The sequence below is a fragment of the Streptomyces sp. NPDC002156 genome (genome assembly GCF_053593675.1).
In genome coordinates, this window is the sequence record NZ_JBSFDA010000060.1 from 1 (window position 1) to 56,049 (window position 56,049).

General features: G+C 70.3%; 50 protein-coding genes and 1 pseudogene. 35 read left to right on the forward strand and 16 right to left on the reverse strand.

The window, feature by feature from the left end; all coding sequences use genetic code 11:
- Positions 1–146: 146 nt before the first annotated feature.
- The 7 genes from ACWCRB_RS23835 (at position 147) to ACWCRB_RS23865 (ending at position 9,606) form a co-directional block, all read left to right on the forward strand.
- Positions 147–995, forward strand: coding sequence for a TrmH family RNA methyltransferase (locus tag ACWCRB_RS23835; RefSeq protein ID WP_450997962.1), 849 nt, complete (start codon positions 147–149; stop codon positions 993–995).
- 54 nt (positions 996–1,049) lie between these two features.
- Positions 1,050–2,231 carry an ATP-binding protein gene (locus tag ACWCRB_RS23840; RefSeq protein WP_450997963.1) on the forward strand — a complete coding sequence of 394 codons (1,182 nt, stop codon included), beginning with the start codon at positions 1,050–1,052 and terminating at the stop codon, positions 2,229–2,231.
- Between the two features lie 148 nt (positions 2,232–2,379).
- Positions 2,380–3,507: a phenylalanine--tRNA ligase subunit alpha gene (gene pheS, locus ACWCRB_RS23845; protein WP_450997964.1), complete on the forward strand. Its 1,128-nt coding sequence runs from the start codon at positions 2,380–2,382 to the stop codon at positions 3,505–3,507.
- Positions 3,507–6,011, forward strand: a complete 2,505-nt coding sequence (pheT, locus tag ACWCRB_RS23850) for a phenylalanine--tRNA ligase subunit beta (protein ID WP_450997965.1) — start codon at positions 3,507–3,509, stop codon at positions 6,009–6,011. The genes pheS and pheT overlap by 1 nt, the downstream gene beginning before the upstream one ends.
- Positions 6,012–6,262: 251 nt before the next feature.
- The gene (locus tag ACWCRB_RS23855; RefSeq protein ID WP_450997966.1) at positions 6,263–7,303 is read left to right on the forward strand and encodes a PP2C family protein-serine/threonine phosphatase; all 1,041 of its coding nucleotides are present in this window, start codon (positions 6,263–6,265) and stop codon (positions 7,301–7,303) included.
- A gap of 283 nt (positions 7,304–7,586) precedes the next feature.
- Positions 7,587–8,936 (forward strand): transcriptional regulator, encoded by a 1,350-nt coding sequence (locus ACWCRB_RS23860; protein WP_450997967.1) that lies wholly within the window; start codon positions 7,587–7,589, stop codon positions 8,934–8,936.
- A 130-nt stretch (positions 8,937–9,066) separates the two neighbouring features.
- Entirely contained in the window at positions 9,067–9,606 is a 540-nt protein-coding gene (locus ACWCRB_RS23865) for an NUDIX hydrolase (RefSeq protein WP_450997968.1), read from the forward strand.
- 10 nt (positions 9,607–9,616) lie between these two features.
- On the opposite strand, the gene ACWCRB_RS23870 is transcribed toward ACWCRB_RS23865, so the two are convergent.
- Both ACWCRB_RS23870 and ACWCRB_RS23875 read right to left on the reverse strand, forming a co-directional pair.
- Positions 9,617–9,874 carry a hypothetical protein gene (locus tag ACWCRB_RS23870; RefSeq protein ID WP_450415473.1) on the reverse strand — a complete coding sequence of 86 codons (258 nt, stop codon included), beginning with the start codon at positions 9,872–9,874 and terminating at the stop codon, positions 9,617–9,619.
- Positions 9,875–10,056: 182 nt separating this feature from the next.
- On the reverse strand, positions 10,057–10,932 hold the full coding sequence (locus ACWCRB_RS23875) for a 3-hydroxybutyryl-CoA dehydrogenase (RefSeq protein WP_450997969.1): 876 nt from the start codon (positions 10,930–10,932) through the stop codon (positions 10,057–10,059).
- Positions 10,933–11,174: 242 nt separating this feature from the next.
- Here ACWCRB_RS23875 and ACWCRB_RS23880 point away from each other — a divergent pair, with 242 nt between their 5' ends.
- A complete protein-coding gene (locus tag ACWCRB_RS23880; protein ID WP_450998001.1) occupies positions 11,175–12,422 on the forward strand; it encodes a glycoside hydrolase family 10 protein in 1,248 nt (415 codons plus the stop codon).
- Positions 12,423–12,520: 98 nt separating this feature from the next.
- Here the strand turns inward: ACWCRB_RS23880 and ACWCRB_RS23885 are convergent, their stop codons facing one another.
- Positions 12,521–12,715: a DUF1918 domain-containing protein gene (locus ACWCRB_RS23885; RefSeq protein WP_105974233.1), complete on the reverse strand. Its 195-nt coding sequence runs from the start codon at positions 12,713–12,715 to the stop codon at positions 12,521–12,523.
- Between the two features lie 21 nt (positions 12,716–12,736).
- Positions 12,737–13,705, reverse strand: coding sequence for a DMT family transporter (locus ACWCRB_RS23890; RefSeq protein ID WP_450997970.1), 969 nt, complete (start codon positions 13,703–13,705; stop codon positions 12,737–12,739).
- Here ACWCRB_RS23890 and ACWCRB_RS23895 point away from each other — a divergent pair.
- Both ACWCRB_RS23895 and ACWCRB_RS23900 read left to right on the forward strand, forming a co-directional pair.
- Positions 13,704–15,137, forward strand: coding sequence for an aminotransferase-like domain-containing protein (locus ACWCRB_RS23895; RefSeq protein ID WP_450997971.1), 1,434 nt, complete (start codon positions 13,704–13,706; stop codon positions 15,135–15,137). The two genes, ACWCRB_RS23890 and ACWCRB_RS23895, sit on opposite strands and share 2 nt — an antisense overlap.
- Positions 15,138–15,317: 180 nt before the next feature.
- On the forward strand, positions 15,318–15,896 hold the full coding sequence (locus ACWCRB_RS23900; protein ID WP_450997972.1) for a histidine phosphatase family protein: 579 nt from the start codon (positions 15,318–15,320) through the stop codon (positions 15,894–15,896).
- Between the two features lie 12 nt (positions 15,897–15,908).
- Here ACWCRB_RS23900 and ACWCRB_RS23905 read toward each other — a convergent pair whose 3' ends face one another.
- On the reverse strand, positions 15,909–16,373 hold the full coding sequence (locus ACWCRB_RS23905) for a DUF6314 family protein (protein WP_450998002.1): 465 nt from the start codon (positions 16,371–16,373) through the stop codon (positions 15,909–15,911).
- 134 nt (positions 16,374–16,507) lie between these two features.
- Here ACWCRB_RS23905 and ACWCRB_RS23910 point away from each other — a divergent pair, with 134 nt between their 5' ends.
- The gene (locus tag ACWCRB_RS23910) at positions 16,508–18,982 is read left to right on the forward strand and encodes an alpha-L-arabinofuranosidase C-terminal domain-containing protein (RefSeq protein ID WP_450997973.1); all 2,475 of its coding nucleotides are present in this window, start codon (positions 16,508–16,510) and stop codon (positions 18,980–18,982) included.
- A gap of 98 nt (positions 18,983–19,080) precedes the next feature.
- Here ACWCRB_RS23910 and ACWCRB_RS23915 read toward each other — a convergent pair whose 3' ends face one another.
- Positions 19,081–19,848 (reverse strand): 2-phosphosulfolactate phosphatase, encoded by a 768-nt coding sequence (locus ACWCRB_RS23915; RefSeq protein WP_450997974.1) that lies wholly within the window; start codon positions 19,846–19,848, stop codon positions 19,081–19,083.
- 130 nt (positions 19,849–19,978) lie between these two features.
- Here ACWCRB_RS23915 and argC point away from each other — a divergent pair, with 130 nt between their 5' ends.
- The 5 genes from argC to ACWCRB_RS23940 are packed head-to-tail and all read left to right on the forward strand — an operon-like array spanning position 19,979 to position 24,820.
- Positions 19,979–21,007, forward strand: a complete 1,029-nt coding sequence (gene argC, locus ACWCRB_RS23920; protein ID WP_450997975.1) for an N-acetyl-gamma-glutamyl-phosphate reductase — start codon at positions 19,979–19,981, stop codon at positions 21,005–21,007.
- On the forward strand, positions 21,004–22,155 hold the full coding sequence (argJ, locus tag ACWCRB_RS23925) for a bifunctional glutamate N-acetyltransferase/amino-acid acetyltransferase ArgJ (RefSeq protein ID WP_450997976.1): 1,152 nt from the start codon (positions 21,004–21,006) through the stop codon (positions 22,153–22,155). Before argC ends, argJ begins: the two co-directional genes overlap by 4 nt.
- Positions 22,152–23,060 carry an acetylglutamate kinase gene (gene argB / locus ACWCRB_RS23930; RefSeq protein WP_450997977.1) on the forward strand — a complete coding sequence of 303 codons (909 nt, stop codon included), beginning with the start codon at positions 22,152–22,154 and terminating at the stop codon, positions 23,058–23,060. The genes argJ and argB overlap by 4 nt, the downstream gene beginning before the upstream one ends.
- Positions 23,057–24,262 (forward strand): acetylornithine transaminase, encoded by a 1,206-nt coding sequence (locus ACWCRB_RS23935; protein WP_450997978.1) that lies wholly within the window; start codon positions 23,057–23,059, stop codon positions 24,260–24,262. The genes argB and ACWCRB_RS23935 overlap by 4 nt, the downstream gene beginning before the upstream one ends.
- Positions 24,263–24,283: 21 nt before the next feature.
- Positions 24,284–24,820 (forward strand): arginine repressor, encoded by a 537-nt coding sequence (locus ACWCRB_RS23940; protein ID WP_369034302.1) that lies wholly within the window; start codon positions 24,284–24,286, stop codon positions 24,818–24,820.
- A gap of 70 nt (positions 24,821–24,890) precedes the next feature.
- Here ACWCRB_RS23940 and ACWCRB_RS23945 read toward each other — a convergent pair whose 3' ends face one another.
- From ACWCRB_RS23945 to ACWCRB_RS23970, 6 genes and pseudogenes are all read right to left on the reverse strand, one after another.
- Positions 24,891–25,628, reverse strand: coding sequence for an FAD:protein FMN transferase (locus ACWCRB_RS23945; protein ID WP_450997979.1), 738 nt, complete (start codon positions 25,626–25,628; stop codon positions 24,891–24,893).
- Between the two features lie 43 nt (positions 25,629–25,671).
- On the reverse strand, positions 25,672–26,802 hold the full coding sequence (locus ACWCRB_RS23950; protein ID WP_450997980.1) for an FMN-binding protein: 1,131 nt from the start codon (positions 26,800–26,802) through the stop codon (positions 25,672–25,674).
- Positions 26,803–26,821: 19 nt separating this feature from the next.
- Positions 26,822–28,204: a ferredoxin reductase family protein gene (locus ACWCRB_RS23955; protein ID WP_450997981.1), complete on the reverse strand. Its 1,383-nt coding sequence runs from the start codon at positions 28,202–28,204 to the stop codon at positions 26,822–26,824.
- Positions 28,205–28,354: 150 nt separating this feature from the next.
- Positions 28,355–29,059 (reverse strand): L,D-transpeptidase family protein, encoded by a 705-nt coding sequence (locus tag ACWCRB_RS23960; protein WP_450997982.1) that lies wholly within the window; start codon positions 29,057–29,059, stop codon positions 28,355–28,357.
- Positions 29,060–29,062: 3 nt separating this feature from the next.
- Positions 29,063–29,650, reverse strand: a complete 588-nt coding sequence (locus ACWCRB_RS23965; RefSeq protein WP_450997983.1) for a pyridoxamine 5'-phosphate oxidase family protein — start codon at positions 29,648–29,650, stop codon at positions 29,063–29,065.
- A gap of 144 nt (positions 29,651–29,794) precedes the next feature.
- Positions 29,795–30,232: pseudogene (locus ACWCRB_RS23970) on the reverse strand (hypothetical protein); the annotation flags it as partial.
- Positions 30,233–30,427: 195 nt separating this feature from the next.
- Here ACWCRB_RS23970 and ACWCRB_RS23975 point away from each other — a divergent pair.
- From ACWCRB_RS23975 to ACWCRB_RS23995, 5 genes are all read left to right on the forward strand, one after another.
- Positions 30,428–31,621 (forward strand): argininosuccinate synthase, encoded by a 1,194-nt coding sequence (locus tag ACWCRB_RS23975; protein WP_450997984.1) that lies wholly within the window; start codon positions 30,428–30,430, stop codon positions 31,619–31,621.
- 103 nt (positions 31,622–31,724) lie between these two features.
- Positions 31,725–33,152: an argininosuccinate lyase gene (gene argH / locus ACWCRB_RS23980; RefSeq protein ID WP_450997985.1), complete on the forward strand. Its 1,428-nt coding sequence runs from the start codon at positions 31,725–31,727 to the stop codon at positions 33,150–33,152.
- A gap of 223 nt (positions 33,153–33,375) precedes the next feature.
- The gene (locus ACWCRB_RS23985; RefSeq protein ID WP_450997986.1) at positions 33,376–34,347 is read left to right on the forward strand and encodes an aldo/keto reductase; all 972 of its coding nucleotides are present in this window, start codon (positions 33,376–33,378) and stop codon (positions 34,345–34,347) included.
- Between the two features lie 97 nt (positions 34,348–34,444).
- Positions 34,445–34,996 carry a TetR/AcrR family transcriptional regulator gene (locus tag ACWCRB_RS23990; protein ID WP_450997987.1) on the forward strand — a complete coding sequence of 184 codons (552 nt, stop codon included), beginning with the start codon at positions 34,445–34,447 and terminating at the stop codon, positions 34,994–34,996.
- Positions 34,993–36,513, forward strand: coding sequence for an MFS transporter (locus tag ACWCRB_RS23995; protein WP_450997988.1), 1,521 nt, complete (start codon positions 34,993–34,995; stop codon positions 36,511–36,513). The genes ACWCRB_RS23990 and ACWCRB_RS23995 overlap by 4 nt, the downstream gene beginning before the upstream one ends.
- A 120-nt stretch (positions 36,514–36,633) precedes the next feature.
- Here the strand turns inward: ACWCRB_RS23995 and ACWCRB_RS24000 are convergent, their stop codons facing one another.
- Positions 36,634–37,305 carry a lysophospholipid acyltransferase family protein gene (locus ACWCRB_RS24000; protein ID WP_450998003.1) on the reverse strand — a complete coding sequence of 224 codons (672 nt, stop codon included), beginning with the start codon at positions 37,303–37,305 and terminating at the stop codon, positions 36,634–36,636.
- A 353-nt stretch (positions 37,306–37,658) separates the two neighbouring features.
- On the opposite strand from ACWCRB_RS24000, the gene ACWCRB_RS24005 reads away from it, so the two are divergent.
- The 3 genes from ACWCRB_RS24005 (at position 37,659) to ACWCRB_RS24015 (ending at position 40,002) form a co-directional block, all read left to right on the forward strand.
- Positions 37,659–38,855: a glycerophosphodiester phosphodiesterase gene (locus tag ACWCRB_RS24005; RefSeq protein WP_450997989.1), complete on the forward strand. Its 1,197-nt coding sequence runs from the start codon at positions 37,659–37,661 to the stop codon at positions 38,853–38,855.
- 96 nt (positions 38,856–38,951) lie between these two features.
- A complete protein-coding gene (locus tag ACWCRB_RS24010) occupies positions 38,952–39,458 on the forward strand; it encodes an RNA polymerase sigma factor (protein ID WP_405540723.1) in 507 nt (168 codons plus the stop codon).
- A 46-nt stretch (positions 39,459–39,504) separates the two neighbouring features.
- Entirely contained in the window at positions 39,505–40,002 is a 498-nt protein-coding gene (locus ACWCRB_RS24015) for a GNAT family N-acetyltransferase (protein WP_369034289.1), read from the forward strand.
- Between the two features lie 80 nt (positions 40,003–40,082).
- On the opposite strand, the gene ACWCRB_RS24020 is transcribed toward ACWCRB_RS24015, so the two are convergent.
- Positions 40,083–40,523, reverse strand: coding sequence for a hypothetical protein (locus ACWCRB_RS24020; RefSeq protein ID WP_450997990.1), 441 nt, complete (start codon positions 40,521–40,523; stop codon positions 40,083–40,085).
- Entirely contained in the window at positions 40,504–40,863 is a 360-nt protein-coding gene (locus ACWCRB_RS24025; RefSeq protein ID WP_450997991.1) for a hypothetical protein, read from the reverse strand. Before ACWCRB_RS24025 ends, ACWCRB_RS24020 begins: the two co-directional genes overlap by 20 nt.
- 60 nt (positions 40,864–40,923) lie before the next feature.
- On the opposite strand from ACWCRB_RS24025, the gene ACWCRB_RS24030 reads away from it, so the two are divergent.
- The 9 genes from ACWCRB_RS24030 to ACWCRB_RS24070 all read left to right on the forward strand — a co-directional run bounded on the left by ACWCRB_RS24030 (position 40,924) and on the right by ACWCRB_RS24070 (position 53,302).
- Entirely contained in the window at positions 40,924–41,574 is a 651-nt protein-coding gene (locus ACWCRB_RS24030) for an HAD family hydrolase (protein WP_450997992.1), read from the forward strand.
- Positions 41,575–41,969: 395 nt separating this feature from the next.
- Entirely contained in the window at positions 41,970–43,001 is a 1,032-nt protein-coding gene (locus tag ACWCRB_RS24035) for a methionine ABC transporter ATP-binding protein (RefSeq protein WP_450997993.1), read from the forward strand.
- Complete coding sequence (locus ACWCRB_RS24040) at positions 42,998–43,723, forward strand: methionine ABC transporter permease (protein ID WP_450997994.1); 726 nt, start codon at positions 42,998–43,000, stop codon at positions 43,721–43,723. Before ACWCRB_RS24035 ends, ACWCRB_RS24040 begins: the two co-directional genes overlap by 4 nt.
- A 101-nt stretch (positions 43,724–43,824) precedes the next feature.
- Positions 43,825–44,652: a MetQ/NlpA family ABC transporter substrate-binding protein gene (locus ACWCRB_RS24045; RefSeq protein ID WP_450997995.1), complete on the forward strand. Its 828-nt coding sequence runs from the start codon at positions 43,825–43,827 to the stop codon at positions 44,650–44,652.
- A 146-nt stretch (positions 44,653–44,798) separates the two neighbouring features.
- The gene (locus ACWCRB_RS24050; protein ID WP_450997996.1) at positions 44,799–45,437 is read left to right on the forward strand and encodes a GNAT family N-acetyltransferase; all 639 of its coding nucleotides are present in this window, start codon (positions 44,799–44,801) and stop codon (positions 45,435–45,437) included.
- A 130-nt stretch (positions 45,438–45,567) separates the two neighbouring features.
- Positions 45,568–46,785 (forward strand): precorrin-6y C5,15-methyltransferase (decarboxylating) subunit CbiE, encoded by a 1,218-nt coding sequence (gene cbiE / locus ACWCRB_RS24055; RefSeq protein ID WP_450997997.1) that lies wholly within the window; start codon positions 45,568–45,570, stop codon positions 46,783–46,785.
- Positions 46,786–47,171: 386 nt separating this feature from the next.
- The gene (gene cobT, locus ACWCRB_RS24060; protein ID WP_450997998.1) at positions 47,172–50,888 is read left to right on the forward strand and encodes a nicotinate-nucleotide--dimethylbenzimidazole phosphoribosyltransferase; all 3,717 of its coding nucleotides are present in this window, start codon (positions 47,172–47,174) and stop codon (positions 50,886–50,888) included.
- A 249-nt stretch (positions 50,889–51,137) separates the two neighbouring features.
- Positions 51,138–52,418: a uroporphyrinogen-III C-methyltransferase gene (cobA, locus tag ACWCRB_RS24065; protein WP_450997999.1), complete on the forward strand. Its 1,281-nt coding sequence runs from the start codon at positions 51,138–51,140 to the stop codon at positions 52,416–52,418.
- A gap of 65 nt (positions 52,419–52,483) precedes the next feature.
- Positions 52,484–53,302 carry a TrmH family RNA methyltransferase gene (locus ACWCRB_RS24070; protein WP_369034278.1) on the forward strand — a complete coding sequence of 273 codons (819 nt, stop codon included), beginning with the start codon at positions 52,484–52,486 and terminating at the stop codon, positions 53,300–53,302.
- A gap of 153 nt (positions 53,303–53,455) precedes the next feature.
- Here ACWCRB_RS24070 and ACWCRB_RS24075 read toward each other — a convergent pair whose 3' ends face one another.
- Positions 53,456–54,904 (reverse strand): serine/threonine-protein kinase, encoded by a 1,449-nt coding sequence (locus ACWCRB_RS24075; RefSeq protein ID WP_450998000.1) that lies wholly within the window; start codon positions 54,902–54,904, stop codon positions 53,456–53,458.
- Between the two features lie 196 nt (positions 54,905–55,100).
- Here ACWCRB_RS24075 and ACWCRB_RS24080 point away from each other — a divergent pair, with 196 nt between their 5' ends.
- Both ACWCRB_RS24080 and ACWCRB_RS24085 read left to right on the forward strand, forming a co-directional pair.
- Positions 55,101–55,334, forward strand: coding sequence for a hypothetical protein (locus ACWCRB_RS24080; protein WP_081223398.1), 234 nt, complete (start codon positions 55,101–55,103; stop codon positions 55,332–55,334).
- 240 nt (positions 55,335–55,574) lie between these two features.
- Positions 55,575–55,784, forward strand: coding sequence for a hypothetical protein (locus ACWCRB_RS24085; protein ID WP_053740242.1), 210 nt, complete (start codon positions 55,575–55,577; stop codon positions 55,782–55,784).
- Positions 55,785–56,049: the final 265 nt, after the last annotated feature.

The following is a 56,049-nucleotide window of genomic DNA, read 5'->3' on the forward strand; positions in this document are numbered from 1 at the left end:
GGCCGAAAGTCGAGGGGCGAAGCCCCCGCCTTTCAGGGGCGCGGGGAACTGCGCGAGAAGCCCCACCGGCCCGCACCGGCCACGCAACCGATGCACCCACCCCCTCAGGCGCTCACCTCACCCGACCCGACCCCGAAGGTGCCCACATGCCCCCCGCCCCCGAGCTGATCTCCCCCCGCTCCGCCCGCGTGTCCGCCGCGCGGCGGCTGGCCCGGCGGAACTTCCGGGGGAAGGACCGGCTGTTTCTCGCGGAGGGGCCGCAGGCCGTGCGGGAGGCGGCCGGGTACGGCAAGGGGACGCTCGTCGAGCTGTTCGCCACCGTCGACGCCGCCGAGCGGTACGCCGATATCGTCGGGGAGGCCGAGAACAGCGGCGCCCGCCTCCACCTCGCCGACGAGGACGTCATCGCCGACATCTCCACCACCGTCACCCCGCAGGGCCTCGTCGGGGTCTGCCGGTTCATCGACACCTCGTTCGAGGACATCCTCAAGGCGCGGCCCAAGCTCGTCGCCGTCCTCGCGAACGTGCGCGACCCCGGGAACGCCGGCACCGTGCTGCGCTGCGCGGACGCTGCCGGAGCCGAGGCCGTCGTCCTCACCGACGCCTCCGTGGACCTCTACAACCCGAAGGCCGTACGCGCCTCCGTGGGCTCCCTGTTCCATCTGCCCGTGGCCGTCGGTGTGCCCGTCGAGGAGGCCGTGGCCGGGCTCAAGGGCGTCGGCGTACGGATTCTGGCCGCCGACGGCGCGGGCGCGGACGACCTCGACGACGAGCTGGACAAGGGGACCATGGGCGGGCCCACCGCCTGGGTGTTCGGCAACGAGGCCTGGGGGCTTCCGGAGGAGACGCGGGCGCTCGCCGACGCCGTTGTGCGTGTTCCCATTCACGGAAAGGCGGAAAGCCTGAACCTGGCGACCGCCGCCGCCGTATGTCTCTACGCGTCCGCCCGTGCACAGCGCGCCTCCGGAGGGTGCCGTTCCGTCACCGAGAGCTAGTAGGGTGACGGGCTCGGGGGCCCACTGCGCCAGTCCGAGAGGTGGGGTACGGGGATGACTGTCGGCACGAGCGGAACACTGGGGGCACGGGAATTGCGGAGCGAACCCGCCTCCCGGCACGGTGATCCCGCCCGGCCTGGGACCGGGACCGGAGCGGGATTCGGAGCCGAGCTGGGCATCGACCCCGACGACCTGCCCGACGGCCTCGTCGTCGCCGACGAGCACGGCCGGGTGATCTGCTTCAACGCCGCCGCCGTACGCATCACCGCCGTTCGTGCCGCTGATGCCCTGGGCCTCAGGCTCGACCGCGCCCTTCCGTTAGAAGACCTCGAAGGGCGGCGCTGGTGGCAGCTGACCGACCCGTACGGCGGGCTCGCGATCAGGAACGGCCAGCCCGAGCGGAACCTGCTGCTGCCCGGCGGGCGTGAGGTCCTCGTCTCGGCGCGTTATCTCCGTACGCGTCCCACCGGGCCGATCCACCGCGTAGTCGTCTCCCTCCGCGACACCGAGGCCCGTCGCCGCACCGAGCGCAGCCACGCCGAGCTGATCGCCATCGTCGCCCACGAACTGCGCTCGCCGCTCACCTCCGTCAAGGGCTTCACCGCGACCCTGCTCGCGAAGTGGGAACGGTTCACCGACGACCAGAAGAAACTGATGCTGGAGACCGTCGACGCCGACGCCAACCGCGTCACCCGGCTCATCGCCGAACTGCTCGACATCTCCCGCATCGACTCCGGGCGGCTCGAACTGCGCCGCCAGCCCGTCGACATGGGCGCCGCCGTCGGCCGGCACATCCAGGCGTACGTGGCCGCCGGGCAGCCCGCCGACCGGTTCCTGCTCCGGATAGAGCAGCCCCTGCCGGCCCTCTGGGCGGACCCCGACAAGATCGACCAGGTGCTCAGCAACCTGCTGGAAAATGCGGTGCGCCACGGCGAGGGAACCGTCACCATCGATGTCACGGCCGCGCTGTCCCCGCGTGAGGGGGACGCCGACCAGAACACGGCCACGTCGGTCACCGTGAGCGACGAGGGGCCCGGCATCCCGGAGGAGTCCATGAACCGCGTCTTCACCCGCTTCTGGCGGGGCAGCAAGCGCGGCGGCACCGGCCTCGGGCTGTACATCGTCAAGGGCATCGTCGAGGCCCACGGCGGCTCCATCACGGTCGGCCGCGCCCCCGGCGGCGGCGCCGAGTTCCGATTTATGTTGCCCGTGAGCACCCCGGCGTACCTCCAGTAACGCCGACGAGGCCCCACGGGCGCGTTCGAACACCTCACCCCCGTTAGACTCGGCCTTTGGCACCTTTGCGTCCCTCTCTGTGGACGATTCGTCTCCGAGCCGTAGACGACGGGGACCATCCGCCAGCCAACCGGAAGCACGGGAAGAGATGTCGGCACCGAACAAGTCGTACGACCCTGTAGAGGTCGAGGCCCTGAAACCGGAAGCGATCGAGAGCATGCGGGACGAGGCGCTCGCCGCCTTCGCCGCCGCGGACTCCCTCGACACGCTCCAGGAGGCCAAGGTCGCCCACACCGGCGGCACCTCGCCGCTGGCCCTCGCCAACCGCGAGATCGGCGCGCTGCCCCCGCAGGCCAAGGCCGCCGCGGGCAAGCTCGTCGGCCAGGCTCGCGGCGCGGTCAACAAGGCGCTCGCCGCCCGCCAGACCGAGCTGGAGGCCGAGCGGGACGCCCGTGTGCTGGTCGAGGAGGCGGTGGACGTCACCCTGCCGTACGACCGCGTGCAGGCCGGCGCCCGCCACCCGCTGACCACGTTCATGGAGCGCGTCGCGGACGTCTTCGTCTCCATGGGGTACGAGGTCGCCGAGGGCCCCGAGGTCGAGGCGGAGTGGTTCAACTTCGACGCCCTCAACTTCACCCCGGACCACCCGGCCCGGCAGATGCAGGACACGTTCTTCGTCGAGGGCCCGAAGGGGACCGTCGGCGACGAGTCCGGTGTCGTGCTGCGTACGCACACCTCGCCCGTGCAGGCCCGCTCCATGCTCGACCGCGAGCCGCCGGTCTACATCGTCTGTCCCGGCCGCGTGTACCGCACGGACGAGCTGGACGCCACGCACACCCCCGTCTTCCACCAGATCGAGCTCCTCGCCATCGACGAGGGCCTGACCATGGCCGACCTCAAGGGCACCATGGACCACATGGTCCAGTCGCTCTTCGGCCCGGACATGAAGACGCGGCTGCGGCCCAACTACTTCCCCTTCACCGAGCCGTCCGCCGAGATGGACATGCTCTGCTACGTCTGCAAGGGCACCTCCGTCGGCAACCCCGACCGTCCCTGCCGGACCTGCTCCAGCGAGGGCTGGATCGAGCTGGGCGGCTGCGGCATGGTCAACCCGCGCGTGCTCGTCGCGTGCGGCGTCGACCCCGAGAAGTACAGCGGATTCGCCTTCGGGTTCGGCATCGAGCGGATGCTGATGTTCCGCCACAACGTCGAAGACATGCGAGACATGGTCGAGGGTGACGTCCGGTTCACCCGGCCGTTCGGGATGGAGATCTGATGCGGGTCCCGCTTTCTTGGCTGCGGGAGTACGTCGACCTGCCGGCGACGCAGACCGGCCGAGACGTCCAGGAGAAGCTCATCTCGGTCGGCCTCGAGGTCGAGACCGTCGAGCAGGTCGGCGCCGGACTCAAGGGTCCGCTGGTCGTCGGCCAGGTGCTGACCATCGAGGAGCTGGAGGGCTTCAAGAAGCCGATCCGCTTCTGCACGGTCGACGTCGGCACCGCCAACGGCACCGGTGAGCCCCAGGAGATCGTCTGCGGCGCCCGCAACTTCGCCGTCGGCGACAAGGTCGTCGTGGTCCTCCCGGGCGCCGTCCTGCCCGGCGACTTCGCGATCGCCGCCCGCAAGACGTACGGCCACACCTCGCACGGCATGATCTGCTCGGGCGACGAGCTGGGCATGGGCGACGACGGCAGCGGCGGCATCATCGTCCTGTCGCCGGAGCACGAGGTCGGCACCGACGCCATCGAGCTGCTCCAGCTCGTCGACGAGGTCCTCGACATCGCCGTCACCCCCGACCGCGGGTACGCCCTGTCCCTGCGCGGCATCGCCCGCGAGACGGCCATCGCCTACGGCCTCCCGCTGCGCGACCCGGCCCTGCTCGACGTACCGGCCCCGAACGCGTACGGCTACCCGGTCGAGGTCTCCGACCCGTTCGCCTGCGACCAGTTCACCGCCCGTACGGTGACCGGGCTCGACCCGGACGCGCACTCCCCGATCTGGCTCAGGCGCCGCCTCCAGAAGGCGGGCATGCGCCCGATCTCGCTCGCCGTCGACATCACCAACTACGTGATGCTGGAGCTGGGCCAGCCCCTGCACGCGTACGACCGCTCCCGCGTCCAGGGCGCGATCGGCGTGCGCCGGGCCGAACCGGGCGAGAAGCTCACCACCCTCGACGGCGTCACGCGCACGCTGGACGCCGAGGACCTGCTCATCACCGACGACCGGGGTGCCATCGGCCTCGCGGGCGTCATGGGCGGCGCCAACACCGAGATCGACGACACCGAGGGCACCACCACCGAGGTCGTCATCGAGGCCGCCCACTTCGACGCGATCACCATCGCGCGCACGGCCCGCCGTCACAAGCTGGCCTCCGAGGCGTCCAAGCGCTTCGAGCGCGGCGTCGACCCGCAGGCCGCCTCGGCCGCCGCCCAGCGCACGGTCGACCTCCTGGTCCTCCTCGCCGGCGGCACCGCCGACGCGGGCGTCACCGAGGTCATCGCACCGTCCGCGCCGCGCACGATCTCCATCCCGGCGAACCACCCGGACAAGGTCGCGGGCGTCGAGTACGGCCGCGAGACCGTCGTACGCCGTCTCCAGCAGGTCGGCTGCGACGTGTACGGGCAGGACGAGCTGATCGTCACCGTCCCGTCCTGGCGCCCGGACATGACGGACCCGAACGATCTCGCCGAAGAGGTCATCCGCCTGGAGGGCTACGAGAACCTGCCCTCGACCCTGCCGAAGCCCCCCGCGGGCCGTGGCCTCACCGACCGGCAGCGCCTGCACCGCCGCGTCGGCCGCGCGCTGGCCGGAGCGGGTTACGTCGAGGCGCTGAACTACCCGTTCATCGGCGAGCACGTCTTCGACCAGCTGGGCCTGGCCGCCGACGACCCGAAGCGCAAGGTCGTCAAGCTGGCCAACCCGCTGTCGGACGAGGAGCCCGCACTCCGTACGACGCTGCTGCCGGGCCTGCTCGGCGCGCTGCGGCGGAACGACGGGCGGGGCAGCCACGACCTGGCGCTGTTCGAGACGGGGCTGGTCTTCCACCCGCAGGATGAACTGCTCGTCGCCGGGCGTCTGCCGGTCGACCGCCGCCCCACCGACGAGGAGATCGCGTCGCTCACGGCCGCGCTTCCCGTCCAGCCCCGGCACGCCGCCGTCGTCCTCGCGGGCGCCCGCGAGCAGGCCGGCTGGTGGGGCAAGGGCCGCCCGGCCGACTGGGCCGACGCGATCGAGGCGGCACGGAGCCTGGCGGAGGAGGCGGGCACCGAACTCCTCGTCCGGGCCGGCCAGTACGGGCCCTGGCACCCCGGCCGCTGTGCGTCGCTGGCCGTCGTGGTCGACGGCACCGAGCAGGTCATCGGGTACGCCGGTGAGCTGCACCCACGCGTGCTGAAGGCGCTCGGGTTGCCCGCGCGCACCTGTGCGATGGAGCTGAACCTGGACAAGCTGGAGGCGGCGAGTTCTGGGGTGCCCAAGGGGCCGAAGATCTCGACGTTCCCTGTCGCCACGCAGGATGTCGCCCTTGTCGTCTCGCGTGAGGTTCCGCATGCGGATGTCGAGGCGGCGTTGCGGGAGGGGGCTGGTGTGCTTCTGGAGTCGCTTCGGCTCTTCGATGTGTACGAGAGCAGCGAGCAGCTGGGGGAGGGGCGGAAGTCTCTCGCCTATGCGTTGCGGTTCCGGGCGGCTGATCGGACGCTGACCGTCGATGAGGCTTCGGCTGCTCGGGATGCGGCTGTTGCTCTTGCGGGGGAGCGAACGGGAGCGGTGTTGCGTAGCTAGCGGGGTTGGGGTGGGCGGGTTTCGGCTGCTGCGCCGTCGTGGCTGGTCGCGCAGTTCCCCGCGCCCCTGGGGGGTGGGGGCTGCGCCCCGCACCCCCCATACCCCCCTCCTCCTCCATCCGTTACCTCACTCATTTGGGTGACAAGTTCGGGCGAAGTGGTCCCTTCGGGGCATGTGGTCGACAGAATCGGACCGGTCTTTCGGGGCCGGTCCGATTTGTGTTGTCAGGGCCTGACTGGGGGGCCGTCGGCATGATCCGTATCAAGGCTGGTGTGCGGCGTCGGTGCAGGCCGGGGTGTCGGCGTCGGCGGCGGGTGCTGTCGCTCGCGCTGCCCACCGCGTGGGGGGCCACGGCGATCACGTACAAGCTGGCCTGTCCGCTCGCCCAACAGGAGGGGCTGGGGGCGCGCATCGTCACCAGCGCCGTCTTCTTCGCCGTCGGGACCGGGCTCATATTCCACGTCCGCTGGGCGCTGCTGCGCGAGTTGAGGCTCGCCCGGCAGGTCGCCGGGGCCGCGCAGAGCGTGCTGCTGCGTCCGTTGCCGCAGCGCATCGACGGTCTGCGGGTCGCCGCCGCCCAGCTGTCCGCCGACCGGGGTGCCGTGGTCGGCGGTGACCTGTACGAGGTCATCGCCACCGAGCACGGCGTACGGGTGGTCATGGGCGACGTACGCGGACACGGCATCGGCGCCATCGGGACCGTCGCCGCCGTCCTCGGCAGCTTCCGCGAGGCCGTGCACGACGAGGCCGAACTCGGCAGCGTACTGCGGCGGTTGGAGCGGGCCCTGGCCCGTCACCTGGGCGAGCTCGACCCCGAGAGTCCGGTCGCCGAGGAGTTCGTCACCGTACTGCTCCTGGAGATCGGCGAGGACGGTGAGGTGCGGGCCTTCAACTGCGGGCATCCGGCGCCGTATCTGCTCAGCGGCGGCCGGGTCGACGTACTCACGTCCGGCGAAACTCTGCCCCCGCTGGGCCCGTTCCCCCTCCCGGCCGAACTGTCCGCCGAACACTACGGCCAACTCCTCCCCGGCGACTCCCTGTTGCTCCACACGGACGGCGTAGAGGACGCCCGCGATGCCCATGGCCGGTTCTTTCCCCTGCCTGCGGTACTGGCGGAGGCGGTCCGCACCCAACCGATCTCCCCGCAGGCGGTCCTACGGGCCATCTTCACCCGCCTGTTGCGACACACCGGCGGCCCCCCGACGGACGACGTGGCTGTATTGGTGCTGCGCAACGACCGCCGCCGAGTCTCCCAACAGCAGGGACACCCCGTAGCCCATCAAGTCACGTGAGCTGTACGTCTTTAGGGGCGCGGGGAACTGTGCGACCAGCCCCCACGCACCCGCAGTCAAAACACAACCGCACATCCCTGCTGAACGGGCCGAGCCGCCGCACTGTACGAGGGGGGAGCCGACGGCCCGGCAGCCTCTTGCGAGGCATCTCAGTCAACCGAACGGACACTGTCCGCGACAGTGCGCACACGCTACGAATTCACGTACTTCCATCACACCCCGTGTGAAGGCGAACACATTACGCTGACGCACACGGCAGGCACCGAGAGCCACCGGAGGGCACATGCAGCCCAACACCCTGCTCGACGCGATCCTCGACGAGGCGGGCATCTCGCACGCCGGACTCGCCGCCCACGTCAATCAGGCGGGCCGGGCGCGTGGACTCGCCCTCAGGTACGAACACACCGCCGTGGCACGGTGGTTGAAGGGACAGCGGCCCAGGGGCCAGGTGCCCGACCTGATCTGCGAGGTGCTCGCCGCCCGCCTGCACCGCGCCGTCAGGCTGGACGACATCGGCCTCGGAGTGTCCGGCGACAACACCGGCCCGCTCGGTTCGGCCGGCACCTCGCTGTCCGGGTTCGTCGAGCGGGCGACCGCCCTGTGGCGCTCCGACGAACAGCAGCGCCCCCATATCCTCGGCGCCCCGGCCGTCACCGGCACGCCCGCCGTGATGCCGGTGTGGGAGTGGGAGAACCCGCCCGAGGATGTCGACGTCTCGCGCGGTGGACGGCATCGGGTCAGCATGGCCGACATCGAGATGCTCCGCTCCGCCCGCGCCCACTACGAGCAGATGTACCGCAAGGCCGGCGGCATCGCGACCCGCACCCGCATCGTCGGCTTCCTGAACTCCGAGACCGCGCCCCTGCTGCGCGGCAGCTACACCGACGCCACCGGCCGCCAACTGCACCGGGCCACCGGCGGGTTGGTGGCGATCGCCGGCATCTGCGCGTACGACTCCGATGCCCACGGTCTCGCCCAGCGATATTTCCATCAGGCGCTGCGGCTCGCGAAGGCCAGTGGGGACCGGGGACTTGGGGCGTATGTCATCGCCCTGCTGGTCAACCAGGCTCTGTTCATGCGGGAGTTCCGGCAGGCCGTCGCCTTCGCGGAGGCCGCGCTGCGTGCCGCGGGCAAGCACATCACGCCCGCCCTCGCCTCCGACCTCTACGCGATGCAGGCCAAGGCGTACGCACACCTGGGCGACGGCAGCAGCGCGCTCTCCTGCATCCGGCGGGCCGAGCAGGCCGCCGAACGCATCCGGCGCGGATACGAACCCGACGAAACCGGCTATGTCCAGCCGGGGTTGGTCAACGTCCAGGTGGCGGAGGCGCTGCTGAGCCTCGGAGATCTGGCGGCGGCGGGGGAGCACGCGACGGCCGCGGTGGACAACCCGGCGCACGACCGGGGCAGAGTGCACCGGCTCGCGATGCTCAGCCAGATCGAACTGCGCCGGGGCAACGCCGACAAAGCGGTGGCCACCGCGGTGCAGATGGCCGAGCAGGCGCGCGGAATGGAGTCCCAGCGCCTGCGCGACAGACTCCGGGCGGTACGCGAACACCTGGTGCGCAACGGCTGCGCGGGCACGGCCGAGGCAGCCGAAATGATCGACGGGGCACTGCGCGTACCGCTCTAGACACCCCTCGCGGGACACCTTTGGCGCGCGGATTCTCGGGTAACCGCGCGGTGAGTCGCATTCTGTGCGCCTGCTGTCAGCACGCTCCTGCTGCCATATTGCCATCTACTCGGCGGAAGGTGGCAGAACCGTGCAGTGGACGAAACAGAACGAACAAACTGTGTATGAAAACCGCTGGTTCCAGGTCAATCTCGCAGATGTCGAGCTGCCGAACGGGCGGCATCTCGACCACTTCCTCATACGGCTGAGGCCTGTTGCCGTGGCCACAGTGGTGAACGAGGCCAACGAGGTTCTCCTGCTCTGGCGGCACCGGTTCATCACCGACAGTTGGGGGTGGGAACTCGCGGCCGGGGTCGTGGAGGACGGCGAGGACATCGCCTTCGCGGCCGCCAGGGAGCTGGAGGAGGAGACGGGCTGGCGACCGGGACCCCTGCGGCACCTCATGAGCGTCGAGCCGTCCAACGGGCTCACCGACGCCCGGCACCACATCTACTGGGCCGAGGAGGGTGAGTACATCGGGCACCCCGTGGACGACTTCGAGTCGGACCGCAGGGAGTGGATCCCCCTCAAGCTCGTCCCCGACCTGGTCGCCCGCGGGGAGGTCCCGGCCGCCAACATGGCGGCCGCGCTACTGCTGTTGCACCATCTCAGGCTGGGGCAGGACACCTAGGTGGCCTTGTTCAGCGTCCGAGGGCCTGCCAGACCGTCACGGCCAGTGCCCCGAGGGCCGTGAGGGCCGCGACGCCCCGCAACGGCCATCGGGCGTGTTCGAGGTGGACGACCCGGTTGGTCAGATCGTCGACTTCCTTGTCCGTCTCCTTCGTACGATGACTGAGCAGGGCCAGCCCTCCCTCGACGCGCGCGTACGCGACATCGAGGCGGCGGCGTAACTCTGCGAGTTCTCCATGAGCCACGGGATGCTCGGGGTCGGCGGTCACGTGTCCGCTCCTTTCCGTAGTCGTCACATCCCTTGCATGCGCATGATGAGTCAACTCGCCTGGTGGGCGCGTGGGGAGAGTGTGCGCGGGGCATATGCGTGTCCGGCGCGCACACGGTGTGTGAATGCCGCGGGCCCGGCACCCCGAAGGGTGCCGGGCCCGCGTATGACGCTGGGTGACGTCTAGGCGTATGTGTAGAAGCCCGAGCCCGACTTCCGGCCCAGCCGGCCCGCGTCCACCATGCGCTGGAGCAGCGGGGGAGCGGCGTACAGGGGCTCCTTGTACTCCTCGTACATCGAGAAGGCGACCGAGGCGACCGTGTCCAGGCCGATCAGGTCGGACAGCTTCAGGGGGCCCATCGGGTGGGCGCAGCCCATCTCCATGCCGTTGTCGATGTCCTCACGGCTGGCCATGCCCGACTCGAACATCCGGATCGCGGAGAGCAGATACGGGATCAGCAGGGCGTTCACCACGAAGCCCGAGCGGTCCTGGGCGCGGATCGCGTGCTTGCCGAGAAGCTTCTCGGCGAACGACTGGGCGCGGGCGAGCGTTCCCTCGGAGGTGGTGAGGGCCGGGATCAGCTCGACGAGCTTCTGCACCGGGGCCGGGTTGAAGAAGTGGATCCCGACGACCTGGTCGGGCCGGGAGGTGGCGACGGCCAGCTTCACCAGGGGGATCGAGGAGGTGTTGGAGGCGAGGATCGCGTCCGGGCGGGTCACCACCTGGTCGAGGATCTGGAAGATCTCGGTCTTCACCTGCTCGTTCTCGACGACGGCCTCGATCACCAGATCGCGGTCCGCGAACTCGCCGAGGTCGGTCGTGAAGCTGAGCCGCGCCAGCGTCTCGTCCCGCTCCTCCTCGGAGATCTTGCCGCGCTCGGCCGCCTTGGAGAGGGAGTTGAACAGCCGGGTACGGCCGAACTCCAGGGCTTCGCCGGTGGTCTCGGCGACCTTCACGTCCAGCCCGGAGCGGGCGCACACCTCGGCGATGCCCGCTCCCATCTGGCCGCAGCCCACAACTCCGACGCGCGAGATCTCTCCCGCTGGGCTGTCCGTCACATCGTCCCTTTCACTGATCGTCTTCTCCGGCCGTCAGGCCCGCGCGAGCCCCGCCGTTGTCCGGGTTCTTCCGTCCGGCCGGGGCCTGCGCCAAACCTGCACGTTACCTTCGGGGGCCATTGCGCAATTGTCCGGGCCTCCCATGGGAGTGTGGCCCGGGACGGGTGCGGACGGTTTGTGACTTGTCCGACACAGCGCACAGCGGAGGTACGGAAATGAGTGGGAAGGCGCGGCACGCGCGCATGTCACGGCGGGCGTTCGCGGTGACCGCCCTGTCGACGCTCGTGGTGGGCGGGGCGGTGACGGGAGCCGCGCTGGCCGGTGCGGAGCCGAGCGCGTCGAAGCGTGGCGGCAAGCGGGCGACGGGCGAGCTGCGGGGCATGTGGCTGGCCACGGTCACCAACCGCGACTGGCCGTCGAAGCAGGGCCTGACCGCCTCCCAGCAGCGCGCCGAGCTGATCACCCACCTCGACACGGCGGTGAACCGGCGCCTCAACGCGGTGTTCCTCCAGGTCCGCCCGACCGCCGACGCCCTGTGGCCCTCCCCGTACGAGCCCTGGTCGCAGGTCCTCACCGGCACCCAGGGCAAGGACCCCGGCTGGGACCCGCTGGCCACGGCGGTCGAGGAGGCGCACGCCCGCGGTCTCGAACTGCACGCCTGGTTCAACCCGTACCGCGTCGCCAACCACACCGACCCCACCAAGCTCGTCGCCTCCCACCCGGCCCGCAAGAACCCGGACTGGGTGGTGCCGTACGGCGGCAAGCTGTACTACAACCCCGGTCTGCCGGAGGTCCGCCGCTTCGTCCAGGACGCGATGCTCGACGCGGTGGCGAAGTACGACGTCGACGGCGTCCACTGGGACGACTACTTCTACCCGTACCCGGTCGCGGGCCAGACCTTCGACGACGACGCCGAGTACGCGAAGTACGGCGGGACCTTCCCCGACCGGGCCTCCTGGCGGCGCGACAACATCGACAAGCTGGTGCTGGAGACGGCCGCCCGCATCAAGGCCGTACGCCCCGGCGCCGACTTCGGGATCAGCCCGTTCGGCGTGTGGCGCAACGTGGCGACCGACCCGCTCGGCTCGGACACGAAGGCGGGTGTGCAGACGTACGACGACCTGTTCGCGGACACCAGGAAATGGGTGCGGCAGAACTGGATCGACTACATCTGCCCGCAGATCTACTGGAACATCGGCTTCGCCGCCGCCGACTACGCCAAGCTGCTGCCCTGGTGGGCCGAGACCGCGAAGGGCACGGGCACCAAGCTGTACGTCGGTGAGGCGCTGTACAAGGCGGGCGACCCGGCGCAGCCCTCGGCCTGGCAGGACCCGGCCGAGCTGTCCAAGCATCTGACCCTCGCCCAGGACTACCCCGAGGCGCGGGGGCACGTCTTCTTCTCCGCGAAGGAAGTCGGCGTCGACAAGATCGGCGCCATGGCACGGGTGGTCGCCGACCACTACCAGCAGCCGGCGACGCCACCTCGCTGATACCCGGCTCGCGGCAGCGCCCCAAAGGGGCGCGGGGAACTGCGCGACCAGCCACAATGGACCCGCAGTGTCCCAACCACGTATCCAGCGGTGCTTCTCTAGCGGTCAGCGTCCTTGTGGCGGACCTCGCAGTCGGGGCCGGGTGACATCACTGCCTCGTGCCCGTCCGGGAAACGGACGCGGTACGGGGGAGTGCCCTCCTGGCCCATGACCTCGACGACTTCCGATATCTGGTCGTGCTGGCCGACCACCCTGCCGTGCTGGACAAGCTGGTCGCCCACGGTTGCGCGCATCTGCGGGTCTCCTCTCGGCTCTCAGCCGCGGGCCCGCTGGGTGACGGCGATACAGACGAGGACGGCCGCCGCCGTGAGCGGAGCGGCCGGCGTCAGCTGCTCGCTCAGCAGCAGGACCGACCACACCAGTGTGAGCAGGGGCTGCGCCAACTGCAACTGGCTGGCCTTCGGAATGCCGATCGCCGCCATGCCCCGGTACCAGACGACCAGGCCGAGGAACTGCGACCCCGCCGCCACCCACAGCAGCCCGATCACACTGTGCGCGGTGAGCTGTACGGGCTCGTACGTCAGCGCCAGCGCGGCGGCGGGCGCGGTGAGCGGCAGGCTCAGCACCAGCGCCCAGCCGATGACCTGCCAGCCCGGCATGACCCGGGCCAGCCGACCGCCCTCGGTGTAGCCGGCCGCGCAGACCAGCAGGGCGCCGAAGAGATAGGCGTCGGCGCTGGTCAGGGCGCCGCCGCTCTGCTGGACGGTGAACGCGAGGACGGCCGCCGCGCCCGCCAGGGCCGCCGCCCAGAAGGCGCGCGAGGGGCGGGAGCCCATGCGCAGCGCCGAGCAGAGGGCCGTCGTCAGCGGCAGCAGGCCGATCACGACGGCGGCGTGCGAGGTGGTCGAGGTCTGGAGGGCGAGCGTGGTGAGGAGCGGAAAGCCGAGGACGACTCCGGCGGCGACGACCGCAAGCCCCGCCCAGTGCCGGCGGGCCGGCAGCGGCACACGCAGCGCCAGCAGACAGCCGCCCGCGATCAGCGCCGCGAGCACGACCCGTACGGCCACCAGCGACCACGGGCCGAAGCCCTCCAGGCCCCAGGCGGTGGCCGGGAAGGTGAGCGAGAAGGCGATGACACCGAGGGCGGCCTGCAGGGTGCCGAGGCGGCGGGCGGTGGACTTCTGGGACGGGGGACCGGCATGGGCACCGGGGGTCCCCGGCGTGCTCATGCTGCCGTTGACCGCTATCGGAGTCGGTGCGGTAGCGCTATCCTGTGCTCTCATGGAAGAGCGTAGCAGTGTCGGTGAACTGGCGAACAGGCTGCGACAGGAGCTGAATCGCTACTCTCCAGGTGGAAAGCTGCCGTCGAGTCGCGTCCTGGTCGAGCGCTACCGCGTGAGCCCGGTGACCGTCTCCCGGGCGCTCGCACAGCTGGCCGCCGAGGGCCTGGTCGTGACCCGCCCAGGAGCGGGCGCGTACCGCGCGGAGCCGCGCCCCACGTCCACCCCCGCCGGGGACACCTCCTGGCAGGAGGTCGCCCTGAGCGCGGACGGCGCCGCCGACCTCGTACCGCGCACGGTGAACGCCTCGGGTGTCGTCATCTCGCTCGCCGCGCCGCCACCCGGCGTGATCGAGTTCAACGGCGGCTATCTGCACCCCTCGCTCCAGCCCGAGCGGGCGATGGCGGCGGCCCTCTCACGGGCCGGACGCCGTCCCGGGGCGTGGGGCAGGCCGCCCCTGGACGGACTGCCGGAGCTGCGCGAATGGTTCGCGCGGGGCATCGGCGGTGCCGTCACGGCGGCCGAGGTGCTGATCACGGCGGGCGGCCAGGCAGCGCTCACCACAGCCCTGCGTGCCCTCGCCCCGCCCGGCGCGCCGGTCCTGGTCGAGTCGCCCACCTACCCCGGCATGCTCGCCATCGCCCGCGCGGCCGGCCTGCGCCCGGTGCCGGTCCCGGTGGACGCGGACGGCGTACGTCCGCCGCTGCTGGCGGACGCGTTCCGGGCGACCGGCGCCCGGGTGTTCGTCTGCCAGCCCCTGTTCCAGAACCCGACCGGGGCCGTCCTCGCGCCCGAACGGCGCGGAGAGGTGCTGCGGATCGCCCGCGAGGCCGGGGCCTTCGTGATCGAGGACGACTTCGTACGACGGCTGGTGCACGAGGACGCGGCGCCGCTGCCGCGTCCGCTCGCGGCGGAGGACCCCGACGGTGTCGTCGTCCACGTCGGCTCGCTCACCAAGGCGACCTCGCCGAGCTTCCGGGTGAGCGCGCTCGCGGCCCGGGGTCCCGTACTGGAACGGCTGCGCGCCATCCAGATCGTCGACACCTTCTTCGTCCCGCGCCCCTTGCAGGAGGCGGCCCTCGAACTCGTCGGCTCCCCGGCCTGGCCCCGTCATCTGCGCACGGTGTCAACGGAGTTGAGGGTCCGCCGGGACGCCATGACCTCCGCGCTGCTGACGGCTCTGCCCCAACTGTCCCTGCCCCACATCCCGTCGGGCGGCTATCACCTCTGGCTCCGCCTCCCCGACGGCACGGACGAGGCCGCCCTCGTCGCCGCCGCCCTCCGCGCGGGCGTCGCGATCACCCCCGGCCGCCCCTACTTCAGCGCCGAACCCCCGGCGGCCCACGTGCGGTTGAGCTTCGCGGCGGTCGCGGGCGTGGGGGAGATCGAGGAGGGGGTACGGAGGCTGCGGAATGCCTGCGACGAGGTGCTCTGAGGTGGGGTTCCGAGGGGGGTGCTCCGACCGTGTGTTCCGACGCGGGGTGGGTCGAGAGTGAAGCCCTCGTGGAGTCGGCGTAAAGCCTCTGTGGGGATCGGGCGGTGGTCGGCGCGTACCCTCGATAACCTCTGAGTAACGCCCCTTGACCTGCGTTCTTTCCCGGCAGACCATCGCCGCATGCAACTTCGGGTCACCTTCGTCGCCGCCGCGCGCAGCTCCCCGCTGCTCGCCGAGCGCTTCGACGACGACCGGCCGCTGGACCAGGCCGGCTGGGACGAGGTACAGCGCGCCGCCCACGAACTGGTGCCGCTGGCGGCGGCCGAGCTGCGCTACTGCTCGCCGACGCCCCGCAGCCGGGCCACCGGGGACGCCCTCGGCTACGGGCCGCTCGTCCAGCTCGCCCTGCGCGACTGCGACATGGGCCGCTGGCGCGGGCTCACCCTCGGCGAGGCCATGGCCCGGGAGCCCGAGGCCGTGGACGCCTGGCTCGCCGATCCGCGCGCCACGCCCCACGGCGGTGAGTCGCTGCTCGACTTCATCTCGCGCGTGGGCAACTGGCTCGACACCCGGCCCGTGGACGACGGCGGCCGGATCGTCGCCGTGGCCGAGCCCTCGGTCGTCCGGGCGGCCCTCGTCTACGCCCTGAAGGCACCGCCCTCGACCTACTGGAACCTCGACGTCCGCCCCTTGTCCACGACCGTCGTCACGGGCCGTACGGGCCGCTGGAACCTTCGCTTCGAGGGCGTCCTCTCCTAGGGCGGGGCGCGGCTAAGGGCTTTCGCGGGTGTCGTCGGTCGTGCGGGTGTAGTCGGTCGTGAGGACCAGGTCCTTGGCCGGGCCCGCCACTTGCCACACCGTCCGCCAGCGGTCCGCGTCCAGGACCGTGAACTCACCGCGGTAGAGATCGGCCGCGCAGGGGTGGTCGGTGATCCAGTGGCCCGACGTCAGGTCCAGGTCGTGGAACGGGCGGCCGTCCGCGAAACGTACGTCCGCCGTGCCGGGGGCGGTGCCCGGGAGGAAGCGGAGTGTCCGCTCGGCGGGGCGGGCGACGCGCTGCCAGACGAACGTGCCGGACTCGTGATGGAGCAGACCCTCGCCGTCCAAGGGGCTGAACGTCGTGGTGCCGGTGAAGATCCCCTCGTCCGCGCCCGCGAGATCCCGCACCGTCCGCTCCGCTCGCCAGCTCCCCGCCAGATAGAGCAGTGCATCGGCTACTGGCCGGAACTCGCCCACGTCGGCGCCCTCCCCGAGAATGTCGAGTTGCGTGCGATCCATTGACGCACTTCGGTCACATACCTATCTTGCCGTTCGAAGTGCTGATCGTTGTCCGATATCCCGAACTGTATCGACAGAGCCGCGGAGTATCCATGTCACGCACACGCACCCGCTGGAGACTAGGTCTCACGGCCACCGCACTGCTGGTGGTCTCGGCGGTCGTCCCCGCCCCGGCCAACGCCGAGGACGTCACCGACTACGCCATCACCGTGGACCCGGCGACCAAGGGCGCCAAGATCGACGACACGATGTACGGCGTCTTCTTCGAGGACATCAACCGCGCCGCCGACGGCGGTCTGTACGCCGAACTCGTGCAGAACCGATCCTTCGAGTACTCCACCGCCGACAACCGCTCGTACACGCCCCTCACCTCCTGGGCGGTCGGCGGTACGGCCACGGCTGTCAACGACGACGGGCGCCTGAACGCCCGTAACCGCACCTATCTCTCGCTGGGCGCCGGTTCGTCCGTCACCAACTCCGGCTACAACACCGGGATCAGGGTCGAGGACGGCAAGAGGTACGACTTCTCCGTCTGGGCCCGCGCCGACCAGGCCGGCACGCTCACCGTGTCCCTCACCGACGCCGGGGGAGTCCTCGCCGAGGCCCACCAGGTCGAGGTGAAGGGCGGCTGGGCCAAGTACAAGGCGCGGTTCACGGCGACCCGCACCAGCACTACCGGGCGACTGACCGTCGCGACGGACAACTCCGTCGCCCTGGACATGATTTCGCTGCTGCCCCGGGACACGTACAAGGGCCACGGACTGCGCAAGGACCTCGCCCAGAAGATCGCCGCACTCGACCCCGGCTTCGTGCGCTTCCCGGGCGGCTGTCTGGTCAACACAGGTTCCATGCAGGACTACAGCGAGGCGTCCAACTGGGAGCGCAAGCGCTCGTACCAGTGGAAGGACACCATCGGGCCGGTCGAGGAGCGCGCGACCAACTCCAACTTCTGGGGCTACAACCAGAGTTACGGGCTCGGTTACTACGAGTACTTCCAGTTCTCCGAGGACATGGGCGCGATGCCGCTGCCCGTCGTCCCGGCGTTGGTCACCGGCTGCGGGCAGAACAAGGCGGTCGTCGACGAGGCGCTGCTCAAGCGGCACATCCAGGACACGCTCGACCTCATCGAGTTCGCCAACGGGCCGGTGACCAGTGAGTGGGGCCGGAAGCGGGCGCAGATGGGCCACCCCAAGCCCTTCCACCTCACCCACATCGAGGTGGGCAACGAGGAGAACCTGCCCAACGAGTTCTTCGCCCGCTTCACCGAGTTCAGGACCGCCATCGAGGCCAAGTACCCGGACATCACGATCATCTCCAACTCCGGCCCGGACGACAGCGGTTCGACCTTCGACACCGCCTGGAAGCTCAACCGGGACGCCGACGTCGACATGGTCGACGAGCACTACTACAACAGCACCAACTGGTTCCTCCAGAACAACGACCGCTACGACTCGTACGACAGGAACGGCCCCAAGGTCTTCCTCGGCGAGTACGCGTCCGGCGGCAACACTTTCAAGAACGCCCTCTCCGAGGCCGCGTTCATGACGGGCCTGGAGCGCAACGCGGACGTCGTCAAGCTCGCTTCGTACGCCCCGCTGCTCGCCAACGAGGACGCCGTGCAGTGGCGCCCGGACATGATCTGGTTCAACAACCACGCGTCCTGGGGCTCGGCCTCGTACGAGGTGCAGAAGCTGTTCATGACCAACGTCGGCGACCGTGTCGTCCCCACCACGGCGACCGGCACGCCCTCGGTGAGCGGCCCGATCTCGGGCGCCGTCGGCCTGTCGACGTGGGCGACCACGGCGGCGTACGACGACGTGAAGGTCACCGGCGCGGACGGTACGGCGCTGCTGAGCGACGACTTCTCGGGTGACGCCTCCCAGTGGACCCATACGGGGGGCGGCAGTTGGACGGTCCAGGACGGGCAGTACGTCCAGACGGACGTCGCCGCCGAGAACACCATGGTCTCCGCGGGCAACCCTGCCTGGCACGACTACGACCTCCACGTGAAAGCCACCAAGAAGTCCGGCAAGGAGGGCTTCCTCGTCGCCTTCGGCGTCAAGGACACCGGGAACTACTACTGGTGGAACCTGGGCGGCTGGAACAACACCCTGAACGCCGTCGAACAGGCCTCGGACGGCGGCAAGTCGACGCTCGTGTCCAAAGCCGGCTCGATCGAGACGGGTCGCGCGTACGACATCGACGTCAAGGTGCGGGGCCGTCAGGTCACCCTCTACCTCGACGGCCAGGAGTGGGGCAGCTTCACCGACGACAAGCCGGCCGAGCCGTTCCGCCAGATCGTCACCAAGGACGCGAAGACCGGCGACCTGATCGTCAAGGTCGTCAACGCCCAGGCGGCACAGGCCCGTACGGCGATCGACCTCGGCCGGACGAAGGTGAAGTCCAAGGCGGCGGTGACCACGCTGGCCGCCGCGCCGGACGCGGTGAACAGCGAGACGGCGACACCGGTCGCGCCGGTGAGGTCGACCTTCACGGGCGTGGCGAGCAAGTTCACGTACACGTTCCCGGCGAACTCGGTCACCTTCCTGCGGATCAAGAAGGGGTGAGGGGGATGGGTGACGGGGTGGACTGAGAGGAACGGCTGATCGGGCGGGCGGTTCAGGTACCCAGGGGTGCCTGGGCCGCCCGTACCCGGTTCGGACGGTCAGCCGGTCGCCGCCACGAACGCCCCACCGACCAGGACCGGCACCACCGCGCTCGCGTCCACCTCCGTCGCGATCGCCACATCCTCCGGGAAGCCGCCGTCGATCAGCTCCCGCCCCGAGGCGCTCGCCAGTACGTCGGCGGCCAAGTCCGGGGAGGCGGTGAAGGCGGTGGCGACGGTACCGGCCTCGATCGAGAGGGACGTACGGCCGTTGCCGTGGATGTCCAGCGAGGCGAGCACGGCGCCCGCCCCCAGCAGGTCCTCCAGGGCCGGTCGCAGGCTGCCGTCGGGCCAGCGTTCGCCGGCGGCGATCACACCGACCGGCCGTTCGGCGGTCCCGTACCCCTGCTCGGCGAGCCAGGCGCCGACGGCGGTGCCGTTGCGCAGACACGCGGCCACCACGACCGTCGTGTCGTCGGCCGCCGCCGAGATGGCCGAGCCGTTGGGGGAGGGCAGCACCAGCCGGGCGGCGAAGGGTGCCCGGCGCAGAGCCGCCGGGGAGAGCGACCAGGGTGTGTCGGTGCTCACCGAGCGACGGCCGACGGCGAGCCGGGCGTCCATCTGCTCGGCGAAGGCCGTGGCCGTGCCGTCGCGCCACGGGTAGGGGAAGACACGGGTACCGGCCTCGACGGCGACCGAGACCGAGGTCGTGAACGACAGGACATCCACGACGACCAGGCAGGACACCTCGCGGGAGAGGTGTCTGGCCCCCGTCGGCCCCCACTCGAAGCGGACCCCGAATCCGGACTGGAGAAAGTCCTCACGCATACCCGTGATCGTGCCATGGGCATGATCGACCTGTTGCCCGTACCGGTCCGCCCGGCTCCGCATACTGATCCACGGTATTGCATAAACGTGCATCGAAACGTATAGTCATGCCATCAAGGAGGAGGGTTTCATGGCAGTACGTGTGGCGGTGGCCGGAGCGAGTGGGTACGCGGGCGGGGAACTGCTGCGTCTGCTCCTCGTCCACCCCGAGGTGGAGATCGGCGCCCTGACCGGCAACTCCAACGCCGGGCAGCGGCTCGGCGCGCTGCAGCCGCATCTGCTGCCGCTGGCCGACCGTGTGCTCCAGGAGACCACCCCCGACGTGCTCGCCGGGCATGACGTCGTGTTCCTCGCGCTGCCGCACGGGCAGTCCGCCGCCGTCGCCGAGCAGCTCGGCCCGGACGTCCTCGTCGTCGACATGGGCGCCGACTTCCGGCTCCACGACGCGGCCGACTGGGAGAGGTTCTACGGTTCCGCGCACGCCGGGACCTGGCCCTACGGCCTCCCCGAACTGCCGGGCGCCCGCGCCGCGCTGGAGGGGTCCAAGCGCGTCGCGGTGCCCGGTTGCTACCCGACCGCCGTCTCGCTCGCCCTCTTCCCGGCTTACGCCGCCGGGATCGCCGAGGCCGAGGCCGTGATCGTCGCCGCCTCCGGGACCTCCGGCGCGGGCAAGGCCGCCAAGACACACCTGCTGGGCAGTGAGGTCATGGGATCCATGTCGCCGTACGGCGTCGGCGGCGGCCATCGGCACACGCCCGAGATGATCCAGAACCTCAGCGGTGCCGCGGGCGAGCCCGTCGCCGTCTCCTTCACGCCCACCCTCGCCCCGATGTCCCGCGGCATCCTCGCCACCTGCACCGCCGCTGCCAAGCCCGGTGTCACCGCCGAGTCCGTGCGCGCCGTCTACGAGAAGGCGTTCGCCGACGAACCGTTCGTTCACCTCCTCCCCGAGGGGCAGTGGCCCGCCACGGCGTCCGTCTACGGTTCCAACGCCGTTCAGGTACAGGTCGCATACGACGCCGCCGTGCACCGGATCATCGCGATCAGCGCCATCGACAACCTGACCAAGGGCACCGCGGGCGGTGCCGTCCAGAGCATGAACATCGCCCTCGGACTCGACGAGACGACTGGGCTTTCCACGATCGGAGTCGCACCGTGAGTGTCACGGCAGCCAAGGGGTTCACGGCGGCGGGTATCGCCGCCGGGATCAAGGAGAACGGCAACCCCGACCTGGCCCTCGTGGTCAACAACGGGCCCCGCCTCGCCGCCGCCGGCGTCTTCACCTCCAACCGCGTCAAGGCCGCACCGGTGCTGTGGTCCGAGCAGGTCTTGAAGGGTGGCATCGTCTCCGCCGTCGTTCTCAACTCCGGTGGTGCCAACGCCTGTACGGGGCCCAAGGGGTTCCAGGACACGCACGCCACCGCCGAGAAGGTCGCGGACACTCTCGGACTGAACGCGGGGGAGGTCGCCGTCGCCTCCACCGGACTCATCGGACTGCTCCTGCCAATGGACAAGCTGCTCCCCGGAGTCGAGACCGCCGCCGGTCAACTCTCCGAACACGGCGGTGAGAAGGCCGCCATCGCCATCAAGACCACCGACTCCGTCCACAAGACGGCCGTCGTCAGCAAGGGTGACTGGACCGTGGGCGGCATGGCCAAGGGCGCGGGCATGCTCGCCCCCGGCCTAGCCACCATGCTCGTCGTCCTCACGACGGACGCGGACGTCGAAAGTGACGTACTGGACAAGGCACTTCGGGCCGCCACCCGCACCACCTTCGACCGCGTCGACTCCGACGGCTGCATGTCCACCAACGACACCGTGCTCCTGCTCGCCTCCGGGGCCTCCCAAGTCACCCCCGGCTACGAGGAGTTCGCGGAGGCCGTACGGGCCGTCTGCGACGACCTCGGGCAGCAGCTGATCCGGGACGCCGAGGGCGCCAGCAAGGACATCAAGGTCGAGGTCGTCAACGCGGCCAGCGAGGACGACGCCGTCGAGGTGGGCCGCTCCATCGCCCGCAACAACCTCCTCAAGTGCGCCATCCACGGCGAGGACCCCAACTGGGGCCGCGTCCTCTCCGCCATCGGTACGACCCAAGCCGCTTTCGAGCCCGACCAGTTGAACGTCGCCATCAACGGCGTCTGGGTCTGCAAGAACGGCGGGGTCGGCGAGGACCGGGAGGGAGTCGACATGCGCTACCGCGAGGTCCACATCGTCGCCGACCTCGCCGCCGGGACCGAGACCGCCACCATCTGGACCAACGATCTCACCGCGGACTACGTCCACGAGAACAGCGCGTACTCGTCATGAGCACCACGCGGAAGCACACCGCCCTCCCCAAGGCCAGGATCCTCATCGAAGCGCTGCCGTGGCTGACCCGGCACAACGGCAAGGTCGTCGTCATCAAGTTCGGCGGAAACGCCATGGTCGACGAGGAGTTGAAGAGCGCCTTCGCCCAGGACGTCGTCTTCCTGCGCCAGGCCGGCCTCAGGCCCGTCGTCGTGCACGGCGGCGGCCCGCAGATCAGCGCCGCCCTCGACAGGCACGGCATCGTCAGCGAGTTCAAGGCGGGCCTCAGGGTCACCACCGAGGACGCCATGGACGTCGTACGCATGGTGCTGGCCGGGCAGGTCCAGCGGGAGCTGGTCGGGCTGCTCAACCAACACGGGCCGCTCGCCGTCGGATTGACCGGCGAGGACGCGCACACCATCACCGCCACCAAGCACCAGCCCGAGATCGACGGGGAGTTGGTCGACATCGGGCGGGTGGGCGAGATCACCGCGATCGACACGGGCGCGATCGAGGCACTGCTCGCCGACGGCCGTATCCCGGTCGTCTCGTCGATCGCCCGTAGCCAGGACGACGGACATGTCTACAACGTCAATGCTGATACGGCGGCTGCGGCACTCGCTGCTGCGCTGGGCGCCGAGACTCTCATGGTCCTCACGGACGTCGAAGGTCTCTATGAGGACTGGCCCAACAGCGACGAGGTGATCAGCCGCCTCACCGCTTCCCAACTGGAGAAGCTGCTGCCGGAGTTGAGCTCCGGCATGGTGCCGAAGATGGAGGGCTGTCTGCACGCCGTTCGCAACGGCGTGACCACCGCCCGGGTCATCGACGGCCGGGTCCAGCACTCGATCCTGCTGGAGATCTTCACGGACGAAGGCATCGGCACGATGGTCGTGCCCGATGCGGAAGAGGGGGATGCGGTATGAGCGCCGACCAGGAACCGACCGCGAATCAGGAACTGACGGCGCGCTGGCAGGGCGCGCTCATGAACAACTACGGCACCCCCCGGCTGCCCCTAGTCCGTGGCGCAGGCAGCACCGTGTGGGACGCCGACGGCAAGGCGTACACCGACTTCGTGGGCGGAATCGCCGTCAACGCGCTCGGCCACGCCCACCCGGCGATCGTCGAGGCGGTCTCCACCCAGATCGCCTCCCTCGGCCATGTCTCCAACCTCTTCGTCGCCGAACCGCCCGTCGCCCTCGCCGAACAGCTGATCCAGCGCTTCGGCCGGGACGGCAAGGTGTTCTTCTGCAACTCGGGCGCAGAGGCCAACGAGGGCGCCTTCAAGATCGGCCGGCTGATCGGACGGGGGCACATGGTCGCGACCGAGGGCGGCTTCCACGGTCGGACCATGGGCGCCCTCGCGCTCACCGGCCAGCCCGCAAAGCGGGAGCCCTTCGTGCCGCTGCCCGGTGACGTCACGTACGTCCCGTACGGCGACGCGCAGGCGCTGGCCGCCGCCGTCACCGACGAGACCGCGCTCGTCATCATCGAGCCGATCCAGGGCGAGAACGGGGTCGTGGTCCCGCCCGCCGGCTATCTGAAGGCCGCGCGCGCCATCACCGCCGCCACGGGTGCCCTGCTCGTCCTCGACGAGGTACAGACCGGCGTCGGCCGTACCGGGCACTGGTTCGAGTACCAGGCCCATGATGGCGTCCTGCCCGACGTCGTCACCCTCGCCAAGGGCCTCGGCGGCGGGCTGCCGCTGGGCGCGACGGTCGCCTTCGGACGCGCCGCCGACCTGCTCCAGCCCGGCCAGCACGGTACGACGTTCGGCGGCAACCCGGTCGCCTGCGCCGCCGGACTCGCCGTTCTCGACGCCATCTCGAACGAGGGGTTGCTGGAGAACGTCAAGCGGCAGAGCGAGAAGTTGCGGGACGGAATCGAGGGTGCGGGGCACTCGTTGATCGATTCTGTCCGGGGCGCGGGCCTCCTCCTGGGTATCGTGCTCACGAAGCCCCTCGCGCCCCAGGTGCAGCAGGCGGCTCAGGACGCCGGGTTCCTGGTGAACGCGCCCGCTCCCGATGTCGTACGGCTCATGCCGCCGTTGAACATCGGTGACGCCGAAGTGGACGCGTTCCTCCAGGCACTTCCCGGGGTTCTCGACGCGGTTGACGGGAAGGACTAGTCGGGGAATGAGACGACGACGATGACGCAGGCGCAGGATCACGACCACGCGGGGCCTGCCGTACCGCAGACCCGCACCGCACGCCACCGCCGGATCGTGGACATCCTCAACCGGCAACCGGTGCGGTCGCAGAGTCAGTTGGCGAAGCTGCTGGCCGATGACGGGCTGACCGTCACTCAGGCGACGCTGTCCAGGGACCTGGACGAACTGAACGCGGTGAAGATCCGCAACAACGACGGCGATCTCATCTACGCGGTGCCCAGTGAGGGCGGGTTCCGTACGCCTCGCGCTCCGCTGGGGGAGTCGGCGAAGGAGGAGCGGATGCGGAGGCTGTCTTCCGAGTTGCTGATCTCCGCGGAGGCTTCCGCGAATCTGGTGGTTCTGCGGACGCCTCCGGGGGCTGCGCAGTTCTTGGCGTCGTCCATTGATCAGGCTGAGCTGCACGATATTTTGGGGACCATCGCGGGGGACGACACGTTGCTGTTGATCAGTCGTGATCCTCTGGGGGGTCAGGCTCTGGCTGATCACTTGTTGGCGTTGGCTCAGAAGAACCATTGAGCGGTTGAGTTTCGGGCGCGGGCCGGTGGGGGCTGGTCGCGCAGTTCCCCGCGCCCCTGAAAACACCCCCTCACCCCAGCCTTCTGGCTAGCCCCCCGGTGCACCTGACCTCGTCGCCCGCCGTTATCAGTAGCGCCTCTACGTCCGGTAGGGACTCCAGCCAGCGCAGTGCCTGGCGCGAACCCATGGCGAATGCCGCCGTCGCCCACGCGTCCGCCCAGGTCAGTTCTGGGGCTACCACCGTTACCGCGACCAGGTCCGTCACCGCTGACTTGCCGGTGCGGGGGTCGACTATGTGGGTGCCGCGTTCTGCTGTGCCGGACGTGGCTACCGCCAATTCGTCCGTGCCCGCCGCCGAGACCACGGCCGCCAGGCCGCCGGGGCGGAGGGGGTCCGACACGCCTACGCGCCAAGGGCGTTGGGGGCCCGGGGAGCCGCAGAGCTGGACGTCGCCGGCGCCGTTGACGCTGACGCCGCTCACCCCGGCCGCCATCAGGGTTCTGGCCGCGCGTTCCGCCGCCCAGCCCTTGACGAGGCCGGTCGGGTCGATCTGGCCCTGGTAGGTGTGGCTGAACCACCCCTCGCTGACCCGCTCCGCCTCGGCGCACAGGTCGAGCACCTCGGCGACCTCCGGGTCGCAGTCGGCGACGGAGATCTCGCCGCGGGCCAGCCGGGAGATCTGGCTGTTCTCCCGGTAGGTGCTGAACACCTCGTTGACCTTGTGCAGTCCGGCGACGGCCGAAGCCAGCGCCAGCTCGACCGCACGGGGGTCCCCGCCGCGGACGTCGAAAGAGAAGACGGTCCCCATGACCTCCTCCGCATGACGCACCGCGGCGGGAGCTTCGGCGGGATCAACCACCGGCCTGGTCCAGGGCCGACTGCAGGGACTCCTTGTAGCCCGCGCTGGTGTAGCTGGCGCCGGACACCGCGTCGATGTCGGCGTCGCCCGCGGCCAGCGCCGCGTCGTTGAGCTTCGGGATCGCGTCGCCGGAGATCTGGTCGCTCCGGCCGCCGCTGGGCGCCTGCACCGCCGACGCCGACGTGATCTTGCCGTCGGTCAGGGTGACCCGGACCTGGACCGGGCCGTACTCGGTCTGGACGACGCTTCCGGTGAACGTACCGCCGCCGTTGGAGGTCGCTCCGCCTTCCGCAGCCGCAGGCGGGGCGCTGGTCTCGGCCGCGGGCGGGGCACTGCTCTCCGCCGCGCCTGCTCCCGCGTCCGATTCCGCGGGGACCTTGTCCAGGGCGGACTGGAGGGACTTCTTGTACCCGGCGCTCGTGTAGCTGGCGCCCGAGATCGCGTCGATGTCGGCGGTACCGGCGGCCACGGCCGCCGCGTTGAGCTTGGGGATCGAGTTCCCGGAGATCGTGGTGCTCTGGCCGCCGCTGGGGGCCTTGACGGCCTCCGCTTTGGTGATCTTGCCGCCGGTCACCGTGATGCGGACCTGGACCTCGCCGTACTGCGTGTCGACCACGTCGCCGATGACCGTGGCGGCCTGCGCCGTGCCACCGCCCGCGGCGGCGCCCGTGCCCGCGCTGGCCTTGTCCAGGGCGGACTGGAGCGACTTCCCGTAGCCCGCGCTCGTGTAGCTGGCGCCCGAGATGGCGTCGATGTCGGCGGTGCTCGCGGCGACCGCTTCCGCGTTGAGCTTGGGGATGGCGTTGCCGGAGATCGCGGTGCTCTGGCCGCCGCTGGGGGCCTTGACGGCCTCCGCCTTGGTGATCTTGCCGCCGGTCACCGTGATGCGGACCTGGACCTCGCCGTACTGCGTGTCGACCACGTCGCCGGTGAAGGTGCCGTCCTTGGCGGTCGCACCGCCCTGGGCCGACTCCTGCGCCGCCGACGTCTGTTGGGGCAGAGCGCCGGCCGCCTGTGCGGACCCTGGGTCCGACGACGGCTTCAGCGTCAGCAGCAGCACGATTCCGGAGACTGTGGCGGCGCTCGCGAGCATGACCCGCCGAAAGGGGTGACTCTTCTTCATCGCTCCTGGCTCCCGTCGCTCACATCTCGAACGACTCGTGGTGGATACGGCGCGCGGGAACACCCGCGCCGCGCAGTGCCTCGTACACGCCCTGCGCGAAGCCGGGCGGCCCGCACATGAAGACGTCGTGCTCATCGATGTCGGGCAGCTTCCGCCGCAGCGACTCCGCGGAGATGTCGGGGCGCTCCCCGTCGGGGCTGTTCACCGCGTACATCAGGCGGGCGCCGCGCTCGTTGGCGATGGTCGCCAGCTCGTCCCACAGGGCCAGGTCCTGGGTGCTGTTGGCCCGGTAGAGGAGGGTCAGGTCGCCCGCCGCGCCGGGCAGGGTCTCGAACAGGGCGCGCATCGGGGTGATGCCGACACCGCCCGCGACCAGCAGCACCTTGCCCTTGCTGCGCTTGGAGGCGGTCAGAGCGCCGTACGGGCCCTCGGCCCACACCCGGACGCCGGGCTCCAGCTCGCGCAGGGCCGAGCTGTGGTCGCCGATCGCCTTCACGGTGATCCGCAGCATGTTGGGGCGGGGGGCCGCCGACAGCGAGTACGGGTGCGAGCTGAACCGCATACCGGGGGCCAGGAAGCGCCAGCGGAAGAACTGGCCCGCCTCCGCGCCCATCCGGTGCAGCTTGCGGCCGCTCATCAGCACGGACACGATGCCCGGGGTCTCCTCGATGACCGCCTCGACCCGCAGCCGGTGCCGCATGTTCAGCCGGACCGGCGTGATGATGCGGTACCAGACGACCAGCGCGGTCACCGAGCCGTACAGCGCGTACCAGGCGGTCTTCGCGGCCGGCTCCACGACGAACTCGTTGCCCGTGGACAGCTGGTGCCAGAACGTCAGGAACGTGGCCGCGTACGTCAGCAGGTGCACGTGGTACCAGAGGTCGTACGGGATCCTGCGCCGCACCGGGCCGATGGACATGAGCCCGATGAGCACCAGCAGACCCGTGCCGATCGCCGCCTTGCCCATGTCGGGCAGCTGGTTCACCGAGTCGACCGTCTGCTGGACGATGTCGCCGAACGTCTTCCCGGCCTGGAGGGCGTACCCGTACATGATCAGGACGACGTGCGCCACGACCAGGCAGAGCGTGTACCGGCCGCTCATCGCGTGCCAGCGCGCCACCCGGTCCGAGCCGACCCGGCGCTCCAGCGCGGGTACCCGGGCCATCTGCAGCACGACCAGTGCCATCAGGTAACCGCCGAGCAGACCGGTGATCCGGCCGGCCGCGATGACCTGGGCGGTGGTGTCCGCGAGGGACGGGGTGTTGCTCCACCACAGCCAGATCACTCCGGCCGCGCCCGCCGCGACAGCGAGCAGCAGCGGGACGGCGGGGGAGCGACGAGGTCGGATGCGGCGCATCGTCTGGCGCCGCGCGGCACGTCCGCCTGCGATCGTGGTGGTCACGGTTCCTCCGTGGGACGGGGTCTAGTCGAGAGGCTTGGCCCCTTGGCCCTTCCATACGTGCCACGACCGCTGAGTGTTCAGTGCCCCACGGAGTCCACAGCGAACAGGAGTGACGGCGGGTAACATCCGCCGTCACTCCTGCTGCCGGGCTCAGTATCGAGTGATCGCCGTGGGCCCGCTCGTCGTGCCGATCGCGATGTGCGGCCGGCGGCCCGGCTCGGCCCAGGCCAGGATCGCGCGCATCGCCGCCACCGGCACGGAGACACAACCGGCCGTCGCCCCGCGCCCGTTGACGTGCAGGAAGATCCCCGCACCGCGCCTGCGCACCGGCTGGGCGTAGTTGAAACCGATGACGTACGCGTGCGCGTACTGCTGCGTGTACGAGATGAGGTGCTCGGACTCGGCGGCGCGGCAGTCGGCGGGGCGGGGCTCGGTCCAGCGGTTGTAGGAGCGCGAGTCGTTGTCCTGGCACCACCAGGAGTTCTGCCGCACGGGCCGGTACGTGACGTCGGTACCGCTCGGCGCCGGCTTGATGCCGAAGGCGTACGGGAGGTCGTACAGCCCGGTGGGAGTGGTGTTCGTGCCCTGCTTGCGGGAGCCGCCCTCGACGAGCCCGTTCGCACCGAAGCGCGCGGTCGCGGAACCGGCCTTCGTCCATGTCCCGTCGCGCAGGTCCCACCAGGTGACCGTGCCCGAGGTCGCCTTGCCGCTCGGCGCCTGAGCCGTGATCAGCTGCGTGCCGCCGCCGGTGTCGGCCATCCGCGCGGGCAGCGGCGGCGCGGCCGTGGGAGGGACCCCGGCGGCGAGCACGAGAAGGGACGCGGACACGAGGACGACGGCGGCTCCGGGGCGCATGGCTCAGACCGTACTGGGCGGGAGCGGCAACGGCAGCCCCGGTAGTCCGTCCAGGCTCGTCGCGATGTGGTCCTTCTTCTCGAAGTAGGCGCTCAGCGAGGCGTCGTCCTCGCGCGCGAACCGCCTGCCGTGCAGATCGCGGTCGCCGTCGTACGACATGAGGGGCACCGAGTAGCCGCAGCTGTCCCGGACGAGTTCGGCCCGTACGACGATGATCGCCCGCAGCCCGTGATCGGTGGGGTCGATGTCCGGGAAGCGGGCGAGGAGTTCGGGGAAGCGCGGGTCGTCTCGGAAGACCGGCTCACCGCGGCCGTGCACCCGGACGATGTTCGGCGGGCCCTCGAAGGCGCACCACATGAGGGTGATCCGGCCGTTCTCGCGGAGATGGGCGACTGTCTCCGCGGTGCTGCCCGCGAAGTCGAGATACGCGACGGTCAGCTCGTCGAGGATCACGAAGGAGCCCTTGAGGCCCTTGGGGGAGAGGTTGACCGTGCCGTCGCCGGAGAGCGGGGCGGACGCGGTGAAGAAGAGGGGCTGCGCCTCGATGAACGTACGCAGCCGGCCGTCTATGCGCTCGTAAGTCTTTCCCATGACTAACTATTGTCGGGGAAAGTCGTTCGCCTGTCTAAGGTTTTACCGACATGGCTACGGCTGTGATGACTACGGCTGTACAGGACCGCGGCCGCCCCGGCCGGCGCTTACGTCGGGGCGGCCACAGTGCCTGTCACCTCACTTGTCGAGAGTGCAGGCAGCCAGGGAGTCGAGGCCCGCGGGCTTCTCGGCGGTGCGGCCGATGGCGGTGGCGATGCGGTTGACGACGGCGATGCGCTTGTCCTCCAGCGGGCCGAGGATGGCGTTCTGGACGAAGTTGGCGCCGCCCTGGCCGACGGTGTCGATGAGGCGCTGGTTGGCTTCGTCGATCTGGGTCTGGAGGAGCGTGAGGTTGCGGTCGACCTCGGCCTGCGCGGTGGCGGGGATCGCGGGCAGCTGCGACGCGACGTCCGGGCAGCTGATGGTGCCTGGATCCGCCAGCGTCTTGGCGTTCGTGGCGTTGTTGGACGTTTCCCCGGCGAGGGCCGAGCCCGCGACGATCGCGCCGGACAGTGCCACCGCGGCGGCGCCACCGATGAACGCGACGCGACGCTTGTTGTACTTCGGAAGAGCCCTGGACATGCGGATGCCTCACTCGGGTCGGGGGGTTCGTCGTTTACAAACGCGGCGCCTGCGTCCGGCGAGGAGTACGGGAAAGCGGTTTCGAGTGTTCAAAGGCTCGGCAAACATCCGCGGGAAAATTTTTCGAGATTGACGAACCATGCAGACTCCTGCATACTCATGCATGTCAGCGAATGCACTGTGAGGAGAAAACCCGTGACCGAGCGCGTCGTACTCGCCTACTCAGGCGGACTGGACACCTCCGTCGCCATCGGCTGGATCGCCGAGGAGACGGGCGCCGAGGTCATCGCCGTTGCGGTCGACGTCGGCCAGGGCGGCGAGGACCTGGACGTCATCCGCAAGCGCGCCCTCGCGTGCGGCGCCGTCGAGGCCGAGGTCGCGGACGCCAAGGACGAGTTCGCCGAGGAGTACTGCCTCCCGGCGATCAAGGCCAACGCCCTCTACATGGACCGCTACCCGCTGGTCTCCGCCCTCTCCCGGCCGACGATCGTCAAGCACCTCGTCGCCGCCGCCCAGAAGCACGGCGCCACCACGGTCGCCCACGGCTGCACGGGCAAGGGCAACGACCAGGTGCGGTTCGAGGCCGGCATCGTGGCCCTCGCCCCCGACCTCAAGTGCATCGCCCCGGTCCGTGACTACGCGATGACCCGCGACAAGGCGATCGCCTTCTGCGAGGACAAGCAGCTCCCGATCGCCACCACCAAGAAGTCCCCGTACTCCATCGACCAGAACGTCTTCGGGCGCGCGGTCGAGACGGGCTTCCTGGAGGACATCTGGAACGCCCCGATCGAGGACATCTACGAGTACACCTCGAACCCGGCCGAGCAGCGCGACGCCGACGAGGTCATCGTCTCCTTCAAGGAGGGCGTCCCGGTCGCGATCGACGGCAAGCCCGTCTCCGTCCTCCAGGCGATCCAGCAGCTCAACGAGCGGGCCGGCGCCCAGGGCATCGGCCGGATCGACATGGTCGAGGACCGTCTCGTCGGCATCAAGTCCCGTGAGGTGTACGAGGCTCCGGGCGCGATCGCCCTGATCACGGCCCACCAGGAGCTGGAGAACGTCACGGTCGAGCGCGAACTCGCCCGCTACAAGCGGCAGGTCGAGCAGCGCTGGGGCGAGCTGGTCTACGACGGCCAGTGGTTCTCCCCGCTGAAGCGCGCCCTGGACGGCTTCATCAACGAGGCCAACCAGCACGTCAACGGCGATGTCCGGATGACCCTGCACGGCGGCCGCGCGGTAGTCACGGGCCGGCGCTCGGAGACCTCCCTCTACGACTTCAACCTGGCCACGTACGACACGGGCGACACCTTCGACCAGGCCGCGGCCAAGGGCTTCATCGACATCTACAGCCTGTCGTCGAAGATCGCGGCGAAGCGCGACCAGGCGTAGAGCCCTAACCGATACGGTTGTTGCGAACCGCCTCCCCTCCGTACGGGTGGGGAGGCGGTCGCACATCCACCCCCTGCCTTTCTGTTTTCGAGGAGCAACGCAAGTGAGCAGCAACAGCGGTGACGTACGGCTCTGGGGCGGCCGTTTCGCCGACGGTCCCGCCGAGGCCCTGGCCAAGCTGTCCGCGTCCGTCCACTTCGACTGGCGGCTCGCGCCCTACGACATCGCCGGATCGCGTGCCCACGCGCGCGTGCTGCACAAGGCGGGCCTGCTCACGGACGACGAGCTGACCCGCATGCTGGCCGGCCTCGACCAGCTCGAAGCGAACCTCGCCGACGGCAGCCTCGTCCCCACGACGGCCGACGAGGACATCCACACGGCCCTGGAACGCGGCCTGCTGGAGATCCTCGGCCCCGACCTCGGCGGCAAGCTCCGCGCCGGCCGCTCACGCAACGACCAGGTCGCGACCCTCTTCCGCATGTACCTGAGGGACCACGCCCGTACGATCGCCGACCTGATCGCCGACCTCCAGGACGCGCTGATCGGCCTCGCGGAGGCCCACCCGGACGTGGCGATGCCCGGCCGCACCCACCTCCAGCACGCCCAGCCGGTCCTGTTCGCCCACCACGTCCTGGCCCACGTCCAGCCCCTGTCCCGGGACGCGGAACGCCTGCGCCAGTGGGACGAGCGCACGGCGGTGTCGCCGTACGGCTCGGGAGCCCTGGCGGGCAGCAGCCTCGGCCTGGACCCGGAGTCGGTGGCGAAGGACCTCGGCTTCGAGAACGGCAGCGTCGGGAACTCGATCGACGGCACGGCGTCCCGCGACTTCGTGGCGGAGTTCGCGTTCATCACGGCGATGATCGGTGTGAACCTCTCCCGGATCGCCGAGGAGATCATCATCTGGAACACGAAGGAGTTCTCCTTCGTGACCCTGCACGACGCGTTCTCGACGGGCTCGTCGATCATGCCGCAGAAGAAGAACCCGGACATCGCGGAACTGGCACGCGGAAAGTCCGGCCGCCTGATCGGCAACCTGACGGGCCTGCTGGCCACCCTCAAGGCCCTGCCCCTGGCCTACAACCGAGACCTCCAGGAGGACAAGGAGCCGGTCTTCGACTCCTGCGACCAGCTGGAGGTACTCCTCCCCGCCTTCACCGGCATGATGGCCACCCTCACCGTCCACCGCGACCGCATGGAGGAACTGGCCCCGGCCGGCTTCTCCCTGGCCACCGACATCGCCGAGTGGCTGGTCAAGCAGGGCGTCCCGTTCCGGGTGGCCCACGAGGTCGCGGGCGAGTGCGTGAAGGCGGCGGAGGCGGACGGCGTAGAACTCGACGGCCTCACCGACGACCAGTTCGCCAAGATCAGCACCCACCTCACCCCCGAGGTGCGGTCGGTCCTCAACGTCCCGGGCGCCCTGGCCTCCCGCAACGGCAGGGGCGGCACGGCCCCGAGCGCGGTGGCGATCCAGTTGGCAGAGGTGAAGCAGAACGTGGCGGCCCAACACGAATGGGCAACAGCGAAGAACTGAAGGGCCGCAGGCCCCTTCAGGGGCGCGGGGAACGGCGCGACAAGCCACACACCACCTGCACCCGCCGAACGACAGCACCTCCCGACCCAATAGGCGCAGGGGGTCGAAGGGGCACAGCCCCTCAGGGATGGGACGGGTAGGGGCGGCGGGGGCGACAAACAAAGGTCATCGCGGGTTACGTTGGTCGGACAGCCGCACCGGACCCGACCGAACGGAGCCCGCGATGCCCTTCGCCCGACTGGCCACAGCAACAACCCCCACCTGCCACCTCGGCCTGGGCCTCGCCGCAGTAGCCCGCCCCGGCTACATCAACCTCAACCGAGACGAAGACCTCGGAGAGAACCGCACCGTCGAATCGCTCCGCACCCGAACCCACGAACTCCTCGACGCCGCCTACGCCCAGGGCGTCCGCTACTTCGACGTGGCCCGCTCGTACGGCCGCTCCGAAGAGTTCCTCGCCGACTGGCTGACAGCACACCCCGCCCTCGACGACGTGGTGATCGGCAGCAAGTGGGGCTACACCTACACCGCCGACTGGACCACCGACGCCGAGCAGCACGAGGTCAAGGACCACAGCCTCCCGACGTACGAGCGTCAGCGCGCCGAAACCGACCACCTGCTCGGCGCGCGCCTGGACCTCTACCAGATCCACTCGCTGACCCCGGAGAGCCCGGCCCTGTCGGACAAGGAACTCCACGCCCGCCTTGCGGAAGCAGCCGAGCAGGGCCTGACCGTCGGCTTCTCGACCAGCGGCCCCGCCCAGGCCGACACGATCCGCGCCGCCCTCGCGGTCACCGTCGACGGCGAGCCCCTCTTCCGCACGGTCCAGTCGACGTACAACGCCCTGGAGACCTCCGCAGGCCCCGCCCTGGCCGAGGCCCACGACGCCGGACTGACGGTGATCGTCAAGGAGGGCATGGCCAACGGCCGCCTGGCCGCAGGGCAGGCACCGGACGCCGTACGGACGATCGCCGAGGAGACAGGCCTGGGCGCGGACGCAGTCGCCCTCGCACTGGTCCTGCGGCAACCGTGGGCCGGGGTCGTACTCTCCGGCGCGGCCACGGCGGCCCAGCTCGCCTCGAACCTGCACGCGGCGGTCGTCGACCTCGACGACGACCAGCTGTCGCGCCTGGCCGCGCTGGTGGAGGAGCCGCGCGCCTACTGGGAGCGACGCGGCCAGCTGCCCTGGCACTGAGCTGGGCATTGAGAAGAAGCCCCTGTTGAGCAGATAGCGACGATACACACACGCCTCCGATGAGACAAAGTTGTCTCATATGGCCTATGGTTGTCTCATGGCCGTCGACCGTGACCACGTGCTGCGCAGCGCAGCCGCCCTCCTCACCCGCAAATCCACGTCCACCATGGACGAGGTCGCCAAGGCGGCCGGGATCAGCCGGGCCACGCTGCACCGCCACTTCGCCGGGCGGGACGTGCTCGTACGGGCCCTCGAAGAGCTGGGCATCGAGGAGTGCGAGGCGGCGCTGACGGCCGCGCGACTCGGCGACGACACCGCTCAGGAGGCCGTCCGCCGCATGGTCGGGGCACTCGAACCCGCCGCCGGACTGCTCGCGTTCCTCTACACCGAGAACCAGCTGTTCGAGGGCGAGGAGCAGAACGAGGGCTGGGCCAGGATCGACGCCGCGATCGCCGCCCTGTTCCGGCGCGGCCAGCAGAACGGCGAGTTCCGCATCGACCTCACCCCGGCCTGGCTCACCGAGGCGCTCTACGGGCTGATGGCCTCGGGCGCCTGGGCCGTGAGCGAGGGCCGGGTCGCGGCCAAGGACTTCAACCACATGATCGTCGAGCTGTTGCTCGGCGGTGCGCTACGGAGAGAGGAATCATGACCAGCACCCTGCAGCCGGCCCACGCGACGGAGGAAGGGATACGTCCGGGCCGCTGGCTCGCGCTGTCCGTCCTCGTGCTGGCCGTGCTGCTGGTGGCCGTCGACGCGACCGTTCTCGGTCTCGCGACCCCCTACATCAGCGAGGATCTGAAGCCGTCCGGCACGCAGTTGCTGTGGATAGGCGACGTCTACTCGTTCGTCATCGCGGGCCTGCTCGTCTCCATGGGCAGCCTCGGCGACCGTATCGGCCGCAAGCGGCTGCTGCTCATCGGCGCGACCGCGTTCGGACTGGTGTCGGTCCTCAACGCCTATGCGACGACACCGGAGTTGCTGATCCTGGCGCGGGCGCTCCTCGGTGTCGCGGGCGCGACCCTGATGCCGGCCACGCTCGCCCTGATCCGCAACCTCTTCCACGACCCGCGCGAACGCAGCCTCGCCATCGGCATCTGGGGCGCGACCGCCTCCGCAGGCACCGCAGTCGGCCCAGTGGTCGGCGGTTTCCTGCTCGAACACTTCTGGTGGGGCTCGGTCTTCCTGATCAACCTGCCCGTGATGGTGGTCCTCGTCCTCGTCGGCATCAAGCTGCTCCCCGAGTCCCGCAACCCGGCGCCGGGCCCCTGGGACCTGCGCAGCGTCGTACTGTCGCTCGTCGGCATGGTCGGCATCGTCTACGGCATCAAGGAAGCGGCGTCACACGGCTTCTCGTGGCCGGCACTGGGCGCGGCAGTGTTGGGCGCCGCCGCTCTGCATGGCTTCGTACGCCGCCAACTGACCCTCCCCGTCCCTCTGTTGGACATGCGCCTGTTCCGCGACCGGGGCTTCAGCGGAGCGGTACTGGCGGACCTCCTGACCATCCTCGGACTCTCCGGGCTGGTCTTCTTCCTCTCGCAGTATCTGCAACTGGTGCAGGGCCGGGGTCCGTTGGAGGCGGGCCTCGCCGAACTGCCCGCAGCGATCGGTGCGGTGGTGGCCGGCCTGCTCGCCGGCGCGGCGGCCCGGCGCTACTCGGTACGGGCCGTGGTCTCGGGCGGACTGGCGGCCATAGGCCTGGCCCTGGCCGCCCTCACCGTCGTGGACCAGTCCACGGGCTACCCACTGCTGGGCACCGCCCTGCTGGTCGTCGGCGTCGGCGCGGGCCTCTCGTTCACCGTGACCTCTGACGTGATCCTCGCGAGCGTCCCCAAGGAACAGGCGGGCGCGGCAGCGGCGGTATCGGAAACAGCGTACGAACTGGGCGCGGCCCTGGGCATCGCCCTGCTGGGCTCGATCGTCACGGGTGTGTACAGAAACTTCCCCGCCCCGACGGGCACACCCGCTGAGGCCCACGAATCCCTGGGCGGCGCGGTGGAAACGGCAGCGAGCCTGCCGGCGCCGACGGCGGAGGCGTTGCTGAACGCTGCCCGCGAGGCCTTCACAGAGGGCATCGCGCTGGCGGCGGGCGCAGGAGCGGTGGTGCTACTGGCAGCGGCGGGAGCGGCCTGGGTGTTGCTGAGGGAACAAAAGCTGGCGGGACGTTGACGGCGCCGGGTGCGGAGTGCTTTTAGGGGCGCGGGGCTGTATCGATTTGCGGCTCCGCCGCGTGGGCGCGACAAGCCACGACGCACCCGCACCCAACAGACAACCCCAAGCCAAGTACCCCTAAGCAGCCTTGGCCTTCGTCGCGTACATATCCACGTATTCCTGCCCGGACAACCGCATGACCTCAGTCATCACAGAGTCGGTCACGGCCCGCAGCACATACCGATCCCGATCCATCCCCTCATACCGAGAGAACTCCATCGCCTCACCGAACCGCACCATGACCCGCCCCGGCCGAGGCATCCCCGCCCCACCCGGCTGCAACTTGTCCGTACCGATCATCGCGAACGGCACAACAGGCGCCCCCGTCATCAGAGTCAGCCGGGCGATACCGGTACGCCCCCGGTACAGCCGCCCGTCGGGCGAGCGCGTGCCCTCGGGGTAGATCCCGAACATGCGCCCCTCCTCCAGCACCCGACGCCCCGTCATCAGCGCCGCGACACCGCCGTTGGCCCCGTCCCGGTCCACCGGGATCATGCCGACGCCGGTGAAGAACCAGGCCATGAGGCGGCCCTTGAGGCCCGCACCGGTGACGTACTCGTCCTTGCCGATGAAGACGACCTGCCGGTCGCAGACCAGCGGCAGGATCATCGAGTCGATGAACGTGAGGTGGTTGCCGGCCAGGATCACCGGACCGTCCCCCGGAATGTGCTCCATGCCCTCCACCCGTGGGCGGAACATCAGGCGCATGATCGGTCCGAGCAGTGCCTTGATGAGCGCGAAGCGGGACAACGGGCCCTCCGGTGTCAAGGTATTCGGTATAAGTCTGTGCAGGTGAGGACGATACTCGCGCCTCAGGGGGTAGTGCACATCGGGTTCACCGAGTACTTACGCACTGTTGACCCGCGTTTACCTGCGGTGGCGCACTGTTGCGGGCGGGTGACGGACCGCCACGAATGTGACGGAGATCGCGTGTCGCCCGTACCGGACACACTGTGCGCCTACCCACCGAGCCCCCGTCGATGCCGACATCCGGTGTTATCCGTTGTCGTCCGCGTGTTCTGCCCGAGGCCTCCCTGTCGCCATGTACACACACCTACGATCGGTCCGTTTGGACAGATGACGGTGCGGCAGGAGGGGCGCTCATGGGCACGCTGGAGTCGAACGGACATGCGCAGGGGGAGTCGACGGGGACGGGGCGGCGGACGCTGCTCGGAGCCGCGATGCTGGGTGCGGGCGGAGCGGTCCTGGGACTGCCCGGCGCGGCGAGAGCCGACACCCAGCAGACCGGACAGGACGCGAAGCATGGAGGCGGTGGCTTGAAGGGCCTGCCCGTACCGACGATCATCGGCCACCGGGGTGCGAGCGGCTACCGCCCCGAGCACACCCTCGGGTCGTACCAGTTGGCGCTCGACCTGGGCGCGGACATCGTGGAGGCCGGTGACCTGGTCCCCACCAAGGACGGTCACATCGTCTGCCGCCACGAGCCCGAGATCGGCGGCACGACCGATGTCGCCGACCACCCGGAGTTCGCGAGCCGCAAGGTCACCAAGGTCCTGGACGGTGTCACCCTCACCGGCTGGTTCACCGAGGACTTCACGCTCGCCGAGCTGAAGACGCTGCGCGCGATCGAGCGCATTCCGGCCAACCGCCCGCACAACACCCTCTACAACGGCCGCTGGGAGATCCCCACCTTCGAAGAGGTCCTCCGCTGGCAGGACGAGCAGACCCGCAAGCGCGGCAAGCAGGTCTGGATCTACCCCGAGACGAAGCACCCCACCTACTTCCGGGCGCTCGGCCTGGGCCTGGAGGAGCGGGTCGCGAAGCTGCTGAAGAAGCACGGCAAGGACAGGAAGAACTCGCCGGTCATCCTCCAGTCCTTCGAGCCGACCAGCATCCAGCGCTTCAACCGGCTCGTCGGCAACCCGCTCGTCGTCCTGCTCTCGGCCGCGAACACGCGTCCCTGGGACTTCATCACGACCGGTGACCCGCGCACGGTCGCCGACCTGGTCAAGCCGGCCGGTCTGCGGGAGATCGCCTCCTACGCGCAGGGCATCGGCCCGACCCTCGACCTGGTCATCCCGAAGGATTCGAACGGCGCGCTCACCTCCCCGACCACCCTGGTCGCGGACGCGCATGCGGCGGGCCTGATCCTGCACCCGTACACCATGCGCAACGAGAACCCCTTCCTGCCGACGAACTTCCGCAAGGGCACGGACGCGGACGCCTACGGAGACGCCTTCGGCGCGTACCGCACGTACTTCGCGACGGGCATCGACGGCGTCTTCACGGACAACCCGGACACGGGCGTACTGGCCCGCAAGGACTTCCTGAGCAGCTGACGAGTCATGCGTCAACGACTGAACGCCCTGCCCCGATTGGGGTGACAACCGGCCGCTCCGGCAACCTCCCGCCGGAGCGGCCGCGTCGTGCCGCATATGACCCACGACATGGTTTCCGCCCTGCGCCCGCTGCTCGCCGCCGAGGCCTCGGCGGAGGCATATGCCTACGGCGCCGAGCCGAGCGACCTGGAACAGGCCGTCTGGCTCCGCCTCCTGGAACGCCTCGACTCCGACGGCCCGCCTGCCGACCCGCAGAACTGGCTCCGCCGGGCCGTCCGCTCCGAGGCCCGCCGCAACCGCCGTACCGCCCGCATCGAACGGCCGTACGGCGACCAGCCCGCGGCCGACGACCGCCCGGGCCCCGAACAGCTCGCCCTCACCGCCGCCCGGCATCGCGCCCTGCGGGACGCGGTGCGCCGGCTGCCCGGCCGCTGCCCGAGTCTGCTGGAGGCCCTGCTGTCGCCGAAGGACCTCACATACAGGGAAATCGCGGGGGAGTTGGGTATCTCACAGGGCAGTCTTGGTCCGGAACGTTCCAGATGCCTGGGATGTCTCCGTCGATTGCTGACGCCGGAGGTTGCGGCCCGCGAAGCACGGGGATAGGAGTGAGGAACAAACGACTGAACAGGTGAGCGGGAGGCGTGCACACATGGGCATGAGCGTGACCATCTCGGTGGCGACCGAACGGGACGCGGAGCAGATCTTCCGGCTGCAGTACCTGTGCTTCCAGAGCGAGGCCGCTCTGTACGGCAACTACCGGATCGATCCGCTGGTCCAGACCCTGGACTCCGTGCGGGAGGAAGTCGGCGCGGACTGCGTCTTCGTGGCGCGGCTGGGCGAGGAGGTGGTCGGCTCGGTGCGCGGCACCCCGAACCCCGACGGCACGGCGTCCATCGGCAAACTCTGCGTCCACCCCCGCCTCCAGGGCCACGGCATCGGCGCCCGCCTCCTGCGCGCCGCCGAGTCGGCCCTCGCGGAAGAACGCGGCGCGAAGAGGTTCCGCCTCAGCGCGGGCCACCGCAGCGACGCCGGCCTCCGCCTCTACCGCCGAGTCGGCTACGAAACGGTAGGCACCGACAAGGGCAACGACGGCGTACCGATGATCGTCCTGGAAAAGCAGGCGGGAACATACGCGGCCACTGCTTGACAGGGCTTCACGGGGGCGCCCCTTAGGGGCGCGGGGAACTGCGCGACAAGCCACGACGGACCCGCAGTCGCGCAGAACCCTCAGCCAATCTCCCCCTTGGGCGAACGAGCCTGCCGCAACCAGTACATGGCGGAAAGCGGCAGCAGCACCGGGATGAACAGGTACCCCACCCCATAGTCGGACCACACGGTCGAGTCGGGAAACGCGGACGGCTCGACCAAGGTCCACGTCCCCACGATCAACACCCCGGCAAGTTCGGCGGCGCAGCAGACGAACGCAGCCCGACGAGCCCGCTCCCCACCCCGCACCAGCGAGTACGTGATGAACCCGTACACCACCCCGGCCACCGCCGACAGCGAGTAGGCAAGCGGCGCATGCCCGAACTCGGTGGAGATCTGCACCACCGACCGGGACACCGCACCCACGACCATCACGCCGTACAGCCAGACCAGCAACATCCCCGGCCCACTGATCAGCCGCGACCTCTCCGCCGTGGCCATCTCACCCTCCCCAGATGTCATAGAGCCGCACCTCCAGCACGGCCAGCACCACCCCGCCGGCGGCCACCGTCACCGAGCCCCACCGCGTACGCTCCGCCAGCGACATGAACCCCGTCACCGGCACACACGCCAGCGCGCCCAGCAGATACGCCACGAAGATCGTCGTACCCTGCTCCGGCTTCTCGCCCCGGGCGAGCTGGACGATGCCGACCACCAGCTGGACCACGGTGAGCACGGTGACCACGCCCATGCCGATGAAGTGCCAGTCCTTCGTGGGCTGATCGCGGTACGTGGCCCAGCCGCACCAGGCGGCGAGCGCGAGGGCGGCGACGGAGGTGGCGACCGTCAGGGCATCAAGCATGCCGCCGACCCTATTACGGCCGAAAAGGGCAGGTGCCGTCGGCCCCGTAGGGTCGAGGCCATGACGATCCACGCTGACGCCCTGCTGTTCGACAACGACGGCACCCTCCTCTCCTCCCTCGCCTCCGTGGAGCGCTGCTGGACTCGGTGGTGCGTGGAGTACGGGATCACCGCCGAGGCGTTCGCGCGGGTCGGACTGCACGGGCGGCCGGCCGCCGAGATAGCCGCCGACCTGCTGCCCGCCGAGGCCGTGTCCGGCGCCGTCGCCCGGATCGAGCAACTCGAGGTGGACGACGTACCGAACGGTGGCGCCGTACTGCTGCCCGGGACGGCGGAGTTCCTCGCCTCCCTCCCCGCCGACCGGTGGGCCGTCGTCACCTCCGCGACCCGGCGGCTGGCCGAGGCGCGGCTCGACGCCGTCGGCATCCTGCCCAAGACGCTGGTCACCGCCGACGACGTCACGCGCGGCAAGCCCGACCCCGAGCCCTACCTCCTCGCCGCCCGTGAACTGGGCGTCGACCCGGCCCGCTGCGTCGTCTTCGAGGACGCCCCCGCCGGGCTCCGGGCAGGCCGTGCCGCCGGGATGACCACCGTGGCGTTGGCCACAACCCACGAGGCACACGAACTGACCGCCGATCTGGTCGTCGACGATCTCTCGGCCCTGTCCGCGCTGGTCACCGCCGCTGGCGTGGAGATCCAAGTACGTGGCTGATACACGTCCACGCCTGTCCATACTCCGGACAGGCGTGGACGGACGTTCTTGGCCGTGTCCATACGTCTGCTTTACTGATCGCATGACCACTACGAGCAGCCGCACCCTTGCGACCGAGGCGACCCTGACGCCCGGTGCTCGTTGTATGTGTCGAATGTGCGCCTTCTAGAGGGCCCTCGCACCACCCCCTGAGCCTGGGGGTCCCCCCGCTCGAGCGAAGTCGAGAGTGGGGGAGCCCCGAAGCAGCCGCCGTGGCATGTCCGTACGCCGCAGCCGTATGACTCCTGAGACTCATCACGCGCTACGCACGTACGTGACGCCCCGAGCCGTGCACATCCTCTTCCCGTGTCCCGGGCACACCCACGCCCGCGCACTCGACAGTGACGGAAACCCCTGTGATCACCACGTCCGGCCTCACGAAGGTCTACCGCTCGCGCGGTCGTGAAGTCACCGCCCTCGACGGCGTCGACCTGCACGTCCGCGAAGGCGAGGTGTACGGCGTCATCGGCCAGTCCGGCGCCGGCAAGTCCTCGCTCATCCGCTGCGTCAACCTCCTGGAACGCCCCACCGCGGGCACCGTGAGCGTCGACGGCCACGACCTCACCGCCCTGGCCGGACGCGGACCCCGGGCGGGCCGGGAACTGCGCCGGGCGCGCAGCCGGATCGGCATGGTCTTCCAGCACTTCAACCTGCTCTCCTCCCGGACCGTCCAGGACAACGTGGAGCTGCCTCTCGAAATCCTCGGTACGTCGGGGAACGAGCGGTCCCGCAAGGCGCTGGAGCTGCTCGACCTCGTCGGCCTCTCCGACAAGGCCAAGTCCTATCCGGCCCAGCTCTCCGGCGGCCAGAAGCAGCGCGTCGGCATCGCCCGCGCCCTCGCCGGCGACCCCAAGGTGCTGCTCTCCGACGAGGCCACCAGCGCCCTCGACCCGGAGACCACCCGCTCCATCCTCCAGCTGCTGCGCGACCTGAACCGGCAGCTGGGGCTCACCGTGCTGCTCATCACGCACGAGATGGACGTCGTCAAGTCCATCTGCGACTCGGCCGCCCTCATGGAGAACGGACGGATCGTCGAGTCCGGCACCGTCAGCGAGCTGCTCGCCACCCCCGGCTCCGAACTGGCCGCCGCGCTCTTCCCGGTCAGCGGCGACGCCTCCGGGGACGACCGCACGGTCATCGACGTCACCTTCCAGGGGGACGCGGCCACCAGGCCCGTCATCTCGCAGCTCTCCCGTACGTACAACATCGACATCTCGATCCTCGGCGCCGCGATGGACACCGTCGGGGGCAGGCAGGTCGGCCGGATGCGCATCGAACTGCCGGGCCGCTACGAGGAGAACGTCGTGCCGGTCGGCTTCCTGCGCGAACAGGGTCTGCAGATCGATGTCGTCGGAGAGCGTCAACTGGTCAAGGACGGTGCCAAGTGACCTGGTCCGAGATGCAGCCCCTGCTGGAGCAGGCGTGTTGGGACACCCTCTACATGGTCGGCTGGTCCACGCTGATCGCCGTCGTCGGCGGGCTTCCGCTCGGCATCCTGCTGGTCCTGACCGACCGGGGCGGCCTCCTCCAGAACGTCGTCGCCAACAAGGTCATCGGGCAGGTCGTGAACATCGCCCGGTCGATGCCGTTCATCATCCTGATGGTCGCGCTGATGAGCTTCACGCGTGCCCTCACCGGTACGACGATCGGCCGCGAGGCCGCCATCGTGCCGCTCGCCATCGGTGCGATCCCGTTCTTCGCGCGTCTCGTCGAGACGGCTGTCCGCGAAGTGGACCACGGGCTCGTCGAGGCCGTGCAGGCCATGGGCGGCAACACCTGGACCGTCGTCCGCCGGGTCCTCGTACCCGAGTCGCTGCCCTCGCTGATCTCGTCGGCCACCACGACCGTCGTCGCCCTCATCGGCTACTCCGCGATGGCCGGCACGGTCGGCGCGGGCGGCCTCGGCGACATCGCCATCCGCTACGGCTTCCAGCGCTTCGAGAACGGCCTGATGTGGATCACCGTGGCGATCCTCGCGGTCGTCATCTCGGTCATCCAGTTCGCCGGTGACTACGCGGCCCGCAGGCTGCACCGGCGCGGCGGCGGCTCCGGATCGGAGCCCAGGCTCCGGCTCCTGAAGGCCAGGCCCAAGCTCGGCAAGGCCGCCTGAGAGCCGCCGCGTACCCCCCTCACCACCCCCACACCCACCCGCAGATTTCCCCGTACCACCCATCACGGGGACAGCCACACCCACATGGAAAGGCACTTTTCGTGCGTAACGCCACAAAGTTCACCGTTGCCGCCCTCGCCGTCGGAGCCCTCACCCTGGGTCTCACCGCCTGCGGCTCGGACAAGGACTCCGCCTCTGACATCAGCGGCCCGCTGGTCGTCGGCGCGAGCACCGTCCCGCACGCCGAGATCCTGAACTACATCAAGGAGAACCTGGCGCAGAAGGCGGAACTCGACCTGGACGTCAAGGAGTTCACCGACTACGCCACGCTGAACCCGGCGACCGAGGACGGGTCGGTCGACGCCAACTACTTCCAGAACCAGCCGTACCTCGACGAGTTCAACGAGAAGAACGGCACGGACATCGTGCCGGTCGTCACGGTCCACCTGGAGCCGCTCGGCCTCTACTCGAAGAAGCTCAAGAGCGCAGACGAGCTGAAGAGCGGCGCCACCATCGCCGTCCCGAACGACACGGTCAACGAGGCGCGGGCCCTCAAGCTCCTCGACGCCAACGGGATCATCACCCTCAAGGACGGCGTCGGCAACGACGCGACGCCCAACGACATCGCCGAGAACCCCAAGAACATCGAGTTCAAGGAGCTGGAGGCGGCCCTGACCCCGCGCTCCCTGGACGACGTCGACGCCGCGGTGATCAACGGCAACTACGCCCTGGAGGCGGACCTCTCGCCCGCGAAGGACGCCCTGGTCTCGGAGTCCCCGAAGGACAACCCGTACGGCAACTTCCTCGCCGTGAAGAAGAGCAACGAGGACGACCCCCGGGTCGCGAAGCTCGCCAAGCTCCTCACCTCCGCCGAGGTCAAGAAGTTCATCGAGGACAAGTACGACGGTTCCGTGATCGCGTCCTTCTAGACCCTTACCGACACGTACGGGGTCCACTCGCTCACCCCGAGTGGACCCCGTTATGCAGTTCGGGAGCCGGATGCTGCATGCTGGGCAGTTCAACAGGCCGTGCGGGTTTGATGGTTCGCAGGTTTTCGAAGGCTATGGAGCGGCGCATGACGAGCACCTTCCCCAACATCTCCATCAGCACGGACCGGTTGGTACTGCGCCCTCTCGACGAGGACGACATCCCCGCGCTGGCCGAGATGATGAACGACGAACAGGTCGCCGCCTGGACCGACGTCCCCCAGCCCTTCACCGAGGCCGCGGCCCACACCTGGATCACCGAGTACGCGCCCGCCGAACGCACCGCAGGCCGCGGCCTCGACTTCGCCGTCACGGAGTTCCTCACCCAGCGCCTGGTCGGCGTCATCCAGCTCACCAGGACCGACTGGCACATCCGGTCCACCGAGCTGTCGTACATCACCGCCCCCTGGGCACGCGGCGAGGGCTACGCCTCCGAGGCCGCGCTCGCCACCTCCCAATGGGTGCTCGGCGACCAGAAGTTCGAGCGCGTCGAGCTGCGCACGGCCGCCGACAACACCGCCTCGCAGCAGGTCGCCCAGAAGATCGGCTGCATCAGCGAGGGCGTCCTGCGGGGTGCCTGCATAGCGCACGTCCGCACCGAGGACGGCACCTGGACCGACGTACGCACCGACTTCATCGTGTGGAGCTTGCTGCCCGAGGACCTCGAAGGAGCCGGTGAGGAACTGGCCGACAACAGCGGTTTCACGTCGTACTCCGACTGGAACTGAACCGAGGGGACGCCACCGGACACGCCGGGCACACCGGGGTACCCTCACGGAGCCCCGAGACGGCCGACTCCGTACAGGACGACACCGTCCTCCCCGAAGACCCGCGCGCACCCTCTGGAGACTGACGACGATGGCCGACCGGGTCACGGTGATCGGCTGGGACGGCTCGCCCCTCACCGCCACGGCACGCTCCGCCCTCGGCGCCGCCACGCTGGTGGCCGGCGCGGCCCACCATCTGGCGCTCCCCGAAGTCCCCCCGGCCGCCGAACGCATCCGCCTCGGCAGTGTCGCCCTCGCCGCCCGCCGCATCGCCGGCCATCGCGGCACCGCCGTCGTCCTCGCCGACGGGGACCCCGGCTTCTTCGGTGTCGTACGCACCCTGCGCAACCCCGAGTTCGGCCTGGAGGTCGAGGTCGTCCCCGCCGTGTCCCCGGTGGCCACCGCGTTCGCCCGCGCGGGCATGCCCTGGGACGACGCCCAGGTCGTCGTCGCCCACCGCCGCACCCTGCGCCGCGCGGTCAACGTGTGCCGCGCCCACGCCAAGGTCGCAGTCCTCACCTCACCCGGCGCGGGCCCCGCCGAACTCGGCCTGCTCCTCGACGGGGTCCACCGCACCTTCGTCATCTGCGAGGAACTGGGCACCGAGCGCGAACAGATCACGGTCCTCACCTCCGACAAGGCCGCCGACCGCATCTGGCGCGACCCGAACGTCGTCATCGTCATCGGCGGCCCGGCCGCGAGCGGCGACGGCGGCTGGATCGCCGGCCGCGACCCGGCGGCGGGCCCGCGCGGCTGGGCGCTGCCCACCGAGGCGTACGGTCATCGCGCCACCGAGTACGCCGAGGGCGAGACGGAGCTGCTGCGGGCCGCCCAACTCGCCCGCCTGGGGCCACGCGTGGGCGACCTCGTCTGGGACATCGGCTGCGGCAGCGGCGCCTTCGCCACCGACGCGGCCCGCAGCGGCGCCGCCGTCATCGCCGTCGACCGGAACGTGGAGGCCTGCGCCCGCACCGACTTCGCCGCCCGGCGCTTCGGCGTCCAGCTCCAGATCGTGCGCGGCGAGGCCCCGCACATTCTGGAGGACCTCCCCGAGCCCGACGTCGTCCGCGTCGGCGGCGGGGGAGCGGCGGTGGTCTCCGCGGTCGCCGACCGGCGCCCGCAGCGCATCGTCACGCACGCGGCGACCCGCGACGCCGCCGAACTCATCGGCCGCGACCTGACCGAGCACGGCTACGACGTCGAGTGCGCCCTCCTCCAGTCCGTCGAGATGGACACCCGGGCCTGGACGGAGAAGGAACGGAGCGTCGCGTTCCTGCTCAGCGGAGTCCTGCCAGACCGCGCGCCCTGACGCCGATTGCCGTCCCGTGATCCTGTTGTCGTACTGCGCGCGGTAGGCTGGCCGACCGTTGCACTGCACTCGGTGGCCCGGCACTTCGTAGCCCAATGTCCGGAAAGCACACCCGTTTTGGGGTGAGTGTGGTACGGCGGAACCGGTAGGGCGCGCAACGTGGCGCAGTCCACAGCGGGTCGTGGCGGATCAAGCTGCCGTTACGGCGGAACGACCGCAAGAATGCCTGTTGATGACGACAACGCCAGTTAATGGCTTTGTCGCCTTTCTGGGGCGGGTCGTTCGTGCCGCTGGGCACGCATGCTCGTTCTTCACTACGGGGCGATCGGTGCGCCGTTCCGGGTGAGCTGGTCGTAGAAGCACTAACCGATGGGCGAGGGGTTCGCATGACCGACACCGGCCAGGTCCCGGCCGAGGGACTGCCGGAGAACGCAGGCATGGTGGAACAGCCGGGCGTTCCCGCGCACGGTGCGTACACCTACCTCTCCGAGACCACCGCCGAGGACGAAGACCTCCTGCTGCTCCCGGGCGCCCAGAGCGCCTGGGGCAACGAGGTCGCTCCGCCCGCCCCCGCGCCCGTCGTCGAGACCGTGCACGAGCCCGGCCCGCACGAGACCGGCGGCCGCGACAGCGGCTCGGTCGATCTGAGTGCCGTCCGCATGGCGACCCAGGCCCCCACCGCTCAGGCGACGGCACCGATCCCGCCCCGCCGCCCGCTGCACCTCGGCCCGCCGACCCCCGACGCCTCCACGAGCCCGGTCCGCTCCCTCGCCGACCGCGGCCCGGCGGGCATGCCCGCACCCGGACGCCAGTTCGGTACGCCCGCACCGGCCCCCGGCCCCGAATACCTCGATGCGCCTCCGCTGCTCGCGGACCCCGCCCCGCAGGGTGCCACTCCCTGGGGCGCCCAGGCCCAGACCCAGACGGCGGTACAGGCCGCGCCGGCCCCGCAGGTGGCCGAAGAGGCGCACCCTGCGGAAACGGTTGCTCCGCTTCTGGCCGAGGCCCCCGCCCCGGCCCCGGAGCCGCTGCCCGAGGTCCCGAACGCCGTCCCGACGCCCCAGGAGACGACTCCGGAGGCCGCGTACGAGACGCCCGAGCCCGCCGCCCACCCGGCCCACTCGCCGGAGGACGCGTACGCCGGTCGGGGCCCCGAGGGCTTCGAGAACACCGAGGCCGCCGCATACGCCTTCGAGGTCCCCCCGCTCCCGGACCCCGCCGTGGCGCCCCCCGTCGCCGAGACCCCCGAGGTCGGCCCCGTCCTCCCTGAGGCCCAGGTCACCCCCGAGGTGCCCCAGGCCCCGCTGGAGACCGAGGCCGCCGCACCGCAGCCCGAGGACGCTCCGATCGCCGCCCCGGAGGCGGCACCCGTACCGGAGGACGTGCAGGTCGTACCGTACGTACAGGTCGTCGCGGACGCGCAGGTCGCGGAGATCGCGCCGGACGCCCCGATGGTGCCGGAGGCGCAGTTCGCCCCCGAGGCCCACCGGATTCCGGCCCAGCCCCTCACCCCGCACATGGCCCCGCAGGCCGCTCCCGAGAGCGAGCCGCAGGCGGTGGACGCCGGTGCTCCCGTCGAGACCCCGGGCATCCCCGTCGAGGCCCAGGGCATCCCCGTGGAGGAGTTCGCGCCCGCGCCCGTCGTGGAGGAGCCCCCGATCGTCCACTTTGCGGACCCGGCGTCTCAACTGGCGGACACCGCCGCCCAGGTGACCGAGGTCGCCCCGCCCGCAGAACCCCAGTACGAGGCCGTACCGGCGGAGGCGCCCGCGCCCCTGCCGGAGTACGCCGAACAACCCCCGGCGGAGCCGCAGCCCGCCGTGGCCGCGGTCGCGGAAGTAGCGGAAGTACAGGCAGGCGTCCCCGAGGCACCCGAAGCCGTTGCCGCACCGACCGCGCCCCTGCCTCCCGCGCCGGAGCCCGTGGCCGCTCCCGCCGAGGAGCCCACCGCGTTCGCGGAACCGCAACTGCCGGCTGAGCAAGTAGGCCACTTCGTCCCGGTGGACGGCACCGTGCCCACGAGCCCGCACCTGGCCCCGACACCCCCGCACCCCCTCGTCCTCCCCCAGGAGAACGATCCGGTGCCCGCACCCGAGCCCGAGCCCGCTCTCCAGGCTCCGCAACCGGAACTGGAACCGGAACCGGAACCGCCCACCGAGCACACCGAGCCCGAGAACCCGGAAGCCCTGGCTCCCGAACCGGCGGTGGCACTCACGGTCGTGGCGGACGAGCCCGAAACCACCCCCGACCCGGACGCCGGACAGATGGCGCAGCAAGCGGAGGACCTGGACACCAGGGCCGCCGACCAGGAAGAGGGCGCAGAGAGCGAAGAGAGCACGGCCGTGGTGGAAGACGTACGAGAGTCCACGGGCCCGGCCGCCCCCGGCTACGACGACGCCGAGCGCGAGGCCGTGCTCAAGGTGATGCGCGAGCGCCGGGACATCCGCAACGGCTTCCGCAGCGACCCGATCCCGCACGACGTACTGCTGCGCATCCTGGAGGCGGCGCACACCGCGCCCTCCGTCGGCCACTCGCAGCCGTGGGACTTCGTGGTGATCCGCTCGGCGGAGACCCGCGCCACGATGCACGAACTGGCCGCGCGGCAGCGAGAGGCGTACGCCAAGTCGCTCCCCAAGGGCCGTGCGAAGCAGTTCAAGGAACTGAAGATCGAGGCCATCCTCGACACCCCGGTGAACATCGTCGTCACCGCCGACCCGACCCGGGGCGGCCGGCACACCCTCGGCCGTCACACGCAGCCGCAGATGGCCCCGTACTCCTCCGCGCTCGCGGTCGAGAACCTGTGGCTCGCGGCCCGCGCCGAGGGCATCGGCGTCGGCTGGGTCAGCTTCTTCGACGAGCGTGAGATGGTCCGCGCTCTGGGCCTCCCGGAACACCTGGAGGTCGTGGCCTACCTCTGCGTCGGCTACGTCGACGAGTTCCCGGAGGAGCCTGAGCTGATCCAGGCGGGCTGGTCCAAGCGCCGCCCGTTGTCGTGGGTCGTGCACGAGGAGACGTACGGCCGTCGCGCGCTGCCCGGCGAGGAGCCGCACGACCTGCTCTCCGAGACCGTCGCCAACATCCGCCCGCTGGACGCCAAGGCGCTCGGCGAGGCGTGGGAACGCCAGAAGCGCATGACGAAACCGGCGGGCGCGCTGGGCATGCTGGAGATCATCTCCGCGCAGCTGTCGGGCCTGTCCCGCATGTGCCCCCCGCCGATCCCGGAACCCGCGGCTGTCGCGATCTTCGCGGGCGACCACGGAGTGCACGCCCAGGGCGTCACCCCCTGGCCGCAGGAGGTGACGGCCCAGATGGTCGCCAACTTCCTCGGCGGCGGCGCGGTCTGCAACGCCTTCGCCAGCCAGGTGGGCGCCGAGGTCTGCGTGATCGACGTGGGCGTGGCCTCGGACCTGCCCGCCACCCCGGGCCTGCTGCCCCGCAAGATCCGCGCGGGCACGTCCGACATGACGACCGGCCCGGCGATGACCCGCGAGGAGGCCAAGGCGGCCATCGAGGTGGGCATCGAGACGGCCCGCGACCTGGTGGCGGCCGGCAACAAGGCCCTGCTCACGGGCGAGATGGGCATCGCCAACACCACGGCGTCGGCGGCCCTGATCTCGGTCTTCACGGACACGGATCCCGCGGAGGTCACGGGCCGGGGCACCGGCATCAACGACGAGACCCTCGCCCGCAAGACCGAGGTCGTCCGCCGTGCCATCGACCTCCACCAGCCGGACCCGGCCGACCCGATCGGCGTCCTGTCGGCCATCGGCGGCTTCGAACACGCGGCCATGGTCGGCCTCCTCCTCGGCGGCGCCTCACTCCGTACGCCGGTGATCCTGGACGGCGTCAGCGCCGGCGCCGCCGCCCTGGTGGCCCGCGCGATCGCCCCCGAGGTCCTGGCCGCCTGCATCGCGGGCCACCGCAGCGCGGAACCGGGCCACGTGGCGGCCCTGAACAAGCTGGGCCTGCGCCCCCTGGTCGACCTGGACCTCCGCCTCGGCGAGGGCACGGGCGCCCTGCTGGCCCTGCCCCTGGTCCAGAGCACGGCGAGGGCGATGCACGAGGTGGCGACGTTCGACTCGGCGGGAGTAACGGAGAAGTAGCGGCCCGCGCGGCTGTGGGCAGTCGTTCCGCCAGGGCGGAACGGGTGGGCACAGCCGCAAACGAACCCGCACGTACGGGGGGTCCGGGGGCGGAGCCCCCGGCTTCGGGAAGGGGCGGGCTTGGGGAGGAGAAACCCCCGCCCCCAGCCCCCACCCCACCCGCACCGTAAAATGCGCACGTCAGGGGCCACCCGCCATAGATCCGCACCGGCTCCGATCAGAACCACCGCAAGAGGGAGCCGCACCCCCATGGCCGAACACCCCGCCTACCCCGTAGGCCTCCGCCTCACCGGCCGCCGAGTGGTGGTCCTGGGCGCAGGCCAGGTGGCCCAGCGCCGCCTCCCCGCCCTCATCAAGGCGGGCGCGGACATCCTCCTCGTGTCCCCGGAGGCAACCCCCTCCGTGGAGGCGATGGCGGACGCGGGCGAACTCACCTGGGAGCGCCGCCCCTACGCGGACGGCGACCTCGCGGACGCCTGGTACGCCCTGATCGCGACCAGCGACACGCAGGCCAACGCCCAGGCCTCCGCCGAAGCGGAACGGCACCGCGTGTGGTGCGTCCGCTCCGACGACGCCGACGCGGCGACGGCCTGGACCCCGGCCACCGGCCACAGCGAGGGCGTCACGGTCGCCGTCCTCACCACGGACGCCAAGGGCCGCGACCCCCGCCACACCGCCGCCATCCGAGACGCGGTCGTCGAGGGCCTGCGCGACGGCACGCTCGTCGCGCCCCACCACCGCACCCGCGCCCCCGGTGTCGCCCTGGTCGGCGGCGGCCCCGGCGACCCGGACCTGATCACGGTCAGGGGCCGCCGCCTGCTGGCAGAGGCGGACGTCGTCATCGCGGACCGCCTCGGCCCCCGCGACCTCCTCGCCGAACTGCCCCCGCACGTCGAGGTGATCGACGCGGCGAAGATCCCGTACGGCCGTTTCATGGCCCAGGAGGCCATCAACAACGCGCTGATCGAACACGCGAAGCAGGGCAAGAGGGTCGTACGGCTGAAGGGTGGCGACCCCTACGTCTACGGCCGGGGCATGGAGGAGGTCCAGGCGCTGGCCGAGGCGGGCATCGCCTGCACGGTCGTCCCCGGTATCTCCAGCTCGATCTCGGTCCCGGGCGCGGCCGGCATCCCGGTCACGCACCGCGGGGTCGCCCACGAGTTCACGGTGGTCAGCGGCCATGTCGCCCCCGACGACGAACGCTCCCTCGTCGACTGGCCGTCCCTGGCCAAGCTGACCGGCACGCTCGTCGTCCTCATGGGCGTCGACAAGATCGGCCGCATCGCCGAGACCCTGGTCGCGCACGGCAAGTCCCCGGACACCCCGGTCGCCCTGGTCCAGGAGGGCACGACGGCGGCCCAGCGCCGCGTCGACGCGACCCTGGCCACGGTCGCCGAGACGGTCCGTACGCAGGAGGTGAAGCCGCCGGCGGTGATCGTGATCGGCGCGGTGGTGAACGTAGGCCCGGAGACAGCTCCGGAGGCAGCTCTGGAAGGAGTCCCCGAGACAGGTCCGGAGACATCGGCGTAACCCCCGGTAACACAACCCGTTCCCAGCCGTTGGCACCGCACCCAGGACAAGGCAGTATCACCCCTGTGGCCGATCTCATCACCGTCGAGGACCCCGACGACCCGCGCCTGCGCGACTACACGGGCCTGACCGACGTCGAACTGCGCCGCAAACGCGAGCCCGCGGAGGGCCTTTTCATCGCCGAGGGCGAGAAGGTCATCAGACGCGCCAAGGACGCCGGTTACGAGATGCGCTCGATGCTCCTGTCAGCCAAGTGGGTCGACGTCATGCGCGACGTCATCGACGAACTCCCGGCCCCGGTGTACGCGGTCAGCCCGGAGCTGGCGGAACGCGTCACCGGCTACCACGTGCACCGAGGCGCCCTGGCCTCCATGCAGCGCAAACCGCTCCCGACGCCGGACGAACTCCTGCAGACGGCACGCAGGGTGGTGGTGATGGAGTCGGTCAACGACCACACCAACATCGGCGCGATCTTCCGCAGCGCCGCCGCCCTGGGCATGGACGCGGTCCTGCTCTCCCCGGACTGCGCGGACCCCCTGTACCGACGCAGCGTCAAGGTCTCGATGGGCGCGGTCTTCTCCGTCCCGTACGCCCGCCTGGACACCTGGCCCAAGAGCCTGGACTCGGTCCGCGAGGCGGGCTTCACACTCCTGGCCCTCACCCCCGACGAGAAGGCCAAGACCCTCGACGAGACCGCCCCGCACAAGATGGACCGCGTAGCCCTGATGCTCGGCGCGGAGGGCGACGGTCTCTCCACCCAGGCCCTGGTGGCCGCCGACGAATGGGTCCGCATCCCCATGGCCCACGGAGTCGACTCCCTCAACGTGGGCGCAGCAGCAGCGGTCGCCTTCTACGCAGTGGCAACAGGCCGTCCCCAACCTTGAGGTGACGCACCCGTGAGGTGACGCGCCCCCTGAGGTGGACGCGCCCCTGCCGCGACGCGGACCTCAGGTGGACGCGCCCCTTAGGGGCGCGGGGAACTGCGCGACAAGCCACAGCGGACCCGCAGCCGACGCACCGGGCTTCCAGCGGAGTACTCAGTCCGAGTCCGACTGGGGCACTCCGGGCGCCAACGGCCCATCGTCACCAGGCCTGTTGTCCAACTGCACCTGCTCGTGCCGCTGCTCCCGCCCGCTTCCACCACTGTCGTCCCCAAGCCCACGACTGGGCCCCTGACACCCCTGAGCCGCAGCGATCCCCAGAGCCACCAGCAGCGTGACGACAACGAACACGAACAACCGCTGCCGCAACAACCGAGGATTGGCGGGCCGCCGCCCGGTCCCCGTGCCACGCGGCGTCGGCCGCCCGGTACCACTGCGCGGCCCGGGACGGCTCCCGTTCCGCGAGCCGGGAACGGGCCGAGCCCCGGAACGGGACGAGGACGAGCCGGCACCACCGCGTGAAACCCCGCCACCCCGAGAGGGACTGTCCCCCCGAGGCGCACCGCCGCCACCCCGGGACGGCACAGCCGCCCCACGAGCCCCGGAGGCAGGCCCCTGCGGACGCCGCTGAGGCTGGGAAGGGGCCTGTGACTGCGAGTGGGGCTGAGTCTGATGGTGATACGGAGGCCGCTGATCCGGATAGCTCTCGGTGAGCCGCCCGGTCGGCCGCTCCGCCTCGGCGGAACGCGGCGCGGGCGGCCGCACGTCAGCCATGCCCTGAGCCTCGCGCGCCGCGATCTCCTTGAGCCGCAAGGACAGTTGGAGCGTGCTGGGCCGTTCTTCCGGATCCTTGGCCAGACAGGCTCGTACGAGGGGTGCAAGGGCATCCGGAACACCCTGGAGGTGGGCCTCCTCGTGCACCACCCGGTACAGCATCACCTCGGAACTGCCGTGCCCGAAGGGCGAGTCGGCCATCGAGGCGTACGCGAGAGTGGCCCCGAGCGAGAACACGTCGGTGGCCGGAGTGACGGCCGCCCCGCGCACCTGTTCGGGAGCGAGGAAGCCGGGCGAACCGACCGCAGTACCGACATGGGTAAGTGTGGACGCCCCGGTGGCCCAGGCGATGCCGAAGTCGATGATCCGAGGCCCCTTGGGGGACAACAGAATGTTGGACGGCTTGAGATCCCGATGGACGACCCCGGCCTCGTGCACGGCGACGAGCCCCTCGGAGAGGGCGGCACCGATGGAGGCGACATCGGCGGCGCTGAGGGGCCCCTCATCGACCACCTTGTCGTGCAGGGAGGGCCCGGGCACGTACTGCGTGGCGAACCAAGGCCGGTCGGCGTCAAGGTCGGCAGCGACGAGCCGCGCGGTGCACCCACCCCGAATCCGCCGCGCGGCGGAGACCTCGCGAGCGAACCGGGACCGAAACTCCTGATCCTCCGCCAGATCCGGCCGGATCACCTTCAGCGCGACCCGCTGCCCCCGCTTGTCGGAGCCCAGGTAGACAACGCCCATCCCGCCCGCGCCGAGCCGTCTGTGAAGCCTGAACGAGCCGACGACGCGCGGGTCCTCGCGCCTCAGGCGCATCATCGCCATGTTCATCCCCGCTGCCCGGTCCGTTTGACGAGCGACAGCTTACGTTTCCCCGGCCGGGTGCGCGCAGAGGCCGCGCCCTCTCGTCCCGATGGATTGTCAGTGCCGGGTGGGAGACTTGAAAGGTGGTCAGGGAGCGCGCGAACAGGGCGGCTTGACGGCGCGTGTGATCCCAACCACCCGTCGCAGAAGGGGGATTGGACCCGTGAAGGGTGACCGCGTGGAGATAGTGGTGGATGCCGGGGACACGACACGTACGTATGAGGTGGTGGCCAGCAGGGCGGGCCGCCGGGTGGAGACGGCGGTACGCCGGGGTGTGGTGGAAGTGAGCGAAGTCACCCGCAGCGGATCAGTCGTCCGCACGGCCCGCTTCATGGCGACCCGAGTCCTGGCACTGGTCGAACAGCCGGTGCCCCGAGAGGACAGCTCGGAACAGTAGGGGACACACCGGGCACCCCTTCCGGGAAGACCCTGAGACCTAGGACTTCGTCTCCACCCAGGGGAGTACTCCGCAGGTCACGGGTCATCCTCCGGGAGGCCCGGCAATCGGTACGAGGGCATGACGACCGCTACCCGTCGGCAGCCTAGATTTGAGGTCAAGCGGCGGGTGCAGCACTCGTCCCCCGAGGTCAGACACCCGCCGCTGCCAACCAACAAGAGAACGGTCAGGAGAGGGACCATGGCCCACACGGCATCGCGGACGGCGCTCCGCACCCAGGGACGCAAGGCGTACGTCGCCGCGTTCCGCCCGCGCCGACAGGGCCAGCGCCACCCACTGGTGGCGACAGCAATGGTCCTTCCTCTGGCAGCCCTGCTCGTGGTCGTCTTCGGCGGCTGGGAAGCAGTGGTCACACAAGCGTCGTCCGTGGGAGTGATGCTGGGGCGCTGAGCGGCGACCCCAGGCCCGGAAGAGCGGTCCGGGCGGGGACATCCACCCATGAAACCCCGTGGGGACGGGGGTGCGGCGGACGGCAAAAAATGCCCGCGCAGCTGGGGAGCTGCGCGGGCATTGCTTTTGTCTTTCGTCTTTCAGCCCGCCCGGCGTTTAGGACGAGCGCGTTCAGCGCGACTTCCCACCCACCCACGTGCCACCACCCCCCAGCCCGTCCGGCGCTTGAGGACGAGGCCGTTCAGGCCGAAAGGGGGGGTCTGGG

What these genes read in the sequence shown, in the direction of transcription:
- ACWCRB_RS23835 (WP_450997962.1), top strand. Translation starts at nt 147, where the DNA reads ATGCCCCCCGCCCCCGAGCTGATCTCCCCCCGCTCCGCCCGCGTGTCC.
- ACWCRB_RS23840 (WP_450997963.1), top strand. Translation starts at nt 1,050, where the DNA reads ATGACTGTCGGCACGAGCGGAACACTGGGGGCACGGGAATTGCGGAGC.
- pheS (WP_450997964.1), top strand. Translation starts at nt 2,380, where the DNA reads ATGTCGGCACCGAACAAGTCGTACGACCCTGTAGAGGTCGAGGCCCTG.
- pheT (WP_450997965.1), top strand. Translation starts at nt 3,507, where the DNA reads ATGCGGGTCCCGCTTTCTTGGCTGCGGGAGTACGTCGACCTGCCGGCG.
- ACWCRB_RS23855 (WP_450997966.1), top strand. Translation starts at nt 6,263, where the DNA reads ATGATCCGTATCAAGGCTGGTGTGCGGCGTCGGTGCAGGCCGGGGTGT.
- ACWCRB_RS23860 (WP_450997967.1), top strand. Translation starts at nt 7,587, where the DNA reads ATGCAGCCCAACACCCTGCTCGACGCGATCCTCGACGAGGCGGGCATC.
- ACWCRB_RS23880 (WP_450998001.1), top strand. Translation starts at nt 11,175, where the DNA reads ATGTCACGGCGGGCGTTCGCGGTGACCGCCCTGTCGACGCTCGTGGTG.
- ACWCRB_RS23885 (WP_105974233.1), bottom strand. Translation starts at nt 12,715, where the DNA reads ATGCGCGCAACCGTGGGCGACCAGCTTGTCCAGCACGGCAGGGTGGTC.
- ACWCRB_RS23895 (WP_450997971.1), top strand. Translation starts at nt 13,704, where the DNA reads ATGGAAGAGCGTAGCAGTGTCGGTGAACTGGCGAACAGGCTGCGACAG.
- ACWCRB_RS23890 (WP_450997970.1), bottom strand. Translation starts at nt 13,705, where the DNA reads ATGAGAGCACAGGATAGCGCTACCGCACCGACTCCGATAGCGGTCAAC.
- ACWCRB_RS23900 (WP_450997972.1), top strand. Translation starts at nt 15,318, where the DNA reads ATGCAACTTCGGGTCACCTTCGTCGCCGCCGCGCGCAGCTCCCCGCTG.
- ACWCRB_RS23910 (WP_450997973.1), top strand. Translation starts at nt 16,508, where the DNA reads ATGTCACGCACACGCACCCGCTGGAGACTAGGTCTCACGGCCACCGCA.
- ACWCRB_RS23915 (WP_450997974.1), bottom strand. Translation starts at nt 19,848, where the DNA reads ATGCGTGAGGACTTTCTCCAGTCCGGATTCGGGGTCCGCTTCGAGTGG.
- argC (WP_450997975.1), top strand. Translation starts at nt 19,979, where the DNA reads ATGGCAGTACGTGTGGCGGTGGCCGGAGCGAGTGGGTACGCGGGCGGG.
- argB (WP_450997977.1), top strand. Translation starts at nt 22,152, where the DNA reads ATGAGCACCACGCGGAAGCACACCGCCCTCCCCAAGGCCAGGATCCTC.
- ACWCRB_RS23935 (WP_450997978.1), top strand. Translation starts at nt 23,057, where the DNA reads ATGAGCGCCGACCAGGAACCGACCGCGAATCAGGAACTGACGGCGCGC.
- ACWCRB_RS23940 (WP_369034302.1), top strand. Translation starts at nt 24,284, where the DNA reads ATGACGCAGGCGCAGGATCACGACCACGCGGGGCCTGCCGTACCGCAG.
- ACWCRB_RS23945 (WP_450997979.1), bottom strand. Translation starts at nt 25,628, where the DNA reads ATGGGGACCGTCTTCTCTTTCGACGTCCGCGGCGGGGACCCCCGTGCG.
- ACWCRB_RS23950 (WP_450997980.1), bottom strand. Translation starts at nt 26,802, where the DNA reads ATGAAGAAGAGTCACCCCTTTCGGCGGGTCATGCTCGCGAGCGCCGCC.
- ACWCRB_RS23960 (WP_450997982.1), bottom strand. Translation starts at nt 29,059, where the DNA reads ATGCGCCCCGGAGCCGCCGTCGTCCTCGTGTCCGCGTCCCTTCTCGTG.
- ACWCRB_RS23965 (WP_450997983.1), bottom strand. Translation starts at nt 29,650, where the DNA reads ATGGGAAAGACTTACGAGCGCATAGACGGCCGGCTGCGTACGTTCATC.
- ACWCRB_RS23985 (WP_450997986.1), top strand. Translation starts at nt 33,376, where the DNA reads ATGCCCTTCGCCCGACTGGCCACAGCAACAACCCCCACCTGCCACCTC.
- ACWCRB_RS23990 (WP_450997987.1), top strand. Translation starts at nt 34,445, where the DNA reads ATGGCCGTCGACCGTGACCACGTGCTGCGCAGCGCAGCCGCCCTCCTC.
- ACWCRB_RS23995 (WP_450997988.1), top strand. Translation starts at nt 34,993, where the DNA reads ATGACCAGCACCCTGCAGCCGGCCCACGCGACGGAGGAAGGGATACGT.
- ACWCRB_RS24005 (WP_450997989.1), top strand. Translation starts at nt 37,659, where the DNA reads ATGGGCACGCTGGAGTCGAACGGACATGCGCAGGGGGAGTCGACGGGG.
- ACWCRB_RS24010 (WP_405540723.1), top strand. Translation starts at nt 38,952, where the DNA reads ATGACCCACGACATGGTTTCCGCCCTGCGCCCGCTGCTCGCCGCCGAG.
- ACWCRB_RS24015 (WP_369034289.1), top strand. Translation starts at nt 39,505, where the DNA reads ATGGGCATGAGCGTGACCATCTCGGTGGCGACCGAACGGGACGCGGAG.
- ACWCRB_RS24020 (WP_450997990.1), bottom strand. Translation starts at nt 40,523, where the DNA reads ATGACATCTGGGGAGGGTGAGATGGCCACGGCGGAGAGGTCGCGGCTG.
- ACWCRB_RS24025 (WP_450997991.1), bottom strand. Translation starts at nt 40,863, where the DNA reads ATGCTTGATGCCCTGACGGTCGCCACCTCCGTCGCCGCCCTCGCGCTC.
- ACWCRB_RS24030 (WP_450997992.1), top strand. Translation starts at nt 40,924, where the DNA reads ATGACGATCCACGCTGACGCCCTGCTGTTCGACAACGACGGCACCCTC.
- ACWCRB_RS24050 (WP_450997996.1), top strand. Translation starts at nt 44,799, where the DNA reads ATGACGAGCACCTTCCCCAACATCTCCATCAGCACGGACCGGTTGGTA.
- cbiE (WP_450997997.1), top strand. Translation starts at nt 45,568, where the DNA reads ATGGCCGACCGGGTCACGGTGATCGGCTGGGACGGCTCGCCCCTCACC.
- cobT (WP_450997998.1), top strand. Translation starts at nt 47,172, where the DNA reads ATGACCGACACCGGCCAGGTCCCGGCCGAGGGACTGCCGGAGAACGCA.
- cobA (WP_450997999.1), top strand. Translation starts at nt 51,138, where the DNA reads ATGGCCGAACACCCCGCCTACCCCGTAGGCCTCCGCCTCACCGGCCGC.
- ACWCRB_RS24075 (WP_450998000.1), bottom strand. Translation starts at nt 54,904, where the DNA reads ATGAACATGGCGATGATGCGCCTGAGGCGCGAGGACCCGCGCGTCGTC.
- ACWCRB_RS24085 (WP_053740242.1), top strand. Translation starts at nt 55,575, where the DNA reads ATGGCCCACACGGCATCGCGGACGGCGCTCCGCACCCAGGGACGCAAG.